The organism is Pyxidicoccus trucidator (assembly GCF_010894435.1).
Classification (GTDB): Bacteria; Myxococcota; Myxococcia; order Myxococcales; family Myxococcaceae; genus Myxococcus; species Myxococcus trucidator.
Map to the genome: position 1 here is coordinate 218,504 of NZ_JAAIXZ010000001.1, position 56,174 is coordinate 274,677.

General features: G+C 70.9%; 49 protein-coding genes (2 of these 49 running past the window's edge). 21 read left to right on the plus strand and 28 right to left on the minus strand.

Features of this window, described 5'->3' with window-relative positions; all coding sequences use genetic code 11:
• A protein-coding gene (locus G4D85_RS00995; RefSeq protein ID WP_240359003.1) for a hypothetical protein crosses the window boundary here: on the plus strand, positions 1–651 show its final stretch. Its footprint begins 681 nt before the window's first position; only the last 651 of its 1,332 coding nucleotides appear in the window; its start codon lies beyond the left edge, outside the window; its stop codon occupies positions 649–651.
• Between the two features lie 96 nt (positions 652–747).
• Here G4D85_RS00995 and G4D85_RS01000 read toward each other — a convergent pair whose 3' ends face one another.
• Entirely contained in the window at positions 748–1,134 is a 387-nt protein-coding gene (locus tag G4D85_RS01000; RefSeq protein ID WP_164006996.1) for a hypothetical protein, read from the minus strand.
• A gap of 97 nt (positions 1,135–1,231) precedes the next feature.
• A complete protein-coding gene (locus G4D85_RS01005) occupies positions 1,232–2,188 on the minus strand; it encodes an alpha/beta fold hydrolase (RefSeq protein ID WP_164006999.1) in 957 nt (318 codons plus the stop codon).
• A gap of 227 nt (positions 2,189–2,415) precedes the next feature.
• Here G4D85_RS01005 and G4D85_RS01010 point away from each other — a divergent pair, with 227 nt between their 5' ends.
• Positions 2,416–8,487 carry an ATP-binding protein gene (locus tag G4D85_RS01010; protein WP_240359004.1) on the plus strand — a complete coding sequence of 2,024 codons (6,072 nt, stop codon included), beginning with the start codon at positions 2,416–2,418 and terminating at the stop codon, positions 8,485–8,487.
• A gap of 34 nt (positions 8,488–8,521) precedes the next feature.
• On the opposite strand, the gene gcvA is transcribed toward G4D85_RS01010, so the two are convergent.
• Positions 8,522–9,397 carry a transcriptional regulator GcvA gene (gene gcvA, locus G4D85_RS01015; protein ID WP_164007001.1) on the minus strand — a complete coding sequence of 292 codons (876 nt, stop codon included), beginning with the start codon at positions 9,395–9,397 and terminating at the stop codon, positions 8,522–8,524.
• A gap of 122 nt (positions 9,398–9,519) precedes the next feature.
• Between gcvA and G4D85_RS01020 the strand changes: the two genes are divergently transcribed.
• Positions 9,520–10,125 carry a LysE family translocator gene (locus tag G4D85_RS01020; RefSeq protein ID WP_164007003.1) on the plus strand — a complete coding sequence of 202 codons (606 nt, stop codon included), beginning with the start codon at positions 9,520–9,522 and terminating at the stop codon, positions 10,123–10,125.
• Positions 10,126–10,135: 10 nt separating this feature from the next.
• Here G4D85_RS01020 and G4D85_RS01025 read toward each other — a convergent pair whose 3' ends face one another.
• The gene (locus G4D85_RS01025; RefSeq protein WP_164007005.1) at positions 10,136–10,723 is read right to left on the minus strand and encodes a Crp/Fnr family transcriptional regulator; all 588 of its coding nucleotides are present in this window, start codon (positions 10,721–10,723) and stop codon (positions 10,136–10,138) included.
• A gap of 66 nt (positions 10,724–10,789) precedes the next feature.
• Here G4D85_RS01025 and G4D85_RS01030 point away from each other — a divergent pair, with 66 nt between their 5' ends.
• On the plus strand, positions 10,790–12,031 hold the full coding sequence (locus tag G4D85_RS01030; RefSeq protein ID WP_164007007.1) for a sterol desaturase family protein: 1,242 nt from the start codon (positions 10,790–10,792) through the stop codon (positions 12,029–12,031).
• A gap of 47 nt (positions 12,032–12,078) precedes the next feature.
• Here G4D85_RS01030 and G4D85_RS01035 read toward each other — a convergent pair whose 3' ends face one another.
• Positions 12,079–12,816 carry an SDR family oxidoreductase gene (locus tag G4D85_RS01035; RefSeq protein WP_164007010.1) on the minus strand — a complete coding sequence of 246 codons (738 nt, stop codon included), beginning with the start codon at positions 12,814–12,816 and terminating at the stop codon, positions 12,079–12,081.
• Between the two features lie 121 nt (positions 12,817–12,937).
• Here G4D85_RS01035 and G4D85_RS01040 point away from each other — a divergent pair, with 121 nt between their 5' ends.
• Entirely contained in the window at positions 12,938–13,516 is a 579-nt protein-coding gene (locus G4D85_RS01040; protein WP_164007012.1) for a TetR/AcrR family transcriptional regulator, read from the plus strand.
• 69 nt (positions 13,517–13,585) lie between these two features.
• Positions 13,586–14,890, plus strand: a complete 1,305-nt coding sequence (locus G4D85_RS01045) for a sigma 54-interacting transcriptional regulator (RefSeq protein WP_164009006.1) — start codon at positions 13,586–13,588, stop codon at positions 14,888–14,890.
• Between the two features lie 202 nt (positions 14,891–15,092).
• Here the strand turns inward: G4D85_RS01045 and G4D85_RS01050 are convergent, their stop codons facing one another.
• Entirely contained in the window at positions 15,093–17,894 is a 2,802-nt protein-coding gene (locus G4D85_RS01050; RefSeq protein ID WP_164007014.1) for a serine/threonine-protein kinase, read from the minus strand.
• 143 nt (positions 17,895–18,037) lie between these two features.
• Here G4D85_RS01050 and G4D85_RS01055 point away from each other — a divergent pair, with 143 nt between their 5' ends.
• Positions 18,038–19,003, plus strand: coding sequence for a hypothetical protein (locus G4D85_RS01055; RefSeq protein WP_164007016.1), 966 nt, complete (start codon positions 18,038–18,040; stop codon positions 19,001–19,003).
• 187 nt (positions 19,004–19,190) lie between these two features.
• Positions 19,191–20,132 carry a glycoside hydrolase 64/thaumatin family protein gene (locus tag G4D85_RS01060; protein WP_164007018.1) on the plus strand — a complete coding sequence of 314 codons (942 nt, stop codon included), beginning with the start codon at positions 19,191–19,193 and terminating at the stop codon, positions 20,130–20,132.
• Positions 20,133–20,153: 21 nt separating this feature from the next.
• Here the strand turns inward: G4D85_RS01060 and G4D85_RS01065 are convergent, their stop codons facing one another.
• Complete coding sequence (locus tag G4D85_RS01065; protein ID WP_164007020.1) at positions 20,154–20,741, minus strand: TetR/AcrR family transcriptional regulator; 588 nt, start codon at positions 20,739–20,741, stop codon at positions 20,154–20,156.
• Positions 20,742–20,893: 152 nt separating this feature from the next.
• Here G4D85_RS01065 and G4D85_RS01070 point away from each other — a divergent pair, with 152 nt between their 5' ends.
• The 4 genes from G4D85_RS01070 to G4D85_RS01085 all read left to right on the plus strand — a co-directional run bounded on the left by G4D85_RS01070 (position 20,894) and on the right by G4D85_RS01085 (position 25,345).
• Positions 20,894–21,751: an SDR family NAD(P)-dependent oxidoreductase gene (locus tag G4D85_RS01070; RefSeq protein WP_164007022.1), complete on the plus strand. Its 858-nt coding sequence runs from the start codon at positions 20,894–20,896 to the stop codon at positions 21,749–21,751.
• 223 nt (positions 21,752–21,974) lie between these two features.
• Positions 21,975–23,555 carry a sensor histidine kinase gene (locus G4D85_RS01075; RefSeq protein ID WP_164007024.1) on the plus strand — a complete coding sequence of 527 codons (1,581 nt, stop codon included), beginning with the start codon at positions 21,975–21,977 and terminating at the stop codon, positions 23,553–23,555.
• A gap of 113 nt (positions 23,556–23,668) precedes the next feature.
• Positions 23,669–24,019, plus strand: coding sequence for a hypothetical protein (locus G4D85_RS01080; protein WP_164007026.1), 351 nt, complete (start codon positions 23,669–23,671; stop codon positions 24,017–24,019).
• 60 nt (positions 24,020–24,079) lie between these two features.
• Positions 24,080–25,345, plus strand: coding sequence for an RNA polymerase sigma factor (locus G4D85_RS01085; RefSeq protein WP_164007028.1), 1,266 nt, complete (start codon positions 24,080–24,082; stop codon positions 25,343–25,345).
• On the opposite strand, the gene G4D85_RS01090 is transcribed toward G4D85_RS01085, so the two are convergent.
• From G4D85_RS01090 to G4D85_RS01115, 6 genes are all read right to left on the minus strand, one after another.
• Complete coding sequence (locus G4D85_RS01090; protein ID WP_164007030.1) at positions 25,342–25,791, minus strand: GFA family protein; 450 nt, start codon at positions 25,789–25,791, stop codon at positions 25,342–25,344. The genes G4D85_RS01085 and G4D85_RS01090 overlap by 4 nt on opposite strands.
• Positions 25,792–25,884: 93 nt before the next feature.
• Positions 25,885–26,289: a DUF3224 domain-containing protein gene (locus G4D85_RS01095; RefSeq protein ID WP_164007032.1), complete on the minus strand. Its 405-nt coding sequence runs from the start codon at positions 26,287–26,289 to the stop codon at positions 25,885–25,887.
• An 82-nt stretch (positions 26,290–26,371) separates the two neighbouring features.
• The gene (locus G4D85_RS01100; RefSeq protein ID WP_164007034.1) at positions 26,372–26,773 is read right to left on the minus strand and encodes an SAF domain-containing protein; all 402 of its coding nucleotides are present in this window, start codon (positions 26,771–26,773) and stop codon (positions 26,372–26,374) included.
• Position 26,774: 1 nt separating this feature from the next.
• Entirely contained in the window at positions 26,775–27,587 is an 813-nt protein-coding gene (locus G4D85_RS01105) for a CpaB family protein (RefSeq protein ID WP_164007036.1), read from the minus strand.
• Entirely contained in the window at positions 27,584–28,087 is a 504-nt protein-coding gene (locus G4D85_RS01110) for an SAF domain-containing protein (protein WP_164007038.1), read from the minus strand. The genes G4D85_RS01105 and G4D85_RS01110 overlap by 4 nt, the downstream gene beginning before the upstream one ends.
• Positions 28,088–28,245: 158 nt before the next feature.
• Positions 28,246–29,007, minus strand: a complete 762-nt coding sequence (locus G4D85_RS01115) for an alpha/beta fold hydrolase (RefSeq protein ID WP_240359005.1) — start codon at positions 29,005–29,007, stop codon at positions 28,246–28,248.
• A gap of 405 nt (positions 29,008–29,412) precedes the next feature.
• Between G4D85_RS01115 and G4D85_RS01120 the strand changes: the two genes are divergently transcribed.
• Positions 29,413–30,126, plus strand: coding sequence for a hypothetical protein (locus tag G4D85_RS01120; protein ID WP_164007042.1), 714 nt, complete (start codon positions 29,413–29,415; stop codon positions 30,124–30,126).
• Between the two features lie 87 nt (positions 30,127–30,213).
• Here the strand turns inward: G4D85_RS01120 and G4D85_RS01125 are convergent, their stop codons facing one another.
• From G4D85_RS01125 to G4D85_RS01140, 4 genes are all read right to left on the minus strand, one after another.
• Entirely contained in the window at positions 30,214–32,433 is a 2,220-nt protein-coding gene (locus tag G4D85_RS01125) for a hypothetical protein (RefSeq protein WP_164007044.1), read from the minus strand.
• A 10-nt stretch (positions 32,434–32,443) separates the two neighbouring features.
• Positions 32,444–33,166 (minus strand): protein phosphatase 2C domain-containing protein, encoded by a 723-nt coding sequence (locus G4D85_RS01130; protein ID WP_164007046.1) that lies wholly within the window; start codon positions 33,164–33,166, stop codon positions 32,444–32,446.
• 42 nt (positions 33,167–33,208) lie between these two features.
• Entirely contained in the window at positions 33,209–34,042 is an 834-nt protein-coding gene (locus G4D85_RS01135) for a VWA domain-containing protein (protein WP_164007047.1), read from the minus strand.
• A gap of 113 nt (positions 34,043–34,155) precedes the next feature.
• Positions 34,156–36,552 carry a DNA polymerase domain-containing protein gene (locus G4D85_RS01140; RefSeq protein ID WP_205525441.1) on the minus strand — a complete coding sequence of 799 codons (2,397 nt, stop codon included), beginning with the start codon at positions 36,550–36,552 and terminating at the stop codon, positions 34,156–34,158.
• 176 nt (positions 36,553–36,728) lie between these two features.
• Between G4D85_RS01140 and G4D85_RS01145 the strand changes: the two genes are divergently transcribed.
• Complete coding sequence (locus G4D85_RS01145) at positions 36,729–37,376, plus strand: helix-turn-helix transcriptional regulator (RefSeq protein WP_164007049.1); 648 nt, start codon at positions 36,729–36,731, stop codon at positions 37,374–37,376.
• Between the two features lie 24 nt (positions 37,377–37,400).
• Here G4D85_RS01145 and G4D85_RS01150 read toward each other — a convergent pair whose 3' ends face one another.
• Positions 37,401–38,132 carry a TetR/AcrR family transcriptional regulator gene (locus G4D85_RS01150; RefSeq protein WP_164007051.1) on the minus strand — a complete coding sequence of 244 codons (732 nt, stop codon included), beginning with the start codon at positions 38,130–38,132 and terminating at the stop codon, positions 37,401–37,403.
• Positions 38,133–38,202: 70 nt separating this feature from the next.
• On the opposite strand from G4D85_RS01150, the gene G4D85_RS01155 reads away from it, so the two are divergent.
• Positions 38,203–39,063, plus strand: coding sequence for an SDR family NAD(P)-dependent oxidoreductase (locus tag G4D85_RS01155; RefSeq protein ID WP_164007052.1), 861 nt, complete (start codon positions 38,203–38,205; stop codon positions 39,061–39,063).
• 182 nt (positions 39,064–39,245) lie between these two features.
• Here the strand turns inward: G4D85_RS01155 and G4D85_RS01160 are convergent, their stop codons facing one another.
• Positions 39,246–39,428: a hypothetical protein gene (locus tag G4D85_RS01160; protein WP_164007054.1), complete on the minus strand. Its 183-nt coding sequence runs from the start codon at positions 39,426–39,428 to the stop codon at positions 39,246–39,248.
• 76 nt (positions 39,429–39,504) lie between these two features.
• Positions 39,505–39,711 (minus strand): cold-shock protein, encoded by a 207-nt coding sequence (locus G4D85_RS01165; protein ID WP_163995947.1) that lies wholly within the window; start codon positions 39,709–39,711, stop codon positions 39,505–39,507.
• Between the two features lie 386 nt (positions 39,712–40,097).
• Between G4D85_RS01165 and G4D85_RS01170 the strand changes: the two genes are divergently transcribed.
• From G4D85_RS01170 to G4D85_RS01180, 3 genes are all read left to right on the plus strand, one after another.
• Positions 40,098–40,538 (plus strand): VOC family protein, encoded by a 441-nt coding sequence (locus G4D85_RS01170; protein ID WP_164007056.1) that lies wholly within the window; start codon positions 40,098–40,100, stop codon positions 40,536–40,538.
• A 104-nt stretch (positions 40,539–40,642) separates the two neighbouring features.
• Complete coding sequence (gene pdxR, locus G4D85_RS01175; RefSeq protein WP_240359006.1) at positions 40,643–42,118, plus strand: MocR-like pyridoxine biosynthesis transcription factor PdxR; 1,476 nt, start codon at positions 40,643–40,645, stop codon at positions 42,116–42,118.
• 141 nt (positions 42,119–42,259) lie between these two features.
• Positions 42,260–42,727: a carboxymuconolactone decarboxylase family protein gene (locus G4D85_RS01180; protein ID WP_164007060.1), complete on the plus strand. Its 468-nt coding sequence runs from the start codon at positions 42,260–42,262 to the stop codon at positions 42,725–42,727.
• Between the two features lie 43 nt (positions 42,728–42,770).
• On the opposite strand, the gene G4D85_RS01185 is transcribed toward G4D85_RS01180, so the two are convergent.
• Both G4D85_RS01185 and G4D85_RS01190 read right to left on the minus strand, forming a co-directional pair.
• Positions 42,771–43,415: a hypothetical protein gene (locus G4D85_RS01185; RefSeq protein WP_164007062.1), complete on the minus strand. Its 645-nt coding sequence runs from the start codon at positions 43,413–43,415 to the stop codon at positions 42,771–42,773.
• Between the two features lie 162 nt (positions 43,416–43,577).
• Complete coding sequence (locus G4D85_RS01190) at positions 43,578–44,462, minus strand: pirin family protein (RefSeq protein WP_164007065.1); 885 nt, start codon at positions 44,460–44,462, stop codon at positions 43,578–43,580.
• A gap of 64 nt (positions 44,463–44,526) precedes the next feature.
• Here G4D85_RS01190 and G4D85_RS01195 point away from each other — a divergent pair, with 64 nt between their 5' ends.
• The gene (locus tag G4D85_RS01195) at positions 44,527–45,936 is read left to right on the plus strand and encodes a hypothetical protein (RefSeq protein ID WP_205525375.1); all 1,410 of its coding nucleotides are present in this window, start codon (positions 44,527–44,529) and stop codon (positions 45,934–45,936) included.
• Between the two features lie 18 nt (positions 45,937–45,954).
• On the opposite strand, the gene G4D85_RS01200 is transcribed toward G4D85_RS01195, so the two are convergent.
• Entirely contained in the window at positions 45,955–47,298 is a 1,344-nt protein-coding gene (locus tag G4D85_RS01200; RefSeq protein ID WP_240359007.1) for a metallopeptidase TldD-related protein, read from the minus strand.
• Positions 47,299–47,703: 405 nt separating this feature from the next.
• Between G4D85_RS01200 and G4D85_RS01205 the strand changes: the two genes are divergently transcribed.
• Entirely contained in the window at positions 47,704–48,987 is a 1,284-nt protein-coding gene (locus G4D85_RS01205; RefSeq protein ID WP_164007068.1) for a TldD/PmbA family protein, read from the plus strand.
• 36 nt (positions 48,988–49,023) lie between these two features.
• Here G4D85_RS01205 and G4D85_RS01210 read toward each other — a convergent pair whose 3' ends face one another.
• From G4D85_RS01210 to G4D85_RS01230, 5 genes are all read right to left on the minus strand, one after another.
• Positions 49,024–50,130, minus strand: a complete 1,107-nt coding sequence (locus G4D85_RS01210) for a hypothetical protein (protein ID WP_164007070.1) — start codon at positions 50,128–50,130, stop codon at positions 49,024–49,026.
• A 17-nt stretch (positions 50,131–50,147) separates the two neighbouring features.
• The gene (locus G4D85_RS01215) at positions 50,148–52,037 is read right to left on the minus strand and encodes a hypothetical protein (protein WP_164007072.1); all 1,890 of its coding nucleotides are present in this window, start codon (positions 52,035–52,037) and stop codon (positions 50,148–50,150) included.
• Positions 52,038–52,142: 105 nt separating this feature from the next.
• On the minus strand, positions 52,143–53,102 hold the full coding sequence (locus tag G4D85_RS01220; protein WP_164007074.1) for a c-type cytochrome: 960 nt from the start codon (positions 53,100–53,102) through the stop codon (positions 52,143–52,145).
• 14 nt (positions 53,103–53,116) lie between these two features.
• Complete coding sequence (locus G4D85_RS01225; RefSeq protein WP_164007076.1) at positions 53,117–54,115, minus strand: aromatic ring-hydroxylating oxygenase subunit alpha; 999 nt, start codon at positions 54,113–54,115, stop codon at positions 53,117–53,119.
• Positions 54,116–54,120: 5 nt separating this feature from the next.
• Entirely contained in the window at positions 54,121–54,270 is a 150-nt protein-coding gene (locus G4D85_RS01230) for an ammosamide/lymphostin RiPP family protein (RefSeq protein ID WP_164009013.1), read from the minus strand.
• A 191-nt stretch (positions 54,271–54,461) separates the two neighbouring features.
• On the opposite strand from G4D85_RS01230, the gene G4D85_RS01235 reads away from it, so the two are divergent.
• On the plus strand, positions 54,462–56,174 hold the 5' portion of the coding sequence (locus tag G4D85_RS01235; protein ID WP_164007078.1) for a hypothetical protein. The gene runs 261 nt beyond the window's last position; the window shows 1,713 of its 1,974 coding nt (coding positions 1–1,713); it begins with the start codon at positions 54,462–54,464; its stop codon lies beyond the right edge, outside the window.

A 56,174-nucleotide genomic window follows, 5' to 3' on the forward strand; every position in this document is an offset into this window, starting at 1 on the left:
GCCTCGAAGCAGTGGACCGATGAGCGTCCCCGCTTCGGCGCGTTCGGGCAGGCCACCGTCAGCGAGGCACTGCTCGTCTACGCGGAGGCGGGGCTGCGTCAGGGGACCTCCGCGCTGTACCCGGAGAGGCTGCCGACACCGCTGGGGGGCGGCTTCCTGCCCCGCCATACCGGAGACAACCCGCTCTTCTATTCCGCCCTCGTCGGGGGCGGCTACACGCTGGACTCAGGCCACACCGTCTATCTGGAGTACCTGAGCAACAATGAGGGCTACCGGTGGGCGGACGGGGTGCGGTACTTCGACATCGCCGCCAGTGCTTCCGCGACGCTGGCTACCCCCTCTTCCGACTCGCCGCTCGCGGGCCAGACGTTGGGAGCCGCGCTCAACAATGGGCTCGCGCTGCAAGGGCGCCACTATCTGTTCCTGCAAGTGCAGAACAACCAGACGGACAGCGGGCCCATGTGGCAGCTCCGCTATTCACTCAATCTGGTGGACGGCAGCGGGCAGGGGTCCGCCTATGTCGAATGGAATGTCTTGAGCCGCCTGGCGCTCTTCGCGGTGGGTGTCATCAATCACGGGACGAATCGCTCCGAGTTCCACTCATTGCTGAGCCGGTCGATTCTCGTGGGGGCCAAGGGCTACGTCCTGTAGCCCCTGTCGCGCCTCCAGCTCACCACGCGGCGCGCACCGCTCCACGCCCGCCGAAGCGGGTCGTGGGGGTGGCAATGTCAGAGGCTCGCGGCCACTTCAGATACAGACGTATCGGCCCGAGGAGCACACGCACCAGCTGTTGTATTCCCCATCGCAGCAGTTCCTCCGGCTGCTCGTGCCGGAGCCAAAACACTTATCGCCCTGGATGTCGTAGCAGGAGACGGGGGCATAGTCGCACGTGGGCGGCGGGGGATACGTGGGCGGGCAGGGAGTGAAGACTCCGTCGCACGTCACCCCGGAGTATTGCGTCGCGGAGCAGGTGGTGCCCGTGCAGGAGACCGTCTGTCCTCCGCTGCAGGTCGCCGAACAGGTGGTGAGCTCCTGGGAGACCTCACCCAGCTCCTCGGCCTCCATGGCGGGACCGCCACAGCCCAGCAGGGAGAGACTGACGAATGCCGCCATCACAACGACAGAGTGCTTCATGGGAAGACCTCCAAGGGTGAGAGAGACCCGGAGCACTATATCCAGGTTTCCCGGACCTTCTCGGAAAGCCTCCGTGAAGCGGCCGCGTCCCGTCCGTTCAGGCGGGCAGCTTCTTCAAGAAGTCCAGCAGGGCCGCGTTGACCTCGGCGGCGCGCTCCTGCTGGACCCAGTGGCCCGCGCCGGGGATGACGAGCACCTCCTGGAGGTTGGGCACCAGCGGCTTCATGAGGTCGACCGGGGCCATGGCGCGCGCCGGGTCCTTCTCTCCGATGATGAAGAGCGCGGGCTGCTCGATTTTCACCGTCGCGAGCTCGGGCAGCTCTTCCCAGTCGCGGTCCATGTTGCGGTAGCGGTTGAGCCCTCCACGAAAGCCACTGCCCTCGAGCTCCTTCACGACGTACGCGAGGTCATCTTCCGTGAGCCAGGAGGGAAGCGTGCGCGGTGCGTCGAGGCCCGTGAGGAACCTGTCACCCCGCTTCCGAGCCCGCACGACGTCGGAGGTCGTATCGAAGCCGGGGACTCCAGCGAGAATCGTGCGCATCGTCCTCGGGATGTCCGCTTCGAGCTCCGCCTCCGCGACGCCCGGCTCCTGGAAGTACAGGATGTAGAACCACTTCTCTCCGAAGATGTGCTTGAAGAGCTGCGTCGGCGGCATGGGCGTGCGGCCGAGGTGCGGAACACTCATGCCGACGACGGCGCGGTAGCGCTCGGGGTGTAGCGCGGCGCTGTTCCACGCCATCGCCGCGCCCCAGTCATGGCCGACGACGACGGCGGTCTTCTCCCCCAGGGCATCGAGCAGGCCGGTGTAGTCGGCGAGCAGGTTCTTCATGCTGTACGCCTCGACGGCCCCAGGCTTGTCACTGCGCCCGTAGCCGCGAACATCGGGCGCGACGGCGTGGTAGCCGGCCGCCGCGAGCGCCGGGAGCTGGTGACGCCAGGAGTACCCGGACTCCGGCCAGCCGTGGAGGAGGAGCACCAGGGGGCCTTCACCGGCCTCGGAGAGGTGGAGGTGGATGCCGTTCGTCTCGACGGTGCGGTGCTTGATGGCAGGCATGGGCTCGCTCCTGGAAGGAACTGGAATGACGCACGCGGCAGCCCTGCTGAGCAAAGGGCTGGCCTGGCGCGTCATACCAGACGGCGGTTGCTTCCCCCGCAACGAAGCAGGCGGGAGGTCCGTCCGCCCGGCCGCCAGGCCTGGCAGGCAGACGTCCGGCGTTGACGTTCCAACCTTCGTCCACATCCGACTTGGGGGCGAAGCGGTGTGTGGTAGCGAAAGATTCGATGAGTCACTCGACGGATTCTCGCGAGGCAACGCCGGGCACCTTCCTCGCGGGCGGCGGGGAAATGGGCGCCCTCATCCGTGCAACGGACTGGTCGAAGACGGCCATCGGTGACGTGGAGGGCTGGCCCCAGAGCCTTCGCACCGCGGTCAGCATCCTGCTGGAGTCACACTTCCCCATGTACATCGCGTGGGGGCCGGGCTTCGTCCAGCTCTACAACGACGGCTACCGCCCCATCCTGGGCTCGACGAAGCACCCCTCCGCCATGGGGCGCGGCACGCGAGAAACGTTCGCGGAGATCTGGCACATCATCGGTCCGATGTTCGAAGGGGTGATGCGGGGAAAGGCTGTCGGCCTGACGGACTTCCTGCTGCCCCTGGACCGTCACGGGTTCACCGAGGAGTGCTACTTCATCTGCTCCTACAGCCCCATCCGTGACGAGAGCGCGGGCGTCGGTGGTGTCCTCGTCACGGTGACGGAGACCACCGACCGCGTCCTCGGAGAGCGGCGGCTGCGGACGCTGAGGGACCTGGCGGCACGCGCGGGCGCGGTGAAGCGGGAGGACGAGGCCTGGCGGGAAGCAGCCCAGGCGCTGCAGGGCAACCCCTTCGACGTTCCCTTCGCCCTGCTCTACCGGTTGGAGGAGACGGGCGCGCAGCCCCACCTGATGGCCACGGCGGGCTGGGGCGAGGACACAGCCGCGCCCCCGCGTTCTGGCACGAACCCGGACAGCCCCACGTGGCCTTTTGTCGAAGCGGCGGCAACCCAGAGCGCCCAGCTCGTCTCCGATGTGCGCGCCCGCTTCGGCGAGCTGCCCGGCGGCACCTGGCCCGAGGCGCCCCACTCGGCCTGGGTGCTGCCCATCTCCCGTCCGGGGGCCGAGGGCCCCTACGGCTTTCTCGTCGCCGGCTTGAGCGCACGCCGCCCACTGGACGACGACTACCGTGGGTTCCTGGGGCTGGTGGCGGACCACATCGCCACGGCCGTCAGCAACGCCCGCGCCTACGAGGAGGAGCAGCAGCGGGCTGAAGCACTCGCCGAGCTCGACCGCGCCAAGACGGCCTTCTTCAGCAACGTCAGTCACGAGTTCCGCACGCCCCTCACGCTGATGCTGGGTCCTGTCGAGGACGGCCTGGCGGACGCCCGGGAGCCGCTACCGCCCGGACAGCGCGAGCGCCAGGAGTTGGTGCGCCGCAACGGGCTCCGGCTCCAGAAGCTCGTCAACACGCTCCTGGACTTTGCCCGCATCGAGGCAGGGCGCGCCCAGGTCTCCTTCGTGCCCACGGACCTCGCCGGGCTCACCCGGGACCTCGCGAGCACCTTCGACTCGGCGATGGCGACCGCGGACCTCAAGCTGGTGGTGGAGTGTCCCGCCCTGCCGGAGGCCGTCCATGTCGACCCGGTGATGTGGGAGAAGATTGTCCTCAACCTCGTCTCCAACGCCTTCAAGTTCACCTTCCAGGGTGAAATCCGTATCGCGCTGAAGTGGCTGGGCGGACGCGTGGAGCTCACCGTCCAGGATACGGGCACGGGCATCCCCGAGGAGGAGCTGGCACGCATCTTCGAGCGCTTCCACCGGGTGGAGGGCGCGCGCGGACGGAGTCACGAGGGCACGGGCATCGGCCTCTCCCTCGTGCGGGAGCTGGTGAACCTGCACGGCGGGAAGGTGGCGGTGAAGAGTGTCCTCGGGAAGGGAACCACCTTCACCGTGGACGTCCCGACCGGCACCTCGCACCTGCCCAGGAAACAGCTCGGCACGCCCCGGACGCTCGCCCCCACCGGGATTGGACGCGACGCGTTCCTGGCCGAGGTCTCCCAATGGAACGACGTCGGCGCGTCGCGCCCCGCCCAGGAAGCGCCCTCCCCGCGCCAGGCAGGGGCGCGCATCCTGGTGGCGGACGACAACGCCGACATGCGCACGTACCTCACGCGCCTGCTGGCGCCGCACTGGACGGTGGAGACCGTGAGCGACGGAGCGCGGGCCCTCGCCGCGGCACAGGTGCGTCCTCCGGACCTCATCCTGTCCGACGTGATGATGCCTGGCATGAATGGCCTGGAGCTGGTGCGCGCGCTGCGCGCGAACCCGCGAACCCAGACCGTCCCGGTGGTGCTCCTCTCCGCGCGTGCGGGGGAAGAGGCCACCATCGAGGGATTGAAGAGCGGCGCCGACGAATACCTCGTCAAGCCCTTCTCCGCGAACGAGCTCCTCGCTCGCGTCAACGCGCAGCTCACCGTCTCCGCCCTGCGCCAGCAGTCCGTCCAGTCCGAGCGCAGCCATGCCGAGGAAGCCAGCCGGCTGCTCACCGAGGCCGAGCGTGCCACCCGCTCACGTGAAGAGACGCTGGCCATCGTCAGCCACGACCTGCGCTCTCCCCTGACCACCATCAGTGCCGCCGCGGAGCTCCTCCAACGCGCCCTGGGAGGTGACGAGCGCGATGCACGGATGCGCAAGCAGACGGACTCCATCCGTCGCTCCGTGAGCCGCATGAACCGGCTGGTGGGGGACCTGCTGGACCTGGCGAGCATCGACTCCGGCAGCCTCTCCCTCGAGCCCCGGCCGCACCTGGCGGAGGAGCTGGTCCAGGAAGTCCGCGAGACGTTCGAGCCGCAGGCGGCGGAGAAGGGCGTCACGCTCCAGACGGACATCGCCTCCGACCTCCCACCCGTCCCGTGCGACAAGGGGCGCATCCTCCAGGTCCTCGGCAACCTCATCTCCAACGCGGTCAAGTTCACACCGCCCGGCGGGAGCGTGCGGGTGCGGGCAGAGCCCGAGCCGGGAACCGGGAGCGTGCGCTTCAGCGTGGCGGACACCGGCCCCGGAATCCCTCCCGAGGCGCAACCCCACATCTTCGACCGCTACTGGCACGCGGCCCAGAAGCGGCGGGAGGGCCACGGGCTGGGCCTCTCCATCGCGAAGGGCATCGTGGAAGGCCATGGTGGGCACATCCAGTTGGAGAGCCCGCCCGGCGCTGGCAGCACCTTCTCCTTCGCACTTCCGCTGACCTGGCAGACGAAGGCCGTCGTGCCCGCGGCCTCGCGGGCGACTCGCCCGGCGCCCCCACCGCCGACGCGGCCGGCCACCGAGGAGCACTTCATCCAGGGCGGCGGAGAGATGGGCGCCCTGATGCGCTCCATCGACTGGTCCCAGAACTCCCTGGGTCCGCTCGAACGCTGGCCGCAGTCCCTGCGCACGTCCGTCAGCACGATGCTCCGCTCCCCCTACCCCATCATCCTCTTCTGGGGGCCCGAGCTCATCATGCTGTACAACGACCCGTTCCGACCCATCCTGGGTGCCAAGCATCCCCAGACCCTGGGCGCGCGCGGCAATGAGGCGCTTGCCGAGGAATGGACGCTCCTCGGGCCCCTGATGAAGCGCGTCCACGAGACTGGCGAGCCCCTGTTCATCGAGAACGGGAACGTCAACTTCGCCCGCCGCCCCGGCGGCTTGAGGGAAGAGGCCTACTTCACCTGGTCCTACAACCCGACCATCGGCGAGGCGGGGGAAATCGCGGGCCTCTTCGCCATCGCGAGCGAGACGACGCGTCAGGTGGTCGGTGACCGGCAGCTGGCAATCCTCCGCGAGCTGTCCATCCGGACGGCCCTCGACAAGAAGGTCGACGACATCTACCGCTCGTTGGACGTCGTCCTCGCGCAGGCCGGCCATGACGTGCCCTTCGCCCTCCTCTACGCCGTCAATGCCGACAAGGCGCGCCTGGTCAGCTGTGCCGGACTGACCCAGGGCGCGAGCGCGGCACCCACCGAGCTGAAGCCCGGCGACACTTCATCCTGGCCGCTCGAGAGCGTTGCCCGCACAGGGCAGGAAGTCCTCGTCGAAGGCCTCCAATCCAAGTTCGGTCCCCTTCCGGGCGGACCCTGGCCCGAGCCCGCGACGCGGGCCCTCGTGCTTCCGGTGGCGATGGGCGCGGATGTGGAGACGACGGGCGTGCTCGTCGTCGGACTCAGTCCGCTGCGCGCGCTGGATGGCGAGTACCGGAGCTTCCTGCAGCTGCTGGCACGGCAGCTCGCCGCCAGCATCTCCAGCGCCCGCGCCTATGAGCAGGAGCGGAAGCGGGCAGAGGAGCTCGCCCTGCTCGACCAGGCGAAGACCGCCTTCTTCAGCAATGTGAGCCACGAGTTCCGGACTCCGCTGACGCTGATTCTCGGCCCCATCGAGGACGCGCTGTCCGGGACGGACAAGGCCCTGGAAGGAGAGCCGCTCGACCTGGTTCGCCGCAATGCCCTGCGGCTCTACAAGCTGGTCAACACCCTGCTCGACTTCTCGCGAATGGAGGCGGGCCGGGCCCAGGCGATGTTCGTTCCGACGGACCTCGCGCGCTTCACGAGCAACCTCGCGAGCGCCTTCGAATCCGCCGCGGGGAGCGCGGGCCTGAGGCTGGTGGTGGATTGCCCACCGCTGCCCGAGGCCATCTACGTGGACCCGGACATGTGGGAGAAGGTTGTCCTGAACCTTCTCTCGAATGCCGTGAAGTACACCCACCGGGGTGAAGTCCGCATCGGCCTCGCGTGGGCCGGCGAGCAGGCCGTCCTCACCGTTCAGGACACCGGCGTGGGCATCCCCGAAGAAGAGCTCCCGCGAGTCTTCGAGCGCTTCTATCGCGTTCGCACCACCCAGGGACGAAGCCACGAGGGCACTGGCATCGGCCTCGCGCTGGTGCAGGAGCTGGTGAAGCTGCACGGCGGCAGCGTCACGGTGGCGAGCAGGCTGGGAGAAGGCACCACCTTCACCGTGCGCCTGCCGCGTGGCTCGGCGCACCTGCCCCCGGAGCGAGTCGAGCAGCCGCACAGGGCACGCGTCCTCCCTGCTGGCGCCGCGCCCTTCGTCGAGGAGGCCCGGCGCTGGTCGTCGGACACCGGGGCCGAGGAGGACGCAGCCAGCCCCGAGGCGCTCGACGACACAGTGGAGCTGCTGCCGGAGGATGCGCGCGCCCGCATCCTCCTCGTGGACGACAACGCGGACCTGCGCACCTACGTCTCCGGGTTGCTGCGTCGCAGCTTCCCCAACGTCCAGATGGCGATGAACGGAGACCAGGCGCTGGAAGAGGCGCGCGCCCATCCGCCGGACCTCATCCTCTCCGATGTGATGATGCCCGGGTTGGACGGCTTCGCCCTGGTGCGTGCCCTGCGCGCCGACGAGCGCACCCGGGCCATCCCCGTCATCCTGCTGTCCGCCCGAGCGGGCAACGAGTCCACGGTGGAGGGGCTGCACAGCGGCGCGGACGACTACCTGGTGAAGCCCTTCTCGGCACGAGAGCTGCTCGCCCGGGTTCGTACCCAGCTGGAGATGGCGCGCGTGCGCCGGAGCATGGCGCGCCATGAGCTTGCCGAGGAACACCTCCGGGCAAAGGTGCAGGCGCGCGACGAGTGGCTCAACGTCGTGAGCCACGAGCTGCGGACGCCGCTGAGCGCGCTGGCGCTGAGCGTTCATTCGCTGATTCGCGGTGTCACCTCCGCGGAGCGCACCGCGCTTTCTCCCGAAGAAGCGAGCACCAAGGCGCGTGCCGCGGAGCGACACCTCCACCGCCTGACGCGCCAGGTGGAGCAGCTCACAGAGGTCGCGGAGCTCGTCTCGGGTCGCCTGGAGCTGACGCCGGAGGCGCTCGACCTCGCTGCCGTTGTGGGCGCCGTCGTCGAGGAGGCGCGAGAGAAGGCCGCACGCCTGGGCTGCACCCTCACCTCGAGCGCGAGCTCGCCCGTCCTGGGCGTCTTCGACCGCGCGAGGCTGCGCCAATTGGTGGAGGGGCTCCTCGACAACGCCCTCAAGTTCGGGATGGGCAAGCCCGTGGAAGTCTCCGTGGCAGAGGACGCCGGCAGCGCTTCGATTCGCGTCACGGACCATGGCGAAGGTGTCGCGCCCGAAGACGAGGAGCGCATCTTCGGCCGCTTCGAGCGCGCCGCGCCCACCCGGAACTACGGGGGCTTCGGCCTGGGCCTGTGGATGGCTCGCCACATCGCGGAAGCCCACGCGGGAACCCTCCGGCTGACGAGAACGGAAGGCGGAGGGGCCACCTTCACGGTGGTGCTCCCGCTCCTCGCCGGCAGCCCGGCCGTCTGAGCCGCTTGCGCAGGGGCAGGAGCGGGCTCACCGCCTACGCGGCGGCCCGAGCCTCGGCGAGCAGCCAGGCCTTGAAGGCGGCCACGTCCCTTCGCCCCGACAGGGGCCGGGGATGGACGAGCCAGTAGCTGAAATCGTTGGGTAGGACTGTCTCGAAGGGCTGGACCAGGCGCCCGGCCTTCAAGTCGGCGGAGGCGAGCGTCAGTCGGCCCAGGGCCACACCCTGTCCCTGGACGGCGGCCTGGAGCACCAGCCCGGCATCGTTGAAGCCAGGCCCGGCCTCGGCGTCGACTCCCTCGACTCCCGCGGCATCCAGCCAGCGCCGCCAGCCGTCCTTCGGGGTGTCATGGAGGAGCCGGACCTTCTTCAGGTCCGAAGGCGAGCGCAGCCGCTTCGCGAGCGCGGGGCTGCACACGGGACTGAGCGACTCCCGGGCAAGCTGCTCCGCCTTGAGCCCCGTCCAGCGCCCCAGCCCGGAGCGGAGGCCCACATCGAAGCGGTCGTCGAGGAAGTCCCAGAGCTCGGCCGAGCTGGTCAGGTGGAGCTCGAGGTCCGGGTGAAGCCGGCGGAAGCCCTCCAGTCGGGGCAGCAGCCAGCACGAGGCGAACGAGGGCAGCACGGTGATTCGCAGCGGCCCCTGCTCGCCCTCGTACAGCCGCGCGGTCGCCTCCGACAGGCGGTCGAACGCGGGCGTCAGCTCGCGCAGGTACGCTGCCCCCTTCGCGGTGAGCGTCAGCGCGTGCCCCCGTCGGTCGAACAGGGAGACTCCGAGCCAGTCCTCGAGCTGGCGCACCTGGTGGCTGATGGCCGCTTGCGTGACACCCAGCTCGGTGGCGGCGCGGGTGAAGCTCAGGTGCCGCGCCCCTGCCTCGAAGGCGCGGAGGGCGCCGAGCGGTGGAATGCGGCGCATGCTCGATGAACTCCCTTTATCGAGCCCGCGAGGATAGCTCGCTGGGTGCCCGCCCCGAAACGGTGTTTGTCCTGTGTAGCGAACAGCGCGACGGACGCGCTGGCGCGCGAGGGCACCCGGTCATGATCTCCGCTGAAGTCTGGTTGTTGTTCCTGGGCTACACAGTCCCGATGGTGTTCAGCCCGGGGCCCGGCAACACGGTGCTCGCCACCGCGGGCGGGCGCTTCGGCATCCGGGGCTCACTCCCCTTCTGGATGGGCTTCGAGGTGGCCAACCTCGCGCTCTGCGTCGTCTACGGACTCGGGCTCGGACGCGTGCTGCATGACGCCCCCGCGCTGCACCAGGCGCTGCGCTGGGGCAGCGTCGTGTACCTGCTCTACCTCGCCTGGGGCTTCTTCCGCTCGTCCGCCAGCCCGGCTGGGGCGCAGGAGGAGCCAGCGAGGCTCGGGTTCGTCGAGGGCCTGCTCGCCGTCGCCCTCAACCCCAAAATCCATTCGATGATTGTCGTGATGTTCTCCCAGTTCCTCGACCCGGCCAGCGCGATGCTCTCGCAGACGGCGCAGCTCACGGTGGCCTTCCTCATCGTCTGCGTGGCGTGCCACTTCCCGTGGCTCTACGCGGGGAAGCTCCTCCTGGGCCGCTTCCGGTCCGAGCGCGCGATGCGCATCCAGGGCTGGACGTTCGGCACCTGCATGCTCCTCGTCGCGGGCTACGTGGCGTTCGCCTGAGGGCGGCGGCTCACCCTTCCCGCTTGCGGCGGCGCGACATGATGCGGCTCAGCGCCACATCGGTGATGCCGAGGTAGGCGGCCACGTCGCGCTGGGGGACACGGCCCTTCAGGTGCGGATGCTCGTCCCAGAACTTCACGAGGCGCTCCTCCGCCGACAGGTCGAGGAACTCCTGCTCGCGGCGCTCCTTGATGATGAAGTGGTGCTCCGCCACCCGGCGCGCCAGCCGCTCCCAGCACACGTGGCCCCGCTCCAGCGTCTGGAAGTCGCGCGTCTGGAACACCAGCACGCGGCTCGGCTCGAGCGCCTCAATCGACGTCATCGACGGCAGCCGCTGCAGCATCTCCACGTAGGCGCCAATCAGCTCGCCCTCCGCGCGGAAGGCCTTGATGGACTCGCCGCCGCGCGCGGAGACGCGCACGGCCCGGAAGACGCCCTGGAGCACCACGGCGAAGCGGTCCGCCGGGTCTCCGGGCTTGAGGAACAGCTCCCGCTTCGCCAGCGGCTGTTCCCTCGCCAACGCCTCCGCCTTCTCCCACTCCTCGGCGGGAAGGGAGACCAGCGCGGCGAAGCGCTCGAAGAGCTTCGGAAATCTCAAGCGGAGGGGACCTCGGGTTGACCCAGGTTAAGGCGGGGACCGGGCCGGACGCCATACACCTGCCGAATGACCCTGAATGTCTACGCCGTAGCCACGCCCTTCGTCATCGCCCTGGCCCTCGCGGAGTTCGCCTGGTGCGTGGCGCGGCGCAATGGCTACTACAGCTTCCAGGACTCCATCGCGAGCATGGGCACCGCGGTGATGAACCAGTGCGTCAACGTGGCGGTGGCGCTGATGGTGCTGCCCCTGTTCACCCAGCTGGGCCAACTCGCGCCGTGGAAGCTCGACGTCTCGTCGCCGCTGGCGCTGGTGGCCCTCTTCCTCGGCGTCGACTTCCTCTTCTACTGGTTCCACCGCTTCGGCCACCGCACCAACATCGGCTGGGCGGCGCACTCGCCGCACCACTCCACCGAGGAGCTCAACTACGCGGTGGCCCTGCGCGCGAGCGTGACGCAGCGGCTCTTCTCGTTCCTCTTCTACTGGCCGCTGGTGGTGGTCGGCTTCCCACCGGAGGCGGTGCTGGCGATGGTCGCCTTCCACCTGGTGCTGCAGTTCATCCCCCACACCCGCGTCATCCCCAAGCTGCCCCGGTGGGTGGAGTCCTGGCTGAACACGCCCTCGCACCACCGCGTGCACCACGCGCGCAATGACGCCTACATCGACAAGAACTACGCGGGCTTCCTCATCATCTGGGACCGGATGTTCGGCACCTACGCCGAGGAGACCGAGCCCTGCTCCTATGGCCTCACCACCCCGCCGAACACGTGGGACCCGACCGTCCTCAACTTCCAGACCTGGGGCCGGCTCGTCGGGGACGCGGTTGCCACGAAGAGCCACTGGGACCGCCTGCGCATCTGGCTGATGCCCACGGGCTGGCGCCCCGCGGACCTTCCGCCGCGCTCGCTCGGCTACTGGAAGCAGGACGGCGTGGAGGTGAAGTTCTCCTCGACGGAGCTGCCCGGCATCCGCGGCTACCTCGTCTTCCAGCTGTTCGCTTCCATGCCGTTCATGCTCCTGGTGAGCCACCATGCCTCGCCGCTGACTGCCTGGCGGAAGGTGGCGCTGAGCCTGCTGCTCTGGGCCATGGCGACCGCCTGGAGCGGGATGCTGGAGTCCAAGCGCTGGAGCCTGCCGCTGGAGCTCGGGCGGGTGCTCGCCATGGGCGTGGCGGTGACGGTGTGGCTCATGCAGGCCGGGGCAGCCCCGGCGATGAGCGCGCTCACCGCGGCCTGGTTCCTCGTCTCGCTGACGTGGCTGGTCGTGGTGTTCTCGGGGTCCCCCCTGGCCCTGCGCGGTCGCGGGGCCTGAGGTGGAGCGGGCCCGACTTCCCGGGCCCTCCCTGCGTCACCGGCTGCTCACCAGGGCAGCCGGTCGTTCTCGTGGAAGAACCCACCGCTCGGGCCGTCCGCCGCCAGCGTGGCCAGGCGCACGCTCGTCCTGGCGCTGTCGGCCAACTCCATGGGGGCGTGGGGGCCTCCCAGCTCGGTCTTCACCCAGCCCGGATGGGCGGAGTTGACCTTCACGTGGGTGCCCTTCAGCTCATCCGCCAGGTGCACGGTGAAGGCGTTGAGCGCGGCCTTCGAGGCGTTGTAGGCAAACGCCTTCGCGGGGGCGATGGGGGAGTCGTCCGCGGAGTGCAGGCCCAGCGAGCCGAGGATGCTCGACACGTTGACAATCCGGCCCGCCGGAGACTTCTTGAGCAACGGCAGCAGCGTCTGCGTCAGGCGCACCACCGCGAACAGGTTGGTCTCGAACGTCTCGCGCAGGATGTCCCCCGGGACATTGGACGCGTTCTTCGCGAGGAGCTCCTCACGAATCATGCCGGCGTTGTTCACGAGCACGTCCAGCTTGCCGTACCTGCTCTCGAAGTAGCTCTTCACTGTCTGGTCGGTCTCAGGCCGGCTGGCGTCATAGAGGACGACCTCCGCCTTCACGCCGGCAGCGCGCAGCTCCGTGAGCGCGGCCTCGCCCTTCTTCGGGTCACGTACGCCGATGATGACCTCGAAGCCGCCCTGCCCCAGCTCGCGCGCGGTCTGCAGCCCGATGCCACGGTTTCCACCCGTGATGAATGCAACCTTCTTCACGTCAGCCATGACGACCTCCTGAGGGGCCCTCGAACCGCCCGGCCCGTTTCTGTACCGACCGGTACTGAATGCGCCCGCAGGCAATTTCCGTCAAGCCGATTTTGTACCGGGCGGTATAGTTAGTCGTGTCATGGGACGAACCCGGAGCTTCGATGAGGACGTCGCGCTGGAGCGCGCGATGCGGCTGTTCTGGCGACAGGGCTATGAGGGGACCTCGCTCGAGGACCTGACGACCGCGCTCGGAATCGCGAAGCCCAGCCTCTATGCGGCCTTCGGCAACAAGCGCTCCCTCTTCACGAAAGCCGTGGAGCGCTACGCGCAGGCGGCTAGCGAGAAGTTCCTGCGCGCGCTGGACGAGCCCAGGTCCGAGGACGTCGTTCGTCAATTCCTTCGCATCTACACCGAGGGCTGCCCCGACTCGCCCCCCGGGTGCTTCCTGGTCCAGGGAGCGCTGGCGTGCAGCCCCGAGTCGTCCGAAGTCCAGCAGGAGGTCGCGGAGCGACGCCACGACGTGGAGGCCCTGCTCGCCCAGCGGCTCACGCGTGCCCACAAAGAAGGCGACCTGCCGGCGGAGGCGCGGCCGAACGACCTGGCGCGGTACGTGTGCACGGTGGCCAATGGGCTTTCCGTGCAGGCCGCGGGGGGCGCCACGCCTCCACAGTTGCGGCGGGTTGCCGAGCTTGCGCTCATGGCCTGGCCCACGAAGTGATAGCCTTGGCCCGTGGCACGTGCACCGGACGAGGATGAGCAGGAGGGCGGAGACCCCACGGTCTCCCTCATGAAGGCCCGCTCCGGCCCGACGCGGCTGAAGCTGCTGGTGCTGTCGGGTCCCCAGGTGGGGCAGAGCCACCTGCTGGCGCCCGGCGCGTACCGGCTGGGCAAGTCTCCCGAGTGCGACATCGTCCTCAATGACAAGGCCGTCTCGCGCCAGCACCTGCGCCTGGACGTGTCCGAGGGTGGCGTGCGGGCCACGGACCTGGACTCGCACAACGGCTCCTTCTACGAGGGCACGCGCTTCTCCGAGCTGGAGGTGCGGCCGGGCGCGCTCCTCCGGCTGGGCTCCACCGAGCTGAAGCTGGTGCCCGAGGGCTCGCGCGAGCGCGTCATCCCTCCGTCCGAGAGCACCTCGTTTGGCGGGCTCGTGGGCAGCAGCCGGCGGATGCGCGAGGCGTTCACCCTGCTGGAGCGGCTCGCGCCGGGCGGCTCGGACGTGCTCATCCAGGGCGAGACGGGCACGGGCAAGGAGCTGTGCGCGGAGGCCATCCACGCCCACGGGCCGCGCGCGAAGGGGCCCTTCGTCATCGTGGACCTCGCCGGCATCGCCCCCACCCTCATCGAGTCCGAGCTGTTCGGCCACGTGAAGGGCGCCTTCACCGGCGCGCAGGCGGACCGCGCGGGCGCCTTCGAGCGGGCTACCGGTGGCACCGTCTTCCTCGACGAGGTGGGTGAGCTGCCGCCCGAGGTCCAGCCTCGCCTGCTGCGCGTGCTGGAGCGGCGGCAGGTGAAGCGCGTGGGTGCCAATGACTACCGGGCCCTGGACGTGCGGGTGCTGGCCGCCACCCACGTGGACCTGGAGAAGGCGGTGCAGGAGGGACGCTTCCGCGCGGACCTGTTCCACCGGCTCGCCGTGCTGCGCGTGACGCTGCCGCCCCTGCGCGAGCGGCCCGAGGACGTTCCCCTCCTCCTCGACACCGTGCTGGAGCGGCTCGGCCGTCCCACCGGCACCCTGTCGGACGCGACGCGGGCGCTGCTGCTCCAGTACCCGTGGCCCGGCAACGTGCGCGAATTGCGCAATGTCGTGGAGCAGGTGGTGAACCTTGGCGAGGAGGCCCTACCCGACATGGAGCGGGCCCCCGCTCAGTCCCTGGAGCGCTCCGGCGGGAGTGGGGCCGCGCTGGATCTGCCCTTCAAGGAGGCCAAGGAGCGACTCATCGAGGGCTTCGAGCGCGACTACCTGCGCGGCCTCATCGAGCGCTGCGGCGGCAACATCTCCCGCGCCGCTCGCGAGGCCGGCATCGCCCGGCTCTACCTGCGCAAGCTGCTCCACAAGCACGGCATCTCCGCCCGCGACAGCGACGAGTGACGGGAGCGCACCGGCGCGGATGGCCCACGGAACGGGCGCTGCGCCGGGGTCTCACCGCCGCCGCTTCTTCGTGATGCGCTTGGAGTGACGGGAGCACACCGGCGCGGGTCGCCCACGGAACAGGCTCCACACCGGGACATCACCGCCGTCGCTTCTTCGTGACGAGCTTGGGTGGCGACGGAACGGGCGCCGTGCCCTGGCCTCATTGCCGTCGCTGCTTCGTGACGCGCTTGGGTGGCGCCGGAGCGGGCTCCTGGGGAAGCGAGTCGAGCCAGGCCCTCACCGCCTCGGCCTGCGCGGCGCGGCCGGACGCGGTGAAGCGCTCCTGCGCGCGGGCCGCCTCCGCCCGGGCCTCCGTGGACTGGCCCTCCTTCCACAGCGCGTGCGCGAGCGCGAAGCCGGACTCGCCCAGCGAGTCCTCCTGGGCTCCGGTGAACGACACGGCGCGCTTCAGCGGCTCCACCGCCTCGCGCGTCCTCCCCAGGCCCAGCAGCGCCTGGCCGACGCCGTCATACGAGTACTGGAGGTCGTCGTCCCCTTCCTCCAGTTGCTGGCGCTTCACGGCCAGCGCCTCCTCGTACACCTTCAGCGCCTCGTCGTACCGCTTCAGCGCAAGCAGGCTCATGCCCTCTTCGTCGAGCGCCTCGGCCACACTCAAATGGGTGGCGCCGAGCAGCGTCCGCTGGATTCGCACCAGCACCCGGGCGTGCTCCAGTGCCTGGGGGAACTCCTTCAGCTCGCGCAGCACCATGGAGAGGGCCAGGTGCCTGCGCGCCACGTCCGCGTGCAGGGGCCCCACGGCGGCCTCCGTCTGGCGGAGCGCCTCCTCCAGCACCGGCTTCGCCTCCGCGGCGGCGCCCAGCTCCAGCAGCGTGCGTCCCAGCGTGAAGGCGACGCGCGCCCGCTTGGGGTGTCCCGGCGGCAGCGCCCGTGAGAGCCGCTCGGACGCCTTCTCCAGGAATGCGCGCGCCTGCTCGGGCTCGTCTCGCATGAGGGCGAGGTTGGCCTGATTCACCAGCAGGTCGCCCTCCAGCACCGCGTCCCCGCCCACCCGCTGGAGCGTCGCCTCGCCCAGCTGCGCCCAGCGCGCGGCGTGCTCGAAGCGCTTCCGCTCGCCCTCGACGTAGAGGAGCTTGTTGAGCGCGGAGACCTTCAGCCGGTCGGACCGCCCGGCCTCGGCGTCGAACACGGCCCGCTCCAGCAGCCCCGCGCCCTGCTCCTTCTCGCCCAGCACCGCCTGGAGCCAGCCCAGGTGGAAGCGCAGCTCCGCCATCAGCGGCAGGTAGCCCGTGGCCAGCACCTGGGACTCCAGCGCTCGCGCGCGCTCCTTCGCGGGCGCGTAGCGGCTCATGTCCAGCAGGGCCTTCACCTCCGAGACCCGGCCCTCCAGCTGCTCCAGCTCCGCGCGCCGCGCCGGGTCCGCCGGCCGGGGCTGCTGTCCGGACAGGGCCTCCAGGTCGGCGCAGTCGCCGGGCGAGGGCAGCGCGTACACGGCGTCCAGCGCCTTCTCCGCGCCCGCGCGGTCCGTGCCCGCCAGTGCCTCCACCAGCGCGTGCAGGTCCTTGCGCCGCCGCTCCAGGCACACCACGCGCTGGGACAGCAGGGCCTCCGTCTGCACCTGCCGCACCCGCGTGTCCTCGCACGCCTCGGTGTGCTGCCGCGCCCACGCGCCCACGTAGCCGTCCAGCGCATCGCCCACGCGCCGGGCCAGCTCGCCGGCCGCCGGACTTCCCGTGGCCTCGAAGGCCGCCGTCACGCGCTGCCGCGTCGCGGGGCCCCACGTCTCCACCAGCAAGCCCTCGGCCCCCGCGCAGACCTGGGAGCTCCACCAGGTGCCCGCCCCCACCGCGCCCAGCGCTCCCGCGAGGACTCCGGCGAGCGCGAGCCGCCTGCGCCCCTTCGACAGCCGCTGCTCCTGGGACAGCGCCTCCAGCAGCGCCTCCATGGAGGCGAAGCGGACTTCCGGCTCCAGCGACAGCCCGCGCATCACCGCGCGCCGCACCCAGGCAGGCACCTTCGCGTCCCTGGGCGGGTCCTGGATGGGGGACTCGGGCACCGGTGCCCCGGGCCGCTCCAGCGAGACGGTCCTCCCTGGTTCTCCCGTGGGCGGGCCCTTCGGCTTCAGCGACTCCGCGACCTTCGACAGCCGGTCCGGGTCGAAGGGGCGCTGCCCGTAGAGGGCGCGGTACAGCGACGCGCAGAAGCTGAACTGGTCCGAGCGCGCGTCCGCCTCACCCCGGAACTGCTCGGGGGACATATAGGCCGGCGTGCCCATGACCATGCCGGACAGCGTGAGCGGCTCGAACAGCGCGCGGGAGAGGCCCTGCGTCGGCGGGGGCAGCACCGCCCTGGCGTCGTCTGGCGAGGTGTCTCCCACCGCTCGGGCCAGGCCGAAGTCGGTGACGCAGACGCGGCCGTCGCGCCCCACCAGCACGTTGGCGGGCTTGAAGTCGCGGTGCACCAGTCCCGCCGCGTGCGCGGCCACCAGCCCCCGGCCCGCGGCCAGGTACGTGTCCAGCACCTCGCGCCAGGAGCGTGGCTTCGCCTCCGTCCAGTCGCGCAGCGTGCCCCCGTCGACCAGCTCCATGGCCACGTACACCTGGCCATCCCAGGGGCCCGCCTCGAAGACGGGGATGACGTTGGGATGGGAGATGCGGGCCATGGCCTGCGCCTCGCGCAGCAGTCGCGCGCGCGCCTCCTCCAGGTCCGCGCCCTTTCCCAGCACCCGCAGGAGCTTGAGCGCGACCTTGCGGTCCAGGTCCGGGTCATAGGCCGCGTACACCACGCCCATGCCGCCCTGCCCCAGCACCTTCAGCGGGAGGAAGCGACCCACCCGCTCGGTTCCCGCACGCGGGAGCCCGCCCGGCTGGCCCGGAGAGGGCGTCGGGGCCGTGTTCGGGCCGGTGCGTGGTGGCGAGGGCGCGGCGGCGTCCGACAGCGAGTGGGTCTGCGTGGGCTCTGGTGGCGGGCCGAGCGCGGAGCCCGAATCATCCCTGTCCTGCATGGTTCCAGTGTAGTCGCTTGTGTCGGGTGGGACCCATCCAGGGCCCCCCGGGGTATCGACTTTTTTCGGGCAACGATCAAAGTCTCGGGCAGATAATGCCCCTGGCGCACCGCGGCGCCCTTCCCCCGGAGGCGGCCATTCGCATGAAGCTCCCCCCCAGCCTGACTCTCCCGGCGACTTCCTTCCGAGTCCGCTCCTTCGAGAGGACCTCCCCTTCCCCCGAGGGCGCGACGCGGCCCGAGGCTCCGGCTCGAAGCCGGGGCCCCTCGGCGTATTACCGGGACAGCTTCCAGGACGCCGCCTCCGTGCGCTCGGGCCTTCCCGCGCTGAGTGTGCCTCCGGCGCGACTGGCCGTCTCACCCCGCTCCCAGCCCGTCAACGAGGCCGCCGAGGCCCAGGCCCGGCAGCAATGGCAGGGTGACGACTCGGCCGTCGCGCAGAAGACGGACACCGACTGTGGCGAAGCGAGCCTCACGCAGTTGAACAAGGCGAAGGGTACGGCGCCCGCGTCGGACGACCAGAAGCGCGAGGAGGTGCGCTCCACGACGGCCGCCGCCACGAAGGCCGTGCAGGACCGGTTCGACGTGAATCTGGCGGATGGCAGCCGCCCCGAGGAGATGGGCGCCACGCTGGGCTCCATGGGCATCGCCGTCACCCGGAGCATGGCGAACTATGACCCGACGGCCATCAGCGACGCGCTGAAGTCGGGCCAGTTCGGCATGGCCATGGTGGACTCCAACGCGCTCGCCAACGCCGCGCTTCCGCCCGACCAGCAGAAGCAGGGGACCGGGGCGCTGCACTGGGTGACCATCGACGGGTACAACAAGGGGGAGCTGGCCCATGACCCCATGGACGACAAGCTGCGGGTGAAGGACCCGGCCAACGGCAGCACGTACTGGGTGGGGGCTCGGGACCTCCTGAAGGCCATGGACACGGCCCGCATCCAGCACAAGAACACCGGCGGCATGATGCTGCTCGAGAACCGGCCGGACGCGACCACGCCCGAGGCGCGAGAGGCCCTCGCCCGAAGCAACGTGGGGCAGACGGAGAGCCTCGGCAAGGGCAACGGCATTGGCAGCAAGCGCCTCAGCGCGAGCGAGTCCAGCTAGGGCGCGCTCGTGGAGCGGGTGGTCACCGCGGTGACCGGGTGGTAACCGCGGTGACCAGGGCCAGGACGTCCCGGCGGTGAAGGCGACCGCCGGTTCCCCTCGGAAGGACGTGGCCCGGCGCGAAGGTGGGACATGGCACGACCCCTGCTCTACCGGAGCGGGTCGCCTTCCCCCGAGGAATCCCGCCATGAGCCTGCCCCCGGTCTCCCGTCCCTCCGTCCCCGCCCAGTCCTCCGCGCGCACCTCCAGCTTCGAGCCGAGCCCCGTTCGCGCCCGCGGCGCGTTCGACGTGCAGGGCCCGAAGCAGGAGCCGGGCGCGGCCCTGCGGCGGATGCTCGCGACCGATGGCTTCGACTCGCCGATGGCCGCGCAGAAGACGGGCCAGCTGGATGAGGTGGAGCGGATGCTCGCGCGGGTGGCGCAGGTGCTGGCCCGCTCCCTCAGTCTGCTGGGGGGTGACGTCGGTGGCCAGGGCGCTCCGGGTGTCCCGCCGGCTGGTGGCTCGGCGCCGTCGGGTGCCGGCGCTCCGGCTCCGCAGAGCGCTCCGGTCGCCGAGGCGAAGGCCGTCGACGCGCCCGGCGCTCCGTCGAAAGGCGGCAACACCATGACCTTCAACAACGACGGCACGAAGCCGATGACCATCCAGTTCACGCCCAACGCCGGAGACAAGGCGGTGGACTCGGTGACCCTGGCGCCGGGCGAGTCGCGGAAGGTCGAGTTCCCCCAGGGCTGGTCCGGCAACTTCCGCAGCACGTCCGGCGACGGCGCGGCGGCGACGCTCGGCGAGGTGAAGTTCAACGGCGGCCACAACCAGACCTACTACGACGTGAGCTACATCGAGGGCCACAACGCCAGCATGACCATCCAGCCCGAGAGCGGTGGCCGGAAGTCCGGCACGCTGGACAACCTCGTGGCGTCCGCCCCGGACTCCATCAAGGCGAAGGATGCGAACGGCTCCGCGTACGGCATCAAGAAGACCACCACGTCCAACGTCCAGGACCCGCAGGTGGTGGACTACTTCCGCAAGCAGGTCGGCGCGGACCAGGGCTACGTCATCCCCACCGACGACGCGAGCACGCTGGGCACGAGCGACACCCACCTCAACGTCCACCTGAAGAACGTGGTCTGAGGTCGATGAAAGCAGGCCCGCTCAACGCGGCGCGGGCCGCAGTCCATCCAGCAGGATGGTGAGGTAGCGGTCGGCGTAGACCTTCGGGTTTCCGCCGATGCGCACGGAGTGCTCCAGGCCGCACATCAGCCTCCGGATGTCGTCGGCCTGGACCTCCGCCCTCACGACGCCAGACCGGTGGGCGCGGGCCAGCAACCGCTCGGTCGCCGCCAGGAACCCGGCCTTCAGTTGCGTCGTCTGGGGGTGGGCATCCCGGGCCGCATTGAGGACCTCCGCGAGGCCGATGTCGGCCAGCATCAGGTCCAGGAGCGCGCGCAGGAAGCGCTGGAGGCCGGCTCGCGGCTCGTCGGACGCCTCGGCCTCGCGCGCGGTGTCGAGCAGCGCCTGGAGGTGCTCGTTCACGAGCGCCTCCAGCAGGTCCTGCCGGGTGGGAAAGTGGCGGTACACCGTGCCCACGCCCACGCCCGCCGCGCGAGCAAGCTGGTTCATCTGCAGGGATGAGTCGCCGCGAGCAAGGAGCTTGCGGGCCACCGCCAGCACGCGCTCGCGGTTGCGCGCGGCATCCGCGCGCAACGCACCGTCCTCTGCCGGGGCCTCCCGTTTCTTCATAGGCCCAATCTAACAAGCCGGACACGCCATCCGAACGGATTGCTTATCCGCTTCTTCCTTCTTACATCCAGCAATCGGATACGTCATCCGTTTTCGGGCCACCGCGCTCAGGGCTGTTCCCTGTCCGGCGGCAGGCCCAGGGAGGAGTCGTCATGAAGACCGCAGGACAGGAGCGGACCGCGCTCATCACAGGTGCGAGCTCGGGAATCGGGCTCGAGCTGACGCGCAAGCTGCTCTCCGAAGGCTGGCAGGTCATCGCGCTGAACCGCTCGGGCTTCGCCCAGGACGACGTGCGCATCGAAGACGCCCTGAGCCGGAAGCAGCTCCGGGTCTACACCGCGGACCTGGCCGACTTCGACAGCCTGAGACAAGCCCTGGCTCGGCTCAAGGCGGCGGAAGAGAAGGTGGACCTGCTGTTCAACAACGCGGGCGGCAGCTTCCCGACGCTCACCTTCTCCAAGCAGGGACGTGAGCTGCACTTCGAGCTGCAGACCGTCGTCCCCTACATCCTCCTGATGGAGCTGACGGAGCTGCTGAAGCGGGGGAACCTGAAGACCGTCATCAACACCTCGTCCAACGCCTTCAAGTTCGTCAAGCGCTGGGACCCGGACACGCTGGAGCGGCCCGCGACGTTCAAGAAGCTCTTCGGCCCGTATGCGACGACCAAGCTCGCGCTCTCCCTGTGGACCCAGGAGCTGGGCCCTCGGGTCGCTTCCGAGGGAATCAAGGTCCTGAGCGTGGACCCGGGAGGCAACAACACCCTGCGACGCGGAAAGGACTCGGGGCTGCCCCTGCCTGTCGAGCTGGTGATGAAGCTGTTCTTCCCGCACCCGAGCCGTGGCGCCTCACTGCTGTACGACGCGGCGGTGGGTGCGCGCGGAGGGCCGTCTGGCGCCTACGTCACGAATGGAGCACCGAAGGAGCTCCCGTTCACCGAGCACGGCCCGAGAGTCCTGGAGAAGGTGAGCGACATCTACGCGCGGGAGTTCGCGGCCCCCCACAGCGCCTGACGCAGCGTGCCTTCCCGGGCACCAGGAGAAGGGCCGGCCGGCTGTTCTTCCGGCATATTCCCTGGCGGACAGCAGCCGGGCCGACTGCTATTGAAGCGCACCTGCCGGCTGGCGGGTGCACGACTGAACAGTCGCTCGGTCGCGGCGGAGCGCCAGGAGGTGGAACCTCACTGCCGCGTGGGCTACTAGATGGCTCTTTGGTCCGATTTCGCTGGAGCCCCAAGTGACTGTCGCCATCCCGCCCGTCCAGCCCTCCAGCGGATCCGCTCCCACCCCGGAGGCGCTGCGCCAGAGCGAAGAGCGCTTCCGGCTCATGGTGAGCAGCGTGAAGGACTACGCCATCTTCATGCTGGATACCCAGGGGCACGTCGAGACCTGGAACGCGGGCGCCGAGGCCATCAAGGGCTACACCGGCGCGGAGGTCATCGGGAAGCACATCTCCGTCTTCTACACGCCGGAGGACGTAGCCGCGGGGAAGCCGCAGCGCCTCCTTCACGTCGCCCTCCAGCAGGGACGCATCGAGGATGTGGGCTGGCGGGTGAAGAAAGATGGGACGCGCTTCTGGGCGGACGTGGTGATTACCGCGGTCGTCGATGCAGCGGGCGTGTTGCAGGGGTACACGAAGGTCACCCGCGATTTGACGGAGCAGCGGATAGCGGAGGACGCGCTTCGTCAGAGCGAGGAGCGCTTCCGGCTCCTCGTCGAGAGCGTGAAGGACTACGCCATCTTCATGCTCGACCCCCAGGGGCACGTCGCCACGTGGAATGCGGGAGCCGCGCGCATCAAGGGCTACTCACCTCGGGAAATCATTGGCAAGCACTTCTCGTGCTTCTACCTTCCCGAGGAGGCCACGAGCGGCAAGTGCGACATGGAGCTCCGCGTCGCCCTCGCCGAGGGCAAGTTCGAGGAAGAGGGCTGGCGCCTTCGCAAGGACGGCACCCGGTTCTGGGCCAATGTCGTCATCGAACCCGTGAAGGACCGCGATGGGAGGCTCGTCGGCTTCGCGAAGGTCACCCGGGATTTGACGGAGCGGCGCGAGGCGGAGGCGGAGCGGCTCCGATTCGCCCAGGCCGACGAGGCCATCCGCCTGCGAGACGAGTTCCTCTCCATCGCCGCCCACGAGCTGAAGACGCCGCTGAGTGCCATCCAGCTCCAGCTCCAGAGCCTCCTCCTGTCGGCGCAGGGCCTGGACGCGAAGGTCCGCAACAAGGCCGAGCGTGCGTACAAAGGCGGGGTGCGGCTGCTGGACCTGGTGGAAGCGTTGCTGGACGTGTCCCGCATCGCCACGGGCAGGTTCAGCCTGTCCCGGAGTGGATTCGACCTGACCCGAAGCGTGGAAGAAGTCGCGGAGAGCTTCCGTGAGCAGGCCGCCAGGGCCGGCTGCGAGCTCATCCTCCACCTGGACGCGTCCGTCCCTGGCGAGTGGGACCGGCTGCGACTGGAGCAGGTGGTCACCAACCTGCTGGCCAACGCCTTCAAGTATGCCGCCGGGACTCCGGTGGAGCTCGCGGTGAGGGCGGAGGGAGCCAACGCCGTCATCACCGTCTCCGACCAGGGCCCGGGCATCCCGGAGTCCGAGTGGGCGCGCATCTTCGGCCGCTTCGAGCGTGCGGCCTCCATGCGCCACTTCGGAGGGATGGGCCTGGGGTTGTACGTCGTCCGGGAAATCGTGGAGGGCCACGGGGGCACCGTCTCCATCGAGGCCGTGAGGCCTCAAGGTACCCGCTTCGTCGTCACCCTCCCCCGCATCCCCATGCCGAAGACGGAGCCGGCCCCGTCCGCCGGAGCGGAGGTCGCCTCGTAAGGAGACCGTCGGGAGCGTCCCCGACCGCGCGCCTTCCCGCCCTTTGCGAAGCCCCCGTCCGCCCCGGTAGAAGGCAGGCGCGGGAGCTCGCCCGCGAAGGAGGCCACCCGTCGATGAGTCTCGCGAAGAAGCTGAACCTCAAGGAGGGCATGAAGGTCCGCGTGGTGGGCAAGCCCGCGGGCGTCGACCTGGACGACGTCACGACCACGACCTCCGCCAAGGCGGACGGCATCCTCCTCTTCGTCAAGTCGCTCGCCGAGGTGGACGCGAAGTGCGCGCCCCTGGTCGAGGCCGCGAAGGCGGACCGCCTCGCCTGGGCGGTGTACCCCAAGGCCGGACAGCTGGACACGGACCTCAACCGCGACATCCTCGCGCGGCACCTGCTGAGGCAGGACATCGACGGCGTTCGCCAGATTTCAATCGACTCCGTCTGGAGTGCCATCCGCTTCCGGCCGGGGAAGTAAGCGCGAGGCCCCCCGAGCCTGGCCTTGCACTGACCGCCGGGCCTGCGTAAGTCGGACGCCGTGACGGCTACCGAGACGCACCGTGCCATCCAGGCGGTCTGGAGAATCGAGTCGGCCCGGCTCATCGCCGGCCTCGCGCGCTTCGTGCGCGACGTCGGCCGTGCCGAGGAGCTGGCGCAGGACGCCCTCGTCGCCGCGCTGGAGAAGTGGCCGCAGGCGGGCGTCCCGGAGAACCCGGGCGCCTGGCTGATGGCCACCGCGAAGCACCGCGCCATCGACGAGATGCGCCGGAACCAGCTGCTCCAGCGCAAGCACGAGGAGCTCGGTCAGGACATGGAGGCCCAGCAGGCTCAGTCCACGCCGGACCTGGACGCCGCGCTGGACGACGACGTCGGCGATGACCTGCTGCGCCTCGTCTTCACCGCCTGCCACCCGGTCCTCTCCTCTGAGGCGCGCGTGGCGCTCACGCTGCGGCTGCTCGGCGGACTGACGACCGAGGAGATTGCCCGCGCCTTCCTCGTCCCGGAGCCGACCATCGCCCAGCGCATCGTCCGGGCGAAGCGGACTCTCGCCGAGGCGCACGTCCCCTTCGAGGTCCCTCGGGGGCCCGAGCTCGCCGAGCGGCTGTCGTCGGTGCTCGGCGTCATCTACCTCGTCTTCAACGAGGGCTACTCGGCCACCGCCGGTGACGACTGGATGCGGCCGGAGCTCTGCCAGGACGCGCTCCGCCTCGGCCGCATCCTGACCGGGCTGATGCCCGACGAGCCGGAGGTCCATGGCCTCGTCGCGCTGATGGAAATCCAGGCCTCGCGCATGCGGGCGCGGGTCAGCCCGGCGGGCGAGCCCGTCCTGCTCCTCGACCAGAACCGCGGCCTGTGGGACCAGCTCCTCATCCGCCGCGGGCTCGCGGCGCTGGAGCGTGGCGAGCAGCTGGCCAGCCCTCGGGGCCCATACCTGTCACAGGCCGCGATTGCCGCGTGCCACGCCCGGGCGCGGACGGCGGGGGACACCGACTGGGCGCGCATCGCCGCGCTCTACGGCGAGCTGGCCCAGCTCATGCCCTCCCCCGTCGTCGAGCTGAATCGCGCCGTGGCGGTGTCGATGGCCTCTGGCCCGGCGGCGGGCCTGGAGCTCGTCGACGAACTGACCTCCGAGCCGTCGCTCAAGCACTACCACCTGCTGCCGAGCGTGCGCGGTGACCTGCTCTTCAAGCTCGGCCGCCTCGACGAGGCCCGGAAGGAGTTCGAAAGCGCGGCCTCGCTCACCCGCAACGCCCGCGAGCGCAAGCTGCTGCTGGAGCGCGCGGCGAGCTGCGCCTCGCGCTAGGCCCGCGCCTGCGCCCGGACGGGCCACGGCTCCGCGCGCATGCCCGCTTCCCAGTTGTTGTTGCGGCCATCCCAGTACCGGATGGTCAGCTCCGTGAGGTCCACGTCATCCAGGCAGTTGACGTAGACGGAGCGGTAGTCGCCCCCGATTTCCTCGACGTAGCCCCCCGCGAAGCAGTGCGTTCCGCAGTTCTTGCAGAAGGAGCGGGAGTTCTTGCTGTCGCTCTGCTTCCGGAACTCGCCGAGGCTCTGCGCGCCCGCCACCACCCGGAGGGCGCTCGGCTTCACGATGGAGCTGGTGGCGCCCACCTTGACGCAGAAGGTGCAGTTGCAGCGACTCACGGGCTCGGTGAGGTCCAGCTCGGCCTCGAAGCGCACGGTGCCGCACAGGCACCTACCGGCGTAGGTCTTCACGTTGCTCTGGCTCGGGTTCTGGGTCTGGGACATGGCGGTTGCTCCTGGGTTGCTCGAAGTGACTGAGCGAACAGTAGGACCCGGGCATGACAGCCTTATGTCAGGTTTGTCCCGACGGGGGCGCGCTCAGGGCGTTTCGGGGAGGGTGTAGTCGAGCTCGTACGAGTGCCGGCCCTCGGTGATGAGGATGCTCATGGCGCCGGCGAGCCCCGTGAGCTGGCCGGTGCCCGAGTCCGGCACCACGGTGACTGAGAGGCGCGGCGCGCCCCGCGTCATGGTGCCGGAGTGCTGCAGAGCGAAGGTGCCGGTGCGGCCGTGCAGCGTCCCGCTGACGCGCTCCATCGCCACGTAGCCCGCCGAGCCGTCGGTGGGCGTCCTCACGGCGAGCATCTGCCCCTTGCTGGTGGCCTCCAGGTCGCCGTGGAACCGCTTGTCGAGGGCCATCCGGCCGACGTCCGAGCCTCCGGCCTCCGCGTCCGGGGCCATGGGGGTCAGCTTGACGTCGAAGGCTCCACTCGCTCGCTTCGTCATGGTCGTCTCACTCCTGGATGCAGGGCCTGCAGGGTAGCCCGTCGCCCCCTGCGTACACGTGGTGTTCAAGCGAGGCCGGGCCTCAGCGCTTGCGTTCGAGGAGAAGTTGCCGCGCACGCTGCACCTGCTCCAGCGCCGACTCCGGCAGGGCCACGGCCTGGGCACAGCGGTCATGGAGCGCGGGGTTCTTCGTGGTCTCGAACACCATCCAGGTGACGAGGTCGCCCTTGAGCACGGGGTGGAGCAGGCGTTGCCCGAGGATGTACTGGCGTGACTCCGTTTGGACCACGGAGCCGGTCGCCCATTGCTTGTCGACCTGGACGGCGGCGAGGTCCGCCTCCTTCACCACCTCGCCCACCGCGAGGTCCCGCGTGGCGACCGTCACGGAGACCTGCTCGGGAGCGGCGCCGGGCTTCTTCCCTGGCTGCGCGCCCAGCAGGAGGGGCAGGAGCGCCGCGAGCAGCAACGACTGGAGCCTCCGCATGTCAGCGACCCTCCTGGGAAACACCGAAGAAGGCCCGGGCCCTCTCTCTGGCCACGCCGGCCACCTGCTGGTCGGCCGCGGAGGAGGCCTGACGAACACAGGCCCCCATGGAGCGTGGCCGCTCGGGGTCGTCGAGGAACTGCCAGCGCAGCGTGTCGCCCGCCTCCAGGGGAACCAGCGCCAGCGCATCCGCCACATCCTTCAGCGCGTCCTCGGGCACCACGCTCCGCGTCACCAGGGCCCGCGGCATCCGACGGACGGCCAGCGCCTCCCTGGGAATCCGGCCGCCCTCCACCACGGCCTGCGTCAGCACCAGCACCGGAGCCGTGCCGTCCGGACCGAACTTGAAGGGGGGTAGCGGGCGCGGCGCTCCGGGGGCCCCGGCGCCTGACGCCAAGAAGGCGCGGATGGCTTCTTCTACGGCGCGCCCGTGGGCCTCCTCGTACACCGGGAGGACGTCCGCGACGCAGGCGTGCACCCGCCGGACGGAGTCCTGCCGGGCAAAGGCCGCCCAGGGGAGGACTTCTCCCTTGGTCAACGGCAGCGTCACCGGACGCCCCACCACCAAGCGCCGGTCGGAGGGCGGGACGAACGACGCCAGCACGAACTGCTCCGGATAGGAGGCCTCGGTGAGGTCCCCTTCCGCGAGCTTCTGTCCCTCGGCGATGTCGCGCGTGAGGAGGAGCGTGGGCTTCGGCGCCCAGCCCTGGCGGGCGGACTGCATCCGCGCCTCGATGACGCGCGACAGGTAGAGCCCCAAACCCGCGAAGCTCAGGAGGAGCCCGATGACACTGCCCAGGAGGAAGCGCTTCATCGCGGGCCCTTCTTGAGCAGCCGGGCGCGGATCTCTTCCGCGGTCCGCTCCCTCCTGGAGACGTCCGGCCGCGAGGCCTGCGCGCGCTTGCATTCGTCCGTGAGTACCTGGGGCGCGCTGGCATTGAACGAGGAGGACCCGACCTCGAAGTAGCCCCAGCGCAGTGGCTCGCCGGCCGCGAAGGGCGCCGTGAGGGTCTGGTCGACGAGGAAATGCGCGCTGTCGGGCTTCACCACGGACTCGGTGACGAGCTGGGCCGGAATGAGGCGCTGCGCCATCGTCTCGTGCGTCACCAGGTCACCGGCGGCCAGCGCCTTGCTGGCGACCACCACCGGGACGAGCTCCCAGCCCTGGCGCGCTTCCGTCTCCGCATCCTTGACGAGGAGGTACATGACGAAGCCGCCCACGAGCCCCGAGAGCGGCAGGCCGGCGGCCACACCGAAGAGGATGCCTCCCAGGAGCGGCAGGGCCTCCCGGGAGGTGGATGCGGGAGCCGTCATGGCCGCCCCCGCGACGGGCCTTCCCAGATGAAACGCATGCGTCCACGGTAGCCCAGTGCGAAGGCCGGACTCCATGCGGTGGGTGCGGCGCGGACGTGGGGCAGCCCCGCCGTGGAGCCGCCTCCACTCCGGGTGTCACCGACCCGGGCCGCCGCGGCTCAGGGGTGGTGCCGACACTGACCGAGGAAGCGGACCAGCTCCGTGTGGAACCACTGCGCCGCGTCCAGCATCAGCCAATGGCTGGCGTGCGGCGCCACGGAGCGGGACAGCGTGTCCCGCTGGCCCGCCAGCGTGTCCGGCCCCGCGGTCGCCACCAGCGCGTGCGTGGGCCCCTTGAACTGCTCGAAGGCCGCGTCCGGGTCGTGGCTGAAGAGCGACTCCAGGTTGCCGGCGATGGCTTCCCGGCGCGAGGTGCGCATCGTCTTCATCACCAGCACGCGCGTCGCCTCCTTGGCGGCGAGGAGCTGGGGCGCGAGCCAGTGCTCGTGGAAGGTGCCGTACTTCGCGGCGCTGAAGTTGTCGAGCCAGGCCTCGGCCTCGGCCTTCGGCATGCGGCGCAGGTCTCCCGGGGCCTCGACATAGAGGAGCCCGGCCAGCCGCTCGGGGTAGTACGCGGCGAATGCACCGGCCACCGCGGCCCCGAAGCCATGGCCCACCAGGACGAACTTCTCCGGGGCCTGCGCGTCGGCGATGGCGGCGACGTCCTCCACCGCGGCCTCCACGCCAAAGGGGCCGTTGGAGCCGCTACTCTCGCCCAGCCCTCGCAGGTCGAACGAGACGCTGCGCGTCGCGAGGCCGTGCTGCGTGTCGGCCCAGTGCGTCCGGTCGGCGGCCACGTCGTGCACGAAGATGACGGGGACGCCGCCATCGCCTTCCACTGTCGCCATCAGCCGGCCCGCGGGTCCGGTGACAGACACCATCCTGGCTTCCTTGTGCTTCATTTGGCTCGGCTCCCGGCCCCCGGTACGGGCACTGCCCGTCCGCCCACCGCGCTGTCCGTAGCGCCGGGGCCATCGGCCGAGTCTGCCCTACTTCCCCTCGGGGCGCCCCACACCGGGGCCGCCGTACGTCCGCGACTTCACTCCTGCCCGGACGCCTCGACCGACATCCACGTGGGCAAGAACCGCCATGACACGGCAAGACTTGCAGGCAGGGCTTGCACGCCCTCGCCCCCTGAGGCCTCTCGCTCCCTCGGGAGCATGCGCGGCACGGCCATTGCTCAAGGCATGGGAGCACGCCGACGCAAGACCCACGCAGACCCACGGCGCGCGCTTGCAACCCCACTACAGGAGCAACGCTTTAGGCGTTGCCCGGGAGAAGTCCCCATGAAGCGTTTCGTCCCTGGAGTCATGATGATGGTCCTCGGCGCCGGCTGCGGCATCGAGGGCAGCGACACCACGCCCGAGAAGGCCCAGACGCCCGCGGCGGTGCTGGAGAGCGTGCAGCGCGACAACGGCAACGTGGTCGAGTTCCTCCAGTTGGAGGACGGCGAGGTGGTGGTCATGGAGACCGGCCTCTACCCGAACCCGCCGTCGGCCATCGACGGCATCGGCCCCGCCGAGGCGTGGAGCAAGCTGACCGGCCGGAGCGACGTGCCCAACGCGCTCGGCGTCGCCCAGCAGCGGTACGAGCTGATGCGCGCGAACCCCTCCCTGCGCGACGCCGAGGGCGCGTCCGAGCGCGGTGAGTCGATTGTCCGGGACGGCCAGGCCGCCGGCACGACCGCCGCGGCCTACGGCCCGTGCGACATCACCTGGTTCCAGGACAACTTCTGCAACGCGGCCTACGACTGGAAGATGTGCCTGACCAACTGGTCGGGTGGCGCCTACGCCCAGCGCAGCGGCGTGGAGTACCACAAGACGGCCGTGTGCCCGACCTCCGGCAACGTGACGCTCAACATCAAGGACCAGGTCATCCGCAACGTCGGGGCGGGCGGCTACCTCTGGTACTACCGCAGCGGCAGCAACTTCGACTTCCGCGCGGACGTGGACAACGCGTCCGGTGACACGTTCCACTTCGCGGTCAACCTCAACTACTGAGGCGCTTCCTCCTGGCCTCGCGGCTCCGGGCTCGGCCCGGCCGCGAGGCCAGTGGTGTTTCCGGAGTCGAAGTCCGCGGTGCCCCGCTCAGGCCGGCCCCTGGGTGTCCTTGAGCAGCAGCGAGAGGTAGCGGGAGAAGTCGATGGAGCCGAGGTCGGCCTGCTCACGCGCCTGCGCCTCCTGGCTCCAGTGGAGGTCGGCGCAGTGACGCCGGGCGGCGGTGAGCTCCACGTCCAGCGCGTCCACGCTGTCGGTCCGCGCCTTCAGCTCCCGGGTGAGGACCTCGAACTCCTGGTCGATTTCCGCGGTCCTCACCGGCTCCTCGCGCCGGAGCGCCTCCTCCTCGGCGTCTTTCCAAGCCTCCAGGGACTCCCGCTGCTCGGCGAAGCGCGCGGCCAGGGACTCGGAGCGGTGCGCGAACTCCTCCCGCATCGCCGCCATCCGCGCCTCCACCTGGGTCTGTTGGGTGGCCCAGGTGCTCTCGAGTGACTTCCGCTGGTCCGCGGGGAGCTCTTGCGGCATCGACTCGCGCGCCGACCGCGCCACGTCGTCACGCCACCGAATCAGGGCGAGCCGCTGCTCGCTGTCGAGCCCCTCGACGGTCATGAGACTGTCCCAGGTGACATCCTCCGCGGTCATGAGTCCTGCCTTGCGCAGCAGGGCTCTCAGCTTCCGGGGACTGCCCACCTCGTCGAGGCGGACCATCACAAGCTCAGCACGCTGAAGCGCCCTGGAGAGGTGCTCGGCCTGAAGCACCCGCAGGGCCTCCGCGATGGCCGCCGTGGGGTAGCTGGCGAGGTCCCGCTGCCGCACGAGCTTCGCCATCCGGGCCGACTGCTCCGCCGAGAGCACCTCGCGCTTACGGTGCTCCCGCGCGTCCAGCTCACGCCGCCGCTCGGTGAGCCGCGCGAGCGAGGACTCGTGCGCCTCGCGGACCTCACGGGCCTGTTCGAAGAGTTGGTCCCTCTGGCGCCGCAACCCATCCAGGGAGGCCAGCAGTTGCGTGCAGCGCGCCTGCGTCTCCTTCTCCAGCCGGGCCCGCTCCGCCACGAGCCGGCGGAGCCCTTCCTCCGCCTCCGCCAGTTCTCGCCGCGTCCGCGCGAGGTCTGCTTCGAGCTGGCGACGCCGGGCGACGAGTTCCTGCCGCTGGAACGAGGCACGCGCCCACACCCACCCCAGCCCTCCCGAGAGTCCCAGCCCCACCAGCCAGGCGGGTGACATGGCCGCGGACAGGACGGCGGACAGGCCCCCCGCGAGCAGGAAGCCATTGGCCATCTGCCGGTCCGCGAGCGGCACCGAGGTGAGGACCGGCGAGGTGCTGGGGACGGGGAACGTGAAGCGGGCCACCTCGCCAGCGGCCGTCGGTGGCGCGAGGCGCTCCGGGGCGTCCTCCCGGCCGAGGACAGAGAGGTCCGCGCCGGACAGCAGCGGCACCTGGGCCGGTTGGCTCGGCAGCACCGAGCGCAGGAAGTAGGAAGCGAGCACCTTCACCGGCTCATGGCGGGAGCCCAGCAGGGCCTGGAGCAGCGGGGAGCGCTCCCCCTCGACGAAGTCCTTCTTGCGGAACAGCAGGCAGTCATCGCCACCGTGGAATCGCTCCCAGAGCGAGGGCTCGTGGGCCAGGGCGACCAGGGAGAGCCACACCACCCAGGCCGAGAAGTGGTCCAGCCGCCCGTGCAGGAAGCCCCCGTCGCGGTCCGGGTGCTGGTAGTTGGCGTGCCCCCGCTCATGGCTCCAGCGCCCTTCGAGCGCGGGGACGAACATGCCGTCGTAGTCCACCAGGCGCAGCCCTCCGGGCGTGATGACCACGTTGCCGTGCTGGAGGTCACCGTGCGCCATGCGAGCCCGTCGCAAGTCCCCCAGCAGGTCCACCCAGGCGGCGGCCAGGTCGAAGAGCGCCTTCGGGGACTCGCGGTGCTTCTCGACGTATTGGCCCAGCGACTCGCCCTGGACCCACTCCATCTTCACGATGGGGAACCACCGGCCCTGCACCTGGATGCCCTGGGTGAGGAAGGCCACGTCGACGGTGTAGGGCAGTCGGTGGATGGCCAGGTGCCGGATGAGTTCCTGGTAGCGCGCCTGCTGGTCGGGCTGGATGGGCCGCGTGAAGCAGCGGACGGCCCAGGCCCGCTCGCCACGGCAGAGCTTGTAGACGGTCGCGAAGTTCCCCGCGCGCGGCCGGGGCATCCCCGCCAGGGCTCCCGTCTCCATCAGCTCCGGCAGCGCGTCCTGGAGCTCGGGGTCGGAGAAGGCCTGGCGCGGGTTCTGGACGGCCGCCAGATATTCGCTGTCGGAAGGAAGGCTCATGGGCCGGCGCTCACGCCCTCACGGTGAGCTGGAGGAGCGTCACGTCGTCGTTGCGCATGGCCTTCTCCGCGCGCAGGCGGGCGACGAGCGCCTCGAACGCGGCCCTCCCCTCCTCCGAACCTGGGGCCGGGAGCGTCTTCCACGGGGCGTTGCCGCGCTCGTGCTCCGCGAGGAACCAGCAGGCCAGTGCATCCGTCATCAACAACAGCGTGTCCCCTTCCCGCAGCGCTCCCGAGGCCGTGCGCACCTGGGGCTCCACGCGCCCGTTCTGCTGGACATGGGTGGAGAGGAGGAAGGGCGTCGAGCCGAACGCGGCGGACTGCGCCAGGGGGAAGCTGGCCAGCAGCGCGTCCTGCCGCAGTTGAAACACGCAGGAGTCCCCCACCGCTAACGCCTCCCAGGTTCCGACCCCGAGCCGCACGCCGAGGAGCGTGGCGAAGGCGCCCTCGCGGAGCTTCTCCTCCGCGTACCAGGGCAGCTGCTTGCCGCCGACGTGCTGGTGCCACTGCTGCTGGAGCGTGGGGAGGACGGAGAGGAGTCCCCCGGCATCCCGGACGTCACCCTGGGAGAAGGCCCGTGCCAGCAGCCCGGCCCAGAAGCCCGAGAAGAGGCTCTCCGTCGCGCCGTCGGCGACAGCCACGTGGAGCGGCGTGCCTTCGAGCAGGCTCACGTCCCGGGGCGCGTAGGCGTCCTCGTTCTCGGAAGGCTGGTTCCCCTCTTTCTGCAGTGACACGGCTTCGATGCTGAGTCGCACGGCGTCCCCGAAGCGAAGGCCCTAGCGGAGGTTGCTGGGGCGCGTCCCGATGTTCAGGAACTTGATGAGCGAGATGATGTCCGCGTTGAAGACGAAGCCCCGCGCGCCCTCGGTGACGGTGAGCCCCTCCTCCTTCGCGGCCGACAGCATGCCCGGCGTGAGCGGGCTGGAGAGCTGGAAGAGGAGCCGGGCGTGCTCGTCCGGAAGGCCCGCGTCCGTGCTGGGGAACTGGATGGGGTGCTGCGTGCGCGCCGACAGGTGCACGTTGAGCAGGAGCACCGAGCCGTCCGCGCTGCGCATCCCGCGAAGCTCGGAGGCGATGCCCGTGGGGTCTCCATCGGTGGCCTGTCCGTCGGAGATGTTCACCACGATGGGCGGGAAGCCCTCGGGATGCTGGCGCAGCCAGTCACCGACAATGCCCGTCGCGCGGGCCAGGGCCTGACACATGGGCGTCGCGCCATTCGCCACCGACTCGAACCAGACGGGGAAGCGGACCTTCTCGCGCACCAGGCCGCCCATGCCGTCCTCACGCTCGCGCGTGCGCTCCTCCAGCCGCGCCGGGGCGTGGCCAATCTCGCTGATGGGGACGAGGCTCCGGCCCGCCAGTGCTCCCCGGAAGGCGGGGCCGACCTCAGCGCCGTAGCCCAGCACGCCCAGGTGGAAGTAGTCGCGGATGCCCTCCTCGCGGGCGCACCGGACCACCAGGTTCTGCAGCAGCCGGTTGGTGACGTCCGCCACCCCGTCCGCCTTGCGCCGCTGCGAGCCGCTGAAGGGCTCCTCCATGGACCCGGACTGGTCGATGAGGATGAGGATGCATGCCGGGTGCGTGCGGTTGATCTCCGCCGAGTAAGCCATGGTGCCTCATCAAGCCGAGGTGTCGGAGGGGGAAAGCGTAGTGCACCCGGGCATGACGGGACAGCGAGACTCCGGGCCACCGGGTTCACTCGGAGTCGGGGCCCCGGCCCCGGTCATCCGGCCGTGTCTCCGGCGTCCTCCGCTTGCGGCTCCCGCAGCACCGTGAGCACCGGCCGGGCCTTCGAGAGGAGTGGCGCGAAGAGGGAGGGCTGGCCAGGGTCGTCGAACACCGTCGCGAAGTCCTCAGGCGCCAGCGCACGCACCAGCCGGGCGGCGAAGGTCTCCCGCAGCAGCCGCACGTAGTATTCGGTGTCGTAGTCGCGTGGGTCTGCCGCGCTGCCGGCGTCACGGTCGTCCTCCGGGTCGGGTAACAGGCCCGCGCGTCCGCCTACCGCGCGGTACACCCGCACGCGCTCGCCCACGGCCCAGTCCTTCCGCCCGCCCGCCAGCATCGCCTCGTAGGACAGCTCGCGCCGACGCTCGCGGAGGGCGTGGTACTGCGACGGGCTCTTGGTCAACCGCACCCGCGACGACACGTCGAAGGTGGGGACCTGCCTGCGACGCAGCGCCATCACCGTCGAGACATAGGCCTCGCGCACGCCAGGGATGTCCCCTTCGAGGAGGCAGCGCAGCGCCCGGCGCAGGAATTCCTCGCCGAAGGGCTCCGCCCGGCTGGAGCGGAAGGCCACGCCTCGCAGGACGAGGGGCCCGTCGTAGGGCTGGAGCGCGTAGTTCTTCGGCTCGTGCGAGAGCATCGCCGCGTAGCGCCCGTCGAACTCCAGCTTGACGCGGGGCGGGAGCAGCGCGGCGACCTCGGAGACCACGCGCCGCTCGTCCAGCTCGCGCCAGTCGTCCGGCACCGCGAAGTACACGCCGTCCGTGTCGGCCTCCAGCAGCGTGACGCCCCGCCGCGCCAGCTCCCGGCACAGCAGCCCCAGCACCTCGCGCCCGTGCCGCGTCACCTCGTTGGCGGCGTGGACGTCCGCGAAGCGCGTGAGCCCCACCGCGCCCAGGTAGCCATAGGCGGAGTTGACGACAATCTTCATCGCCGCGGAGAGCGCCTCGTGGGTGTGCCGCTCCGGAGAGCCGGGCGCCGCCGCCTTCGCCTTGGCTTTCGCCTCCAGCCGCTGGTCCACCAGCCGGTCCACCAGCGCGAGCAGCACGCCGAGCCTGTCCCTGCGCGGGCCGATGCGGTACTGGCGCATCAGCGAGGGGTAGAGGCTCGCGACGTCCGCCTTCACCACGTGACGGGCGACTCCGGTGGCGAACAGGTGCAGCGCCGCGCCGCTGTGGGACGTGCCGTCTCCCTCCTCGTGCGCGGGCAGCGCCGCCCCCGCCCGGAGGTAGGCGCGCACCAGCAGCGGGTCCAGCACGCCCGTGGCGGGCCCCGCATCCGCGAGGCGCTCGTAGCGGCGCGGCGCCATTCGGGCCAGCGCGAAGGCGGCCCCGCCCAGCAGGCGCGCGAGGCCCGCGGCTTCGTGCACGTCGTCGCGGGCATAGCGCCGCACCCGCTCGGGGTCTTTCTGGAAGACCTCGTACACCTTCGGGCCAGGGATGTGCTCCCGCTCCGGCCCGGCGAGGCCGAGGTGCTTCGCGACGACCTTGAGGCCGTGGCCCGGCAAATCGCGCGCGGAGAAGTCGTGCCGCAGCACCGCGTCCAGCGTGTCGATGAGCTCGCGGCCCGGCACCGTGTAGCGGCTGCGGCGCATGGCGTCCGAGCGGCCTCGCCCCACGACGGCCCCTCGCGAGGCCGGACGCTGCCGCAGCCCCGGCGAGCCGGCGCGGCCCAGCCCGAGCGGCACGTCGAGCACCTTCGCCCTGCGCGCGAGGAAGGGCAGGTCGAAGCCGTGCAGGTTGTGGTTCTCGATGACGTCCGGGTCGTGGAAGCGGATGCGCTCCATCAACCGCCGGAGGAGGTCGGCCTCGGCGGCATCGTCGTCCCCGTGCGCGTCGAGCACCTCCGTGCCTCCCGCCGGGTCTCGGAGCGCCACCAGGAAGATGCGGTCCCTGTCGGGGTCAAGCCCCGTCGTCTCCAGGTCGAACTGGAGCCGGTGCAGTTCATGGAAGCCCAGGTCGCGGAAGTACGTGCGCCCGGTGGCGATGAGGTACTGCTCCTCCGGCGGCAGCGAGAGCGCGGTGTTGGCGTCGAGGTCCCGCAGGTGCCCGAAGGGCCGCCCCAGCCGCCGCGAGGCCCCGTGCAGCACGGCCCCCGCCAGCGCGCGCCCGTCCTCCGCGCGGACGAGGTAGCGGAGCGCGCCGGGCCCCTCCAGCTCCTCCCACGTCACGCGGTTCGGCGCGGGGCCTTCCCGCTCGGTGCGGAGCCGGGACCCCAGGTGCGCGAGGTCTTCCAGCGAGGACAGGAGGAGCCAGGGCCGGAAGCGCACGTCCTCGCGCACCAGCCCGACCGTCCCGGGCAGCCGCCGCCACACGAAGGCCCGACCGTCCGGCTCCGCCCACACCGAGACGATGCCCGGAGTCGGGTCCCAGCCCCACAACCACTCATCCTCCATCGGGTTGGTCATGAGGGTGGAAACGGGGGCGGCGCCCCTTCGCGGGTAACAGTCGAGAACGCTCATGATGCAAGCCTCTCCGTGCACGCGATGCAAGGTGCAGCCCCGCGCCGTGTGACGGTGTGGACCGTCATCTTGAGGCATGGGTGTGACAGTGGTATGTCAGGTTTCATCCCATGCAGCGCACCGAGCGACTCTTCGCCCTCGCCGAGTACCTCCGGGGTCGCCGCACGGGAGTCACCGCGGAGACGCTGGCCGAGCGCTTCGGTGTCACCATCCGGACGATTTATCGGGACCTGGATGCGCTGCGCGCCGCCGCCATGCCGCTGGCCGCCGAGCGCGGGCGCGGGGGTGGCTATGCGCTGGACCGCAGCTATAGCCTTCCCCCCGTGAATTTCACTGCTCGCGAGGCCGCGCTCATCGTGGCGCTGGGGCGCTTTGCCATCGACATGCGCCTGCTGCCGTTCACCGACACGCTGGAGTCCGCGCTCGACAAGGTGCGCTCCGCGCTGTCCACGTCCGCGCAGCGAGAGCTGCTCACGCGGCTGAAGGAGCTGTCGTTCCTCGGCGTGCCGGCGCTCCCCGCCCGGAAGGCCGTGCGCGAGGCCATCGAGCGCGCGTGGTTCGAGCAGCAGCCGCTCCGCATCACCTACGTCGACGGGAACTACCTGGAGACGACGCGCGACGTCCGCGTCATGTCCGTCATCATGGACCGGCACGAGACACGGATTGACTGCGTCGAGCTGGGAAAGGGCAAGGAGGAGCGCCGCCCCTTCCGGTTGGACCGCATCACCCAGGCCGAGGTGCTGCGCGGCACGCCCTGAGCACGGCTCCGCTGCACCCCGAAGCTACCGCTTGCCGGACGACCGGGCCTTGCGAGCCACGGGAGCATCCGCCCGGGGCCTGCGTGCCGGAGGCAGTCCATCCGCGCGAGTGCGCCCGCCGCGCCGCGCGGCCTCCTGCTCCGGCTGGAGGTAGCCGAGCACCAGCGCGCACAGCTCGTCCACGAAGGCCTCGCGGGTGAGGTACTCGGGACGGTCCGTCAGCGCCACGTGGGTGAGGGACTCCACGGTGCTGACGATGATGAAGGTGGCCATGTCCAAATCACGCGGCCGGAGCTCTCGCGCGTGGGGCTCCAGGAAGGACCGCACCACCCGGAGGATTCGCACGGCGTAGGGGTCCACCTGCTGGAACTGCCGCATCCGGGGCAGCTGCTCCACCAGCACCTGGTGCAGCCGCGGGTTGGCGGCCTTGCTCGCGAGCACCTGACGGATGAGCAGCCGGAGCGCTTCGCGCAGCGTCGCTCCCGACATCTTGGAGATGCCCTCCTCCAGTTCGGCGAGGCCCGCGGCCCGGTAGCGCTCCATCACCGCCATCACCAGCGCCTCCTTGCTGGAGAAGTACTGGTACACCGAGCCCACGCTCACCCCGGCCACGCGCGCGACGTGGTTGGTGCTCACGGCGTCGTAGCCATCCTTGACCAGAACCTGAGCGGTCGCCGTGACGATGACATCGCACGTCGCCTGCGCGCGGGACTGGCGCGGCTTCCTCCGAGGGGCGAGCGGGGCTGCGGACTTCATGGCGGGCTCCTTCAGGAATGTGAGCGGTACGCGAGTTGAGAACGTGAGTCCGGGCTCACATTCTTAGCACATGACCACTTCGACTTCCCTGGCTCCCGCAGCACTCTTCTCTCACGGCCGCCGTGCCCTCATCACCGGCGCCTCTGGCGGCATTGGCGAGTCCTTCGCCCGACTCCTCGCCGCCCGTGGCATGGACCTGGTCCTGGTGGCGCGCTCGGAGGACAAGCTGCGCGCCCTGGCCGCGGAGCTGTCCCAGGCACATGGCATCCGCGCGGAGGTGCTGGCCACGGACCTCAGCCGCCCCGGTGCCCCACGCGAGCTCCATGCCGCGTGCGAGGCGCGCGGCCTTCCGGTGGACCTGCTCATCAACAACGCGGGCTTCGGCTCGCATGGCCCCTTCGAGGCCAACTCCTTCGAGCGGGAGCATGAGCAGGTGATGCTCAACGTCACCGCGCTGGTGGACCTCACGCACCTGTTCCTGCCCGCCATGCTGTCGCGCGGAGCGGGCGGCGTGCTCAACGTCGCCTCCATCGCCGGCTACCAGCCGGTGCCGTACATGGCCGTCTACGCCGCGACCAAGGCGTTCGTACTCTCCTTCACCGAGGCGCTATGGGGAGAGACGCGGGAGCGCGGCGTGCGGGTGCTCGCGCTGTGCCCGGGGCCGGTGGAGACGGGCTTCTTCGACGCCGTGGGCTCTCGCGACGTGGCGGTGGGCCCCATGGCCACGCCCGAGCAGGTGGCGGCGCTGGGACTGCGCGCGCTGGAGCAGGGCCGCGCTTCCGTCGTACCCGGCTGGCGCAACCGCTTCCAGTCGGCACTTCCCCGCTTCCTGCCCCGGACCCTCATCGTCCAGGTGGCAGCGAAGATGATGAAGCCCCGCGCGCCCGTGACGCCGGTGCTGGCTCCGAGTGCCAGCCCTGCGCGCAGGTAGCGGCTGGCGCGGTCGATGGAGCGAAAGTTGGGGAGAGTCCTGGCCGAGCGTGGCCAGCGGCGCTTCCAGCGTGTCACCCGGGCCCGCGTCACCGCACGCTGTCCCCAGCGTGAGCATGGGGAGCAGCACGGGAAGGAACGCGGTCCGAACAGCCCGCTGGAAGCGGCCTGAGCGGAGGTCGCTCAGTACTCCAGCGGCGGCTGCGGGCCGGGGACGATGTCCGCGATGTCGGGGTCGACATCGCCGGGCTGACGGGCGGGACGCTCGGACTTCTCCTTCTTCCGCTCCGAGCGCTTCGAGTCCTTCTCCTGCTGGTGCTGCTTGCGCGCCTGCTCCTTCTGGCGCTTCGTGGATCTTCCTTGCATTGAGCCTCCTTCACTGAAAACAAAAGCCCGGCCTCATCGTGAGGAAGCCGGGCCGACGGGTGCTGGAGCCATGCTCTCAGCCAACGATGCGGACGTTCTCGGCCTGGAGGCCCTTGGGGCCCTTCTTCGCCTCGAACTCCACCTTCTGGCCCTCGGCCAGGGTCCGGAACCCATCCGATTGGATAGCGGAGTGGTGGCAGAACACGTCAGGGCCGCCGTTGTCCTGGGCGATGAACCCAAAGCCCTTCGAGTCGTTGAACCACTTCACGGTACCAGTCGCCATACGCTTCTTCTTTCTGCTCGCGGCCCGAAGGCCGTCCCCAGGTCCCGACGTGGGATGGGGGTGCCTCTAGCCTGTCAGGGGGCCAAAGTCGATTGTGGAGGCCCCGAATATCCACCGGTTGTCAGCCGTGGGGTGAAACGGAGGGCGGAATCGAAGAATTCCGGCCCCTTGCCTCCCAGGGAGGCACCCCAAACGCTCCCAAGCTAATGCGCGAAGGCCCATTTCGCCCGTTTCCAGCGCCTGGGTTGGGGCGAATATCCGCGAGGCGACACGGGCCGCCCGCAAGGGGCCGAAGCCGGACGGAGGGCGTTCTCCCGCCCGGTGACTCCGTGTATCCGGACCGACGCACGGAAGGACGAGTGCCTTCCACCCCTCCTGGAGGAGACATGCACCACAGCCGGCTCTGCGCATTCGTGATTGATTGCAAGGTGGACGACCTGGACGCCGCCACCGACTTCTGGAGCCGCGCCCTGGGCCGGCCCGCCAACCCACCCGTCCAGGACAGCCCCACCTACCGGGATTTGAAGACGGGGGACGGGGAGCCGATGCTGCTGCTGCAGACGGTGGCGCACCCCAGCCGCATCCACCTGGACATCGAGACGGATGACCTCGACGCCGAGGTGAAGCGGCTGGAGGCGCTGGGCGCGAAGCGCGTGGAGTTCGTCAAGCGCTGGTGGGTCATGGAAGCGCCCACCGGTCAGCGCTTCTGCGTCGTCCGTCCCCAGCGGGGACCGCTCGAAGGACGGGCGAACGTGTGGGGCGACGAGGGCGACAGACACCCTCCAAGGGCGGGTGTTCCCGGACTCATGCCTACGACGAAGACGTAGCCCGCTTGCTGCCGTGAATCCCAGTGATGGTTGGTGATGCCCGGCATCACCGAGGTAAATCCGAAGTGGCTTCGAAGCGGAGACCCCGGAAGCGACCGGCCGTCATGGCGGCCCCGTCCCTCGTGCTCGACGCGTCCACCGGGGCGCCGCTGCACGCACAGCTCGCGGAGGCGCTGCGCGGGGCCATCCTCGCGGGACGGCTGGCGCCGGGCACCCGCCTGTCGTCGACGCGCGCGCTGGCGGAGCAGCTCGACGTGTCCCGCAACACCGTGCTGAATGCCTTCGCGCGGCTGCTGGCCGAGGGCTACCTCGTGGGCCACACGGGCTCGGGGACGTACGTGGCCCGCGAGCTGCCGGAGCGGTTGCTCGCCGTCCGGCACGCGCCCGCCGCCCCCACGCCCGCGCGTCACGTGGACCCGCGCGCGCTGTCGAAGCGCGGCGCGGCGGTGGCCTCGGTGCCTCCGCTGGCGGCGCCCGCGGAGGGCATGGCGCCGGGCCGGATGGCCTTCCGGATGGGAGTGCCCGCGCTGGACGCCTTCCCCAGCGAGCTGTGGGGCCGGCTGCTCCACAACCGCTGGCAGCGCTCGTGGCGGGACTTGCTGAGCCACATCCCGGCGGCGGGCCACCTGCCCCTGCGCCGCGCCGTCGCGGACTACCTGGCCACCGCGCGCGGCGTGCGCTGTGTCCCGGAGCAGGTGCTCATCGTCAATGGCACCCAGCAGGCCCTGAGCCTGACCGCGCAGGTGCTGCTGGACGTGGGCGACGCCGCATGGGTGGAGGACCCGGGCTACTCCCCCGCGCATGGCGCGCTCATCGCGGCGGGAGCCACGCGCGTCCCCGTGCCGGTGGACGCGGAGGGCCTGGACGTGGAGGCGGGGCTCCGGCTGGCCCCGCACGCACGGCTCGCCATCGTCACGCCGGCCCACCAGTTCCCCCTGGGCGTGGTCATGAGCGAGCGGCGCCGCCGGGCGCTGCTGGCGTGGGCGGCGCGCGAGGAGGCGTGGGTGCTGGAGGACGACTACGACAGCGAGTTCCGCTACGTGGGCCGGCCCCCGCCCGCGCTCCAGGGGCTCACCGCGGAGGCCCGCGTCCTCTACACCGGCACCTTCAGCAAGGTGCTGTCCCCCGCCCTGCGGCTGGGCTACCTCGTGGTGCCCGAGTCCCTGGTGGACGCCTTCAGCACCGCCCGCGTGTTCGTGGACCGCCACTCCGCCAGCCTGGAGCAGGCGGTGCTCACGGACTTCATCACCCAGGGCCACTTCAGCCGCCACGTGCGGCGCATGCGCGTGCTCTATGCCGCCCGGCAGGAAGCGCTCGTCGAGGCCGCCCGGCGCGAGCTGCGGGGACTGGTGGACGTCAGCCCGCTCCACACGGGAATGCACCTGGTGGGCTGGCTCCCCGAGGGCGTGGATGACCGCGCCGCTTCCGCGAAGGCAGCCCAGGCGGGACTCCAGGCGTTTGCCCTGTCGGCGTTCCAGCTCCAGGGACGGCCGCGAGGCGCGCTGCTGCTCGGCTACGCGTGCGTCCCGGAGGAGGAGCTGGCCGAGGGGGTGTCGAGGCTCGCGCGGGCCCTGCGCTGAGCGAGCCGCTGCCCGTGCGGAAAGTGGCCCCCTGGCTCCGCGCGCAAGTGGCTCTCGTGCGAGGCGAGAACCACCGTTACACCTCGCCCTGCAAGCCGGGGAGCGGAAGTGGCTGCCCGACATGATTCGGAGGTTGGACACATGGAAGCACAGCGTTTCGACACGGGGAAGGTCGCCTCGGGTGCGTACAAGGCGATGCTGGGGCTGGAGCGGTACCTGCACGAGTGCGGGCTGGAGACGAAGCTCCTCCACCTCCTCAAGCTGCGCGCCTCGCAGCTCAATGGGTGCGCGTACTGCATCGACATGCACTGGAAGGATTTGCGCGCCGCCGGTGAGTCGGAGCAGCGGCTGTACGGGCTGGATGCGTGGGAGGAGAGCCCGTACTACTCGGACCGCGAGCGCGCGGCGCTGGCGTGGACGGAGGCCGTCACCCGGCTCTCCGAGGGCCATGTGCCGGAGGCCGTGTACCGCGCCGTGCAGCCGCACTTCTCCGAGAAGGAGCTGGCCGACCTCACCGTCGCGGTGGCCACCATCAACGCGTGGAACCGCCTGGCCATCGCCGCGCGGACTCCGCCGGGCACGTACCAGCCACCGGCCGGGGCCAGGTAGGGAAGGCCGAGCGCTGCGTGAGCCGGGGCGGGCCCCGCGAGGCTCAGGTCCCCGGCGGCGTGCGCGGCAGCTCGGTGCCGACCAGCACCTGGAGCAGGTCCATCAGCCCCGGCCACGCCTCGGCGCCGAGCCACAGCCCTTCCGGGCAGTGCTCGGCGGACACGGCCAGCGAGGCGTTCTCGAAGAGCTTCGCCGGCAACGGGCCTTCCGCGGGCAGCTTCCCCTCCACCTGGAGGACCTGCCCGTCCCAGCGGATGCCCGGCGGGAGCAGCCGCTCCGCCAGCGCGCGCAGCGCCGCCTGGCCGGCCCCCGCGCGCAGCACGCCCATCATCAGCGAGGAGGCCGTGCGCGACTCCTCCAGCTCCACCACGCCCGGCGTGCGCAGCCACAGCCGGTAGCGACCGGACGCCAGCTCCACGCGCTCCAGCGTCGTCTGCACGCGCAGCTTCCAGCCCTGCACCGACAGGCGGACCTCATAGACGTCGGGCTTCGCCGTCCACTCGCGCAGCTCCAGGCCCTTCGCCTTGCGCAGGAGCTGGCGGACCACCAGCTCCACCCGGGGGTGCGACAGCCGCAGGCGCTTGCGCCCCACGTCCACCGCCACGTCCTCGCCGAGCGCGGCGGGCAGCCGCTTCGCCCACTCGCGCGCGCCCTCCATCAGCTTCGCCGCCAGTGACTGACCCGACATCCGCGTCCTCCGTGGGGTGCCCCGTGTCGCGCTCCGCCTTGCGCGGACCGTCGCGCGACGCGCGGGCCGCAGCATGCACCGATTCCGTGACGCACGCGCTGGCACGGCCGCCCGGGTGGAGGGCGACGGAGGGAGTCCCCGCCCGTCTCCCCGGAGGCTGCTTCAGGGCGCGAGCGAGGGGAAGCGTCCCGCCTCCCAGTCCGCGTAGCGCGCCCGTCCCTCCGCCACGCTCTCCACCACGAAGTTCCACCAGATGACCAGCGGGTCCGGCAGCGGCGTGCCCCCGAGCACCAGCAGCCGCGCGCCCCCCTTCGAGTGCAGCGACAACAGGGGGGCGTCGTCGTCCAGGTGCGCCAGGACGCCGCGCGCCACCTCCGTGCCGCCCACCGACACCGTGCCTTCGGCCACGTACAGCGCGAGCGCATGCGCGGCGTGCACGGGCAGCGACACCTCCGCGTTCGGGGACAGCTCCACGTCCAGGTACGTGAGCGACTGGAAGGTGGCCACGGGCGACACCGCGTCCTCCAGCCTTCCGGCGATGACGCGCACCCGCGCGCCGTCCCGCTCCACGAGTGGAAGCTGCTCGGCCGGGACGTGCGTGAAGGAGGGCTCAATCCGCCGGTACTCCTGGGGCAGGGCCACCCAGGTCTGCACCCCGTGCAGCGGCCTCGCCCCCGGGCCGGCGTCCACCTCCTCCGCGTGGACGATGCCACGCCCGGCGGTCATCCAATTCACGTCCCCCGGGCGGATGTCCTGCACCGTCCCCAGGGAGTCGCGATGCCGGATGGCGCCGGAGAAGAGGTACGTCACCGTCTGCAGGCCCACGTGCGGGTGCGGCGGCACGTCCAGCACCTCGCGCGACGCGGGCACCGGGCCGAAGTGGTCGCAGAAGACGAAGGGCCCCACCCGGCGCAGCTCCACCCGGGGCAGCGCTCGCAGGACGCGGGCCTCGCCGACCAGCTCCGTGGACTTCGCGGGCCACAGGGCCCCCACCGTGCGCTCTCTCGGCAGCGCCTGGGCGCCGCCGGAGGGTGAAAGGGTTCGCATGGGTAGAACGCTACCGCCCCCGCCGGGGGGGGCACCAGCCAGCCCGGGACACACCCGTGATAGCGTGCGGATACCCCTCTCCACCACGCCGGGCCTTCCTCCCATGCTGGTACCCGCTCCCTCGCCGCAGGCTGCTGACGTCTCCCTGGCCCTCCCGCGCTCCTTCTGGAAGGACTTCGCGAGAGACCACTTCGACCAGAAGCCCACCGTCCTCAGGCAGCTCTACAAACAGGGCTTCCCCTCGTCGCAGGAGATTTTCGAGGCGCTCGTCAACGCCGCGCAGCAGCTGCTCACGGAGCAGTCGCTCGCGCTGATGCGCAACATGCGCTTCTACCTGGAGCACGAGGACGGCCCGGACGGCGTGGCCTACCACTCGCTGCTCTTCCCCCTCACGCGCCGGCACCTGCCGCTGCCCGAGGACGGCACCCCCGAGGCGTACGTGGAGCGGCTGGACAAGTGGCTGGGCGGCAAGCGCTTCGGCATCGTCCTCAACCGCGCCCAGAGCTACCACTGGCGGCACTGGCAGCAGATGCGGTCCTTCCTCCAGGGCCTGTACGCGGGCCTCGGCGTGCCGCTGTACGGCGCCGACCCGGCCATCCTCTTCGGCAACTACCGCTTCACGCCGTTCGGCATCCACAAGGATGACCTGCACGTCTTCAACTTCGTCGTGTACGGCAAGAAGGTCATCAGCCTGTGGCCCTTCGAGAAGCTCTCCTCGCGAGATGAGATGCCCAAGGACGCCACGCTGCGCGAGCGCACCGCCTCCGTGCACCTGCGCGACAAGGCCGACGAGGATGCCATGCTCGCGCAGGCGTCCTTCATCGAGGGCAACCCCGGCGACATCCTCTGCTGGCCCGCGTCCTACTGGCACCGCGCCGAGCCCACGCCGGGCCTGAGCGTCTGCGTCTCGCTCGGCGTGGCCTACCGGCCCCCGGACTTCACCGGCATGGAGCCGCCGCCCGCGTGGCCGGGCCGCCTGCGCGTCAACGAGCTGCCTCGTGACGGGAGCTGGCGCCTTCCGGCCAGCGTGACGGCCGCGCTCGCGAAGCGCGGCCGGGGCGCCTCGGTGGAGTCCTCACAGCGCGAGCTGACCTCGGAGTGGGTGCGCTACCTCACCGGCGGCACCATGTCCGGGCCGCCGCCCGAGCAGACCGACGCCGCCCTCACCGCGCGGGACTGGGTGCGCGGCAGCACGGACCATCCGCTCGTGGCCGTGCCGCTCCCGGGTGGCCACCTGCTGGTGTCCGGCTGCGGTCGCTCCACGTCGCTGCGCCCGTCGCCCGCGGTGCGCCGCCGCATCGAGTGGCTCGTGTCCACCCTCAACAGCGGCAAGCCCCAGCAGGTGGAGGCCCTGGAGACGCTGTTCTTCTCCCGGCTGCCGGCCCGAGGCTTCAGCCGCAAGGCCTTCCTCTCGCTGCTGGAGGGCATGGTCCGCTGGCGCAACGTGCGGCGCATCGCCCCCGTGGCGCGCTGAGCGGTTCGCCCCCCGCGCTCACCCCGCCTTGTACGGCGGGAGGACGAGCGTGGGGGTGCCACAGCCCTCCGCGGTGGGGAAGAACGTCAGGTCCGAGCCCACGCCGCGCAGCGCGCGGAAGGTCTCCAGCACGGGCAGGTCCAGCTCCATCGGCGCCACCCGGCGCACGCGCTGGCCGGCCCGGACTTCCCACCCCGCGGCGACCAGGGTGACGGTGCCGGGCCTGGGCATGGTGGTGAAGGTCTCCACGCGCGCCACCAGCTCCGTGTAGTGCTCGGGGAGCACGGTGCCTCGCGGCACCACGTAGGGATTCACGCCTTCCGGTGACGGTGGCGCGGAGGCCGCACGCAGGCCGCGACCGCCTCCGGTGCTCCCCAGCCGCGCCGCCGTGGAGGCCGAGTGGAGGAAGCCCAGCAGCCGCCCTTCCTCCACGAAGGACTGGGCGTGCATGGGCACGCCCTCGTCGTCCACGCTCCGGTGCCGGGTGCCCCGGGGATGATGCGGGTCGTCCACCACGCCCAGCACCGAGGGGAACACCTTGCGGCCCACCGCTCGCGCCAGGGCGGGCGTCGCCGCGGCTACGTCCCCTCGCAGCAGCCAGATGAGTCCCGCGACCAGCGGCGCGGCGACGGCCGGCCGGAGGACGAGGGGCAGCTCCGGATTCGCCGTCTCGGCCGGCCCTTCGAGTGCCTCCACCGCTTCCGCGAGTCGGACGCGGAGCGCGTCGAAGTCCTCCTCGTCCTCTTCACGCGCCGAGGCCACCGCGTCCACCACCGCGCCTCGCGCCGTCTCGCAGCGGATGAAGAGCTCCTCCCTCCAGCCGGTGCTGACCCGGCGCGTGCCGCTCTCGCGGATGAGCGCGCTCCAGTCCGCCACCTGGGTGAGCACCGCGGCCTGCACCAGCGTGCCCTGGGGGACCGCGCTCTGGAGGAGGTGCTCCATCCTCTTCGCGGCTCGCTCGGGTTGGAGCACGGGCGGTCCGGCGGGTACGTCGGTGGGCCCGACGGTCAGCACTGGCAGGGGTCCTCCTGCTCCCGGGGCGGCATGCCTCTCGGCGGACTCCAGCACCCGCTCCAGGTCCGTGGGGCTTCCGAGAGGCAGCGCCGCGTGTCCCCGCCGCTCGTCCCAGGCCACTCGCGCGGCGGCGTCCCATGACTCGCCGTGATTGAGGGTGGCGGCACCGGCGTCATGCTCCAAGGAGAGGCGGCGCTCCACACGAAGGAACAGCTCCGCGTGGGTGGGGGTCCGTGCTCGCGTGAAGGCCTCGAGCGTTGCGCTCGCGGACGCCAGCAAGGCCCGGGGCTCCATTGCCGCGTGGGCGTCGCCGTTCTCCGTGCGCTCGTCTCCGGGGGTGCCGCGCATCCCGTTGCCTCCACACGCGTGTCTGGGGCGCTCCGGCCCGTGTTCGCGAGTCGCTCGCGGACCGGAAACGGGGCCGAGGTCCGTGGCGAGGATACCCCCCTCCGAGGAGAGACGGCAGGCCGGAGTCCCTGGCTGGGGGCGGACCGCACCGGAAGGAACGTTCATTCCGGAGCTCGGTCGTCCCGGGTTGAGGGGCCGCCTCTCGTGGCCGGGCGCCGGAAGGAACGCTCATTCCGTTTCGCCGAGGGATCCGGGTGGCCATGCGCCGGCCACAGGCAGGTGGCGTATGCTCCCAGTTCCGGCCCTCCGCCGACTCCGTCCGTCGCATGCGTACCCTCAACCGAGCCGCGTGGGCGATGGCCGGGCGTCACGCCGAGGAGCCCGGACATTCCGTACGGGAGACGCATGGGTCGGGACTGGTTCGTCGAGCGGCGAGAAGTCAGCGAGGTGCTGCACCAGCGCTCCGGCCCGCGCGTCCCCGCGCCCACCCTGGAGCGGGGCTGGTCCGCGCGCCGTGACACTCCCGCCGGCACGGAGCGGCACTGGACGCAGGTGGCGGGTGACGGCCCCGAGCGCGGCGCGCTGCCGGAAGCGCTCGCGGACCGGGCTCGCGCACTGCTGGAGGCCACGCCGGTGCTCCGTCCCGAAGAAGGCGCGGCGGAGGAGGTCGCCCGGAGGCTCGTGGCCACCGCTCGGGCCGGAGGCGCCGCGCACCTGGACGTGCTGCTGCGCGAGGTGGACCGCCGCACCCTGTTCGCCACCGAGACACGCACGGTGGAGGACCGGCAGCGCTACGCCCTCCTGGAGGTGAAGGCCTTCGTCGACACGGGCTCCGGCCTCTCGGAGCTGTGGCGCTGCGCCGCCTGGCCGGACGGGACGCGCATGCGCGCCGCCCTGCCGGAGCTGGAGACGCTGGTGGAGGACATGCTCCGCGAGCTCCGCGACAGCGCGCCCGTGGTGCCCTGCCCCTCCGCCTCGCTGCCCGTGGTGCTCCCTCCCGGCGCTGCCTCCGCGTGCTTCTTCCACGAGGTGTGCGGACACCCCCTGGAAGGAGACGTCGTCGCGCGCGGAGGCTCGTACCTCGCCCGGCGCCTGGGCCAGCGTGTGGCCGGTGAGCACCTCTCCGTCTCCGACGACCCCACCGATGGCCACGGTGCGCTCGCCTTCGCCTGGGACGACGAGGGCCACGCCGCGCGCCCGGTGACACTCATCCGCGCCGGCACCGTGGACGCCCCGCTGCTCGACTCCCGGAGCGCACTCGCCCTGGGCCGCGCGCCCGATGGCCACGGCCGCCGCGTCAGCTACCGCCACGCGCCCCTGCCCCGCATGGCCCACACCCGCGTGGAGCCCCACCAGGGCCACCTCGACGCACTGCTGGCGGACGTGCCCCACGGGCTGCTGGTGCGGCACCTCACCCCACGGCAGATGGACCTGCTGTCAGGCGACTTCAGCTTCTACATCGTGGAGGCCCGCGAGATTCGGGACGGCCGCGTGGGACGCCGCGTGGGCCCCGGCATCCTCCGGGGCAACGGGCTGGAGGCGCTGGCCGCCATCGACGCGGTGGGCGCGGATGCGAAGAACCTCTTCGCCACGCGGGGCTGCCGGAAGCTGGACCATGGGCCGCTGCCCGTGTCCTTCGGTCAGCCCACGGTGCGCTTCCGACAGCTCACCGTGGGGCCCTGGCGTTAGAGCGCCGGCCCTCGCGAGCCGGCACTCCCTTCCTGCTCAGCCCTCGGACGGAGGATCCGGGAAGCACAGGAAGCTGAAGTCCGGAGGCGGATACGGTTCGGCGTACGGGTCTTCCGGCGTCTCCTCCACCGGGGCCATGGCGTGCAGCCGGGCGAAGGAGAGGCCCGGGGGCAGTCCCCCCGCCTCGAAGGGAGGCGCAATCCACGGCCGCCCCTGCTGCTCGTCCGTCACGGTGTCCACGAAGCTCACCGACACGCCGGTGGACGTCCCGGGCGGCACCACCAGCGCGTAGTAGCCGAGGCTGCTCACGCCGTTGCGCGTGGCCGTGAAGCCCATCTCCGACTGGCCGGGCGCGCCCGACGGCGGAGCCCAGTCGATGGCGTACAGGGTGCCCACCGTGGTCTCCGCGGCGATGTCTCCGCTGGGGAACATGAACAAATCCAGCACCGGGCTGGGCGCGAACATCCAGACCAGCGCCACGGAGCCGCGGGCCGGGTCCACCAGCTGCGCCACCGTGGTGGGAGTCCCCGTCTCGGTGGAGAGGGTCTGCGCCAGCGCCCCGAGCGCGCCCGCCTCTCCCACCATCACCGGCGCCTGCACCAGGCACTGGTTGCCGGTGGGCGACACCGGGCGCAGCGTCGTCGTGGCGTGGTAGGGCACCGCGGGGATGGGAGCGAAGCCGGCCTCGGCGGGGAAGAAGTCCCCGGCGCCCACCGACAGCATCGGCGTGGGCTCGGCGCGCATGGCGTAGACCACCGACCGGTCCGGCACCACGCCCTGCGTCTGGAAGTTGCCCCAGGGCGGCAGCGAGGGGCCGCTGCTGTCCGCCACCTGGCCCTCGGGGCCCAGCAGGTTGACCTGCGCGAACCACACGGAGGCGCGAATCTCCGTGGGCAGGCCGTACAGCAGCGCGGGCGGCGGCGCCCCGTCGTTGGGGTCCTCCGGGTTCACCGGCCACGTGACGAAGGCATAGAAGAGCGCCTCCGGGTCGAACACGACGCCGGAGACGGGCACCCGGCGCTCGGGGAGCGCGTCGATGAACGGCGCCTGGTTGACGGGAGCGGCGGCCGGCGCCGTGCTCTCCCCGCAGGCGGAGAGGGTGGCGGCGGCCAGCGTGCTGGCGATGAGGGAGCGTACCTTCATGGGCGGTCCTCGGGGGCTCAGCGGGGCGGCAGGATGTGCTCGGCCGGCGGCGTGACGACGTGGCACGACTGAGCGCAGTTGCCGTAGGCGTTGGGCGTGTTCTGGAAGGGAGCGAAGCGCAGGTCGAAGTACTCGGTGCCGTGGGACTGCACGTGGCAGCCGTCACACGTCATCTGGCTGGGCCACAGCGCGCTCTCACGCGTCAGGTGGCACAGCGTGCAGTCACCCTTGTTCTGGTTGTACTTGCGCGAGTTGATGTGCACGCGGTGGATGACGTCCGGCAGGTAGCCCACGCCCTCCTCGACGTGGCAGGACTTGCACGCCTCCACGTGGTCCACCGACAGGCCGTGGTGCACGTTGGACAGCGAGTTCACCCCGTTGTGGCACACCTGGCAGTTGCCCACGCGGCCCGGGTAGCTGGTGGGCTGCTCCTGGCCGACCTGGAAGAAGAAGGGGTCCAGCCGGTTGAGGCGCTCGCCCATGAAGGAGCGGTGGCCCTTGAGGAGGATGGCGTAGGTGCCCGGCTGCGCGTTACCCGGGAGCGGGACGGAGTACGTGGTGGGCGGCAGGGCGTCACCGCCGCCGGAGATGCGGTTGGCGCCGGGCGGCAGGTAGAAGCGCGGGTCGCTCTGCAGCGGGAAGGAGAAGTACGGCAGGTCATACGAGCCGCGGGACACCTGGAGCGCGTGGAGCGGGCCCACCACCTTGAAGCCGGACTCGGAGGCGCTCGCGTCACGGTAGGCGGTCTGCATGTACTCGTTGAAGTACGCGACGCCGTTGGACTCCTCGGCGAGGAAGGCGTTGTAGCTGGGCATCAGCTCCTTCGGGTGCAGGCCGTGGCCCTCGCCATCGCGCAGCGACACGACGAAGTTCACCGCCTCGCCGGGCATGAAGAAGCGGCCGTTGGACGGGCGGCCCAGGCGCACGGCCTGCTCCAGACCGAAGCCGCAGGGCACCTGCTCCTCGGTGGCGAGGCCGTCCGCGTCCAGGCTGTAGCAGGTGGCGGGGCGCTCCGCCTCCGGGGCGAACGTCACCGGGAAGAGGAACGGCGACTTGGGCAGCAGGCTCCAGGTGATGCGGATGACGCCCTCACCGGTGAGCTGCGGCATGGTGAAGGACTTGAAGGGGTTGGTGGACCCGGAGAACGACGTCTTGATGATGGTCTTGTAGAGGGGCTCGGTGCCGGGGAGCGGGTTCACCGTCGGGTCGCCCGGGAACCGCGGCCGGCCGACATCCGTCACCGTCCAGCTGGCGCGGGTGCGGCCGGTGGTGGGGCTCTCCGAGAGGAAGTCGGTGCGGTTGTAGACGGTGGTGGTGCGCACCTCGCCGTCGGCGTCCAGCACCTCGAGCGTGAGCGTGTCGTCCAGCGACAGCATCCACGCGGCGTTCTCGAAGTACGTCTCGCGCTGGAAGTTGACGTCCGAGTCGTTCGTCCACTCGTCGCGGCCGATGCTCACGCCCGTCCAGTCCAGCTCCTTGAAGCGCGACTGCTTGCGCATCCAGAAGGCCGGGCCGTGGCGGTCGTTGTAGTTGGTGTGGACGTTGAAGACGGTGTCCACGGCGCTGAACTCGCGCAGGAAGTAGCTGACGCCCGGGGTGACCTGGATGCGCGCCGTCGGAGGTGCCGGGGCCTGGAGAGGGATGCCTCCGTTGAGCGACTGGCACTCGGTCGGGTAGTCATCGAGGACCAGCGAGCCGGCCGACACGGCCTCGCCGCTGGGGAGCATGGCGCAGCCGTTGAAGTACAGCAGCGACAGCGCGATGGCACCCGAGGCGGCGCTGGAGTACGGGTCGAAGGCTCTCGCCCCGCGGCCTCGCGTCCCCTCTACGTCACGGGTATTGAGGACGTCACAGCCGGCGACAAGCACCAGCACGGCGATGAGCAGGCTCTTTGGTAGTTGGGTCATGAGGGCACGCGTCCGTGTGCCACACCGGGGGATGGGGCGGGACGGAGAGGTGTCAGGGACTCGCCGGGCAGTCTACCGGCCACTTTCATTTGACGCCAGAAGGGGTCACCCACCAGGGGGTGCCGGGGCGGGTGCAGCAGCGGGGACGGTGCGCAGGTAGCGGTACAGCGCCCTCAAGTCGTCCTCGGCCAGCCCGGCGAAGAAGCCCCAGGGCATGGACAGCTTGTTGACCTGTCCCGCCCTGGCCGGAGCCGGCGCCACGTCCTTGAAGGCGGTGAAGCGGGCGACGAACGCCGCCTCGTCGAGAGCGCCCAGGCCCTTGGCGTGGGGCGTCAAATTGGGGACCGGCTCGGGGCCGCGAGGGGTGGGCAGCGAGCGCCCGCCGGCGAAGGCCGTACCCGCCTCGTCCACGCCCGCATGACACGCCGCGCACTGGGCGACGGCGGCCAGGTAGCGGCCCCGGGAGACGGCGTCCTTCGCGGGCTCGGGCACGGGGGCCTTCATCGGAGAGGCCAGCGACTGGTACTGCGCGTACACCTCTTGAGGAATGGCCGAGCGCGGCGTGGTGCTCGGCGCCGGGGGGACCTGACGCAGGAAGGCGATCACCGCGCGGGCGTCCGCGTCCGACAGCTCCCGGTAGAGAAGGAAGGGCATCAGCGGGAAGAGCGTCTTGCCGTCCCGGCCGGTGCCGTCGCGCAGGGCTCGCATCAGCTCCTCGTCCGTCCACCGGCCGATGCCGTGCTCGGGGTCCGAGGTGATGTTGGGCGCGCAGACACGGCCGGGCAGCTCCCAGGCCTCGTCCCAGCAGGCGCCGGCCAGCGGAGCGCCCGTGACGGGGCCCCCATAGCGGTTCCAGTCGCGGGCGCTGTGACACGAGCCGCACGCGAGCACGTGCTCCACGAGGTAGCGGCCGCGCTCCATGGGAGCGGGAGCCGCGGTGGCGACAGGGGCCTGCGTCCTGGCCGGAGCGGCGACGGGGGCCGACGCCTTGGCGGGAGCGGGAGGCGGTGACGCATCGCGCTGACAGGCGCAGAGCGCCAGCAGCAGGGGCAGCCAGGCACGCATGGGTGGGTCGTTCCTCATTCCGGGGTGGGGGCGTCCACGGGCGTGCCCAGGCGCAGGGAGATGATGCCGCGGCGGTACTCGATGGGCAGCCGGTCCGCGGGCGTGTGGACCTCGCCGGAGAAGTCCACCGGGTGGGCCCGGGGACGCACTCCCTCCAGGACGCGGCGGTCCTGTTCGAGGATGGCCAGCTCGCTCTTCACGAACATGTCCGGGAAGTGGTTCTTCAGCCTCGGGTGGTACGAGGAGAAGTAGAAGCAGCGCATCGACTCCTCGGAGAGCGGCGAGGCGATGGCGTAGACGGTGTGCACGTAGAAGAGCGTGGGCTTGAAGGCGAGCCGCGCGGCGAACGGGTACGTCACGTCATAGGTCAGCGTGGTGCGGTCCACCCTCGCGGGCACGCCTTCCATCGCGGGCGCGAGCGCGGGGTAGATGACGCGGGCCCGGACGCCCTCGGGACGGCGCTCCACCTCATAAGGAGGCACCTCCTGCTCGTCCGGGTTGCCGAACGTCCCCTTGTGCACCCAGGACAGGTGCGCCACGTCGAGGACGACCTCCATCATCCGGCCGGCGGAGACACTCCAGTCCAGGTGCGGCAGGGCAACGGTGGCCACGCTGCCGTCCTCCAGCTCCGGCCAATCAGGGAGCGGGGCGGCGGGCTCGGGGGACAGGCACACCCAGACGAGGCCGTAGCGCTCGGTGGCGCGAAAGGAGGAGACGCGGGCCGTCGCGGGGATGGGCGCAGCCGGCCGCGAGGGCACGTGCACGCACCGCCCGTCCGTCCCGTACGTCCAGCCGTGAAAGCCGCAGCGGAGCCCGGCCGGGGTGACTTCTCCGGCGGCGAGGTCCGCGCCACGGTGGGCACACCGACGATGCGTGACGGCGACGCCCGTGCCCGTGCGCCACACCACCAGGTCCGTCTCCAGCAGGCGAGCGGCCAGGGGCTGCGCACCCAGCTCCTGTGAGAACGCGACCGGGTGCCAGTACGAAGAGAAGTCCTCGACGTAGGAGCGCACGACCCTCACGCCAGCGCGAGCGGGGCGATCTTGCTTTCGATTTCCTCGAGGAGGAAGTCGATCTCCTCGAGCTCATCGAGCTTCTCGGGCGCCACGGAGACCGCGTTGGATTCCGCCGCGCTGGCCGTCGCCAGGGAGGCGGAGGACGACGACATGGACTGCTCGGATTCCGTGGCCTGCGACTGCACGTTCTCTTCCGACGCCATGAGGGTTCCTCTCAGCAACACGTGGGGGGAGGAGATGCTCACGGCAGGCTGGGGGCGCTGTCAATGCGCGGCCCGCCAGCCACGGTCAGGGCTGACACATGTTTTGAACCCGCGACTCGTATACGCTGGCGGCGCCCCCGATGACGCCCTCCCCTCTCGCTCGCGCCGCGGCCGTGGTCTGCCTGCTCTGGAGTTACGCCACGCTCGCCGAGCCCTGGAGCGGCGCGGAGCCTGGCGTCACCACGCTCCAGCAGGTGCTCCTTTCCTTCGGTCCTCCCAGTCGACAGGTCCATGAGCGGGGTGAGGTCATAGTGACCTACCAGCGCAAACAGGCCCCGGACGGCGCGCGCGTCGCGCGGTTCCACTTCGACATCAATGACGGACGGCTGCGGCGCATCGAGGTGACGCCCACCCGGCCGATGAAGCGCGCCGGAGTCGAGGCCCTCCACGGGCCGGACTGCGCGACGAGCGCTGGCGGGAGCCGGGGCTGTTTCGAGGCCGCGACAGCACCGGCACGGCAGACGTGGCTTCACTATCGCTCGCGCGGGCTGAGCGTCCTGGTGGACCGGCAGCAGCGCGTGAAGACGTGGGTGTACCTGGAGCCGGCGGCGCGGAGCGAGCGCGCTCCGTCCTCACCTACCGAGGCTACCGAGCCTGCCGGGCTCGCCGTGCCGGCCACCGCGGACGCGAAGGACGTGCCCGAGCTGGCGCCCGCGAGCGGCACCGAGGCCATGCCTCCGCTGGCACCACCGCCTCCTCCCGAGGACTCCTCCGCCGGGCTCGCGACGGCCATGGTGGTGGACGACGACGCGCCCTCCTCTTCCGGGAGCGACCTGGCTCCGCCGGCCATGGCCGATGACCTCAGCCCCACGGCGCCGAGCACGGGGGCGGGAGACGACTCGCTGGTCCAGGGCTGGCAGGGGCCGGAGGAGTCTTCCGGCGGCGCCGAGGCGTGGAGCGAGCGGAAGCAGGACCCGCTGGCCGTGGGCGGCTTCTTCTACCAGCGCGCCGAGGTGGTGGGCCTGCGCTCGCAGCAGAAGACGTCGCTGGAGCCGTCCTTCCCGGCGCTCGCGGACATCTACCTGGACGCCACGCCGTCCACGCGCGTGCGCGGGTACATCCTGGGACGGCTCGGGTACGACCCGCTCCAGGCGGAGGGCGGCGGCCCGGACATCGGCCTGGGCCAGCTGTGGCTGAAGTTCGACATCGCGAGGCACGTGTTCGTCACCGCCGGGCGCCAGGAGGTCCGCTGGGGCAGCTCGCAAATCTGGAACCCCACCGACTTCCTCCAGGCCCCCAACCCGGACCCGCTCAACAACGTGGACCTGCGCACCGGCGTGGACATGGTGAAGCTCACCGTGCCGTGGGAGGCCATGGCCTCCAACCTGTCGCTGCTCGGCACGGTGGAGCAGGAGGGCGTGGGCACCGACGCGAGGCGGCTGCGCTACGGCGGCGGCATCCGGGCGGAAGTCGCGGTGGGGCCGGGCGAGGTCATCGCCTCGGCGGTGTTCAGCCAGGCGCGCCGGCCCCGGTTCGGCCTGGACCTGTCGACGGCGGCGGGCCATCTGGACCTCAACGCCGAGGTGGCCTACGTGCAGGACTCGCCCACGCGGCTGTGGGCGCGCGAGGGCGACAGCTTCGTGGAGCGCGACTTCGGCGGAGGCCAGGTGCTGGCCAGCGCCGGTGTCTCCACCCAGTTCGAGTTCGCCGAGCTCTACCGCGCCATCGTCCGGCTGGAGGGCTTCTACAACTCGCTCGGCTATGACGACCGGGCCTTCCTGCCGTGGCTGAGCTCGCAGGGCGACTTCCGGCCCCTCTACTTCGGGCGCTACTACGCCATGGGGCAGATCAAC

Bases quoted from the DNA above. Each gene is read 5' to 3' on its own strand.
- G4D85_RS01125 (WP_164007044.1), bottom strand. From the start codon at position 32,433: ATGAGCCTTCCTTCCGACAGCGAATATCTGGCGGCCGTCCAGAACCCG.
- G4D85_RS01200 (WP_240359007.1), bottom strand. From the start codon at position 47,298: ATGCGCGGCACCCCCGGAGACGAGCGCACGGAGAACGGCGACGCCCAC.
- G4D85_RS01220 (WP_164007074.1), bottom strand. From the start codon at position 53,102: ATGCGTGCCTGGCTGCCCCTGCTGCTGGCGCTCTGCGCCTGTCAGCGC.
- G4D85_RS01070 (WP_164007022.1), top strand. From the start codon at position 20,894: ATGAAGACCGCAGGACAGGAGCGGACCGCGCTCATCACAGGTGCGAGC.
- G4D85_RS01150 (WP_164007051.1), bottom strand. From the start codon at position 38,132: ATGAAGTCCGCAGCCCCGCTCGCCCCTCGGAGGAAGCCGCGCCAGTCC.
- G4D85_RS01140 (WP_205525441.1), bottom strand. From the start codon at position 36,552: ATGGAGGATGAGTGGTTGTGGGGCTGGGACCCGACTCCGGGCATCGTC.
- G4D85_RS01100 (WP_164007034.1), bottom strand. From the start codon at position 26,773: ATGCGGAGGCTCCAGTCGTTGCTGCTCGCGGCGCTCCTGCCCCTCCTG.
- G4D85_RS01035 (WP_164007010.1), bottom strand. From the start codon at position 12,816: ATGGCTGACGTGAAGAAGGTTGCATTCATCACGGGTGGAAACCGTGGC.
- G4D85_RS01180 (WP_164007060.1), top strand. From the start codon at position 42,260: ATGGAAGCACAGCGTTTCGACACGGGGAAGGTCGCCTCGGGTGCGTAC.
- G4D85_RS01215 (WP_164007072.1), bottom strand. From the start codon at position 52,037: ATGACCCAACTACCAAAGAGCCTGCTCATCGCCGTGCTGGTGCTTGTC.
- G4D85_RS01105 (WP_164007036.1), bottom strand. From the start codon at position 27,587: ATGAAGCGCTTCCTCCTGGGCAGTGTCATCGGGCTCCTCCTGAGCTTC.
- pdxR (WP_240359006.1), top strand. From the start codon at position 40,643: ATGGCGGCCCCGTCCCTCGTGCTCGACGCGTCCACCGGGGCGCCGCTG.
- G4D85_RS01040 (WP_164007012.1), top strand. From the start codon at position 12,938: ATGGGACGAACCCGGAGCTTCGATGAGGACGTCGCGCTGGAGCGCGCG.
- G4D85_RS01060 (WP_164007018.1), top strand. From the start codon at position 19,191: ATGAGCCTGCCCCCGGTCTCCCGTCCCTCCGTCCCCGCCCAGTCCTCC.
- G4D85_RS01135 (WP_164007047.1), bottom strand. From the start codon at position 34,042: ATGGCTTACTCGGCGGAGATCAACCGCACGCACCCGGCATGCATCCTC.
- G4D85_RS01095 (WP_164007032.1), bottom strand. From the start codon at position 26,289: ATGACGAAGCGAGCGAGTGGAGCCTTCGACGTCAAGCTGACCCCCATG.
- G4D85_RS01145 (WP_164007049.1), top strand. From the start codon at position 36,729: ATGCAGCGCACCGAGCGACTCTTCGCCCTCGCCGAGTACCTCCGGGGT.
- G4D85_RS01020 (WP_164007003.1), top strand. From the start codon at position 9,520: ATGATCTCCGCTGAAGTCTGGTTGTTGTTCCTGGGCTACACAGTCCCG.
- G4D85_RS01110 (WP_164007038.1), bottom strand. From the start codon at position 28,087: ATGACGGCTCCCGCATCCACCTCCCGGGAGGCCCTGCCGCTCCTGGGA.
- G4D85_RS01170 (WP_164007056.1), top strand. From the start codon at position 40,098: ATGCACCACAGCCGGCTCTGCGCATTCGTGATTGATTGCAAGGTGGAC.
- G4D85_RS01120 (WP_164007042.1), top strand. From the start codon at position 29,413: ATGAAGCGTTTCGTCCCTGGAGTCATGATGATGGTCCTCGGCGCCGGC.
- G4D85_RS01065 (WP_164007020.1), bottom strand. From the start codon at position 20,741: ATGAAGAAACGGGAGGCCCCGGCAGAGGACGGTGCGTTGCGCGCGGAT.
- G4D85_RS01160 (WP_164007054.1), bottom strand. From the start codon at position 39,428: ATGCAAGGAAGATCCACGAAGCGCCAGAAGGAGCAGGCGCGCAAGCAG.
- G4D85_RS01030 (WP_164007007.1), top strand. From the start codon at position 10,790: ATGACCCTGAATGTCTACGCCGTAGCCACGCCCTTCGTCATCGCCCTG.
- G4D85_RS01010 (WP_240359004.1), top strand. From the start codon at position 2,416: ATGAGTCACTCGACGGATTCTCGCGAGGCAACGCCGGGCACCTTCCTC.
- G4D85_RS01230 (WP_164009013.1), bottom strand. From the start codon at position 54,270: ATGTCGTCGTCCTCCGCCTCCCTGGCGACGGCCAGCGCGGCGGAATCC.
- G4D85_RS01000 (WP_164006996.1), bottom strand. From the start codon at position 1,134: ATGAAGCACTCTGTCGTTGTGATGGCGGCATTCGTCAGTCTCTCCCTG.
- gcvA (WP_164007001.1), bottom strand. From the start codon at position 9,397: ATGCGCCGCATTCCACCGCTCGGCGCCCTCCGCGCCTTCGAGGCAGGG.
- G4D85_RS01165 (WP_163995947.1), bottom strand. From the start codon at position 39,711: ATGGCGACTGGTACCGTGAAGTGGTTCAACGACTCGAAGGGCTTTGGG.
- G4D85_RS01155 (WP_164007052.1), top strand. From the start codon at position 38,203: ATGACCACTTCGACTTCCCTGGCTCCCGCAGCACTCTTCTCTCACGGC.
- G4D85_RS01045 (WP_164009006.1), top strand. From the start codon at position 13,586: ATGAAGGCCCGCTCCGGCCCGACGCGGCTGAAGCTGCTGGTGCTGTCG.
- G4D85_RS01090 (WP_164007030.1), bottom strand. From the start codon at position 25,791: ATGTCCCAGACCCAGAACCCGAGCCAGAGCAACGTGAAGACCTACGCC.
- G4D85_RS01205 (WP_164007068.1), top strand. From the start codon at position 47,704: ATGGGTCGGGACTGGTTCGTCGAGCGGCGAGAAGTCAGCGAGGTGCTG.
- G4D85_RS01055 (WP_164007016.1), top strand. From the start codon at position 18,038: ATGAAGCTCCCCCCCAGCCTGACTCTCCCGGCGACTTCCTTCCGAGTC.
- G4D85_RS01115 (WP_240359005.1), bottom strand. From the start codon at position 29,007: ATGGTGTCTGTCACCGGACCCGCGGGCCGGCTGATGGCGACAGTGGAA.
- G4D85_RS01050 (WP_164007014.1), bottom strand. From the start codon at position 17,894: ATGCAGGACAGGGATGATTCGGGCTCCGCGCTCGGCCCGCCACCAGAG.
- G4D85_RS01185 (WP_164007062.1), bottom strand. From the start codon at position 43,415: ATGTCGGGTCAGTCACTGGCGGCGAAGCTGATGGAGGGCGCGCGCGAG.
- G4D85_RS01190 (WP_164007065.1), bottom strand. From the start codon at position 44,462: ATGCGAACCCTTTCACCCTCCGGCGGCGCCCAGGCGCTGCCGAGAGAG.
- G4D85_RS01210 (WP_164007070.1), bottom strand. From the start codon at position 50,130: ATGAAGGTACGCTCCCTCATCGCCAGCACGCTGGCCGCCGCCACCCTC.
- G4D85_RS01080 (WP_164007026.1), top strand. From the start codon at position 23,669: ATGAGTCTCGCGAAGAAGCTGAACCTCAAGGAGGGCATGAAGGTCCGC.
- G4D85_RS01005 (WP_164006999.1), bottom strand. From the start codon at position 2,188: ATGCCTGCCATCAAGCACCGCACCGTCGAGACGAACGGCATCCACCTC.